A 55,713-nucleotide genomic window follows, 5' to 3' on the forward strand; every position below is an offset into this window, starting at 1 on the left:
GGCGCGATAGTCCGTTTCAAATCCCAGCGCGCAATAGAATTTTTCAGTGACGTCAAAATCGCGCGCGGGAAGATTGGGGGTGGCGAAGTCGCCACCAGACGTCACAGCGTCGCCTCTATTGCCCGCGCGGCAAGGTCGGGGTCGGCGGCCTGGCTGATCGGGCGGCCAACGACCAGTATCGACGCGCCATCGTTCATCGCCTGTTGCGGGGTGACGATGCGTTTCTGATCGGCGCTCTTACCGTCGGCGGGGCGCACCCCGGGGACGACGAAAAAGCCCCCGGACCAAGCCTTGCGCGCGGCGCGCACTTCCTGACCCGAACAGACGATGCCGTCGAGACCGGCACCTTGCGCCAAAGCGGCGAGGCGCACCACCTGGTCATGCGGTGTGCCACTAACGCCAATGTCGGCCAAATCCTGGTCATCGAGGCTAGTCAGGACGGTGACGGCGACCACCTTGGTATGGTTACCGGCAGCTGCCTTTGCCTCTTCCAGCATCGCGCGCCCTCCGGCGGCGTGGACGGTGATTATCGCGGGCTCAAGCGGGCGCAGCGCCTGCACGGCCTTGGCCACCGTATTGGGAATGTCGTGCAATTTCAGGTCGAGGAAGATGGGCAGACCCAGTTTCGCAATTTCGTGCACGCCGTGGTGGCCATTGGCGCAGAAAAATTCGAGGCCGAGTTTGAAGCCGCCGACGTGACGGCGCACTTTGTTGGCAAGCGTTTGCGCTGCATCAAGGTGCGGCGTGTCGATGGCGAGGAAGAGCGGTGACGTCATAGCAATGTTCCGGGTGCAGGCGGCGGGGCTTCAGGCGAAGGCGCGGCGGCAGGTTCAGCAGGCTTACTCGCCAAGGCGCGCATATCCGCCAGCTGGCGCTCGCTATTCTCCAGCCGCCGTTTGAGCGACCAACGCGACGCGCGGCCCATCAGCCAGGGAGGCAAGAAACCGATCAGGAAAAAAGCCATGGCAACAAAACCCACCGGCCATTCGAAATATTTGAAGCCGTCGGCTTCGGGCCACACGTTGACCCGGACATGGTTCCAGTTGATCGCGATGAACGATACCAGCACGATGGTGCACAGCACCCAGCCAATTGTCCGTAACGCTTGCATCGGCACCCCTTTGTGCGGTGGATCTGATGTCAGGCTAGGCCATTGCTCGCGGCATTTCCAGTCCTGCCAAGGTTGGGACCCTAGTCTGCAAACACCCGTGCGAAAATCGTATCGACGTGCTTGAGGTGATAATCGAGGTCGAAGTGCGCGGCGAGCTGGTCTGGCGGCAATAGCGCCGTGACGTCAGCATCGTTCGACAACAGTTCGAGCAGCGACAATGCGCCGTCGGATTCCCACACTTTCATGGCGTTGCGCTGGACCAACGCATAGCTTTGCTCGCGGCTGGCCCCGGCCTGGGTCAGCGCCAGCAAGACACGCTGCGAATGGACGAGCCCACCCATGCGGTCGAGATTCTTTTGCATCCTTGCCGGATAGACGACCAATTTGTCGATGACGCCAGTCAGTCGCGCCAGAGCGAAGTCGAGCGTTATGGTGGCATCCGGGCCAATGAAGCGTTCGACCGACGAGTGGCTGATGTCGCGCTCGTGCCACAGCGCGACATTTTCGAGCGCGGGGGTGACATAGCCGCGCACCATGCGGGCAAGGCCGGTGAGATTCTCGGTCAGCACCGGGTTACGCTTGTGCGGCATGGCCGACGAGCCCTTTTGCCCGGGGCTGAAATATTCTTCGGCCTCTAGCACTTCGGTGCGCTGCAGATGGCGGATTTCGGTGGCGAGGCGTTCTATTGACGACGCGATGACACCAAGTGTGGCGAAAAACATAGCGTGGCGATCGCGCGGGATAACCTGGGTCGACACGGGTTCGATGGCCAGGCCCAATTTGGCGGCGACATGCGCTTCAACGGCGGGGTCGATATTGGCAAAGGTTCCGACCGCGCCCGAAATGGCGCAGGTCGCAACGTCAGCACGCGCCGCGACCAATCGCGCGCGGCAGCGGCTGAATTCTGCATAGGCCTCGGCCATTTTGAAGCCGAAGGTTACGGGTTCGGCGTGGATGCCGTGGCTGCGCCCGATGCAAGGGGTTCGTTTATGCTCAAAGGCGCGGCGCTTGAGCGCGGCGAGCAGCGCATCGAGATCGTCGAGCAAAATGTCGCTGGCGCGGGCGAGCTGGACCGCGAGGCAAGTGTCAAGCACGTCCGATGACGTCATGCCCTGGTGCATGAAGCGGGCCTGTTCGCCAACATTGTCCGCCACCCAGGTCAGGAATGCGATGACGTCATGCTTCGTCACGGCTTCGATGGCATCAATAGCGGGAACGTCGATGGCTGGATTGGTCGCCCACCAGTCCCACAGCGCCTTTGCCGCGTCCTTGGGCACCACGCCCAGCGCGGCGAGGGCATCGGTCGCATGTGCCTCAATTTCAAACCAGATGCGGAAGCGCGCTTCGGGTTCCCAAATCGCGGTCATCGCGGGGCGGGCGTAACGGGGGACCATGGCGGGGCTTTCTCGTCAGGAATCGGCGATGAGGCCCGTTAGCAGCGGCGAAGCACGCGGTCGAATCTAGAGCAAACCCGCATTGCGGAAACTATAGGCACTGTCACCGCCGATGATGATGTGATCATGCAGGGCAATGCCGAGCTTATCCAAGGCGGCAGCGACTTCGCGCGTCATGTGGATGTCCTGGCGGCTGGGATCGGCGACCCCGCTGGGATGATTATGGACCAGGATGACGGCCGATGACGCCAGTTCCAGCGCGCGCTTTGCCACCTCGCGCACATAGATGGCGGACTGGTCAACCGTGCCTTCGCTCATCACCTCGTCGCGCAGCAACTGGTTGCGCGTGTCGAGGTGGAGGACGCGCACCCGTTCATGCGCGATTGGCCCCATATCGGCGCGCAGCCAGTCGAGCAGAGCTGACCAGCTGGCCAGCACCGGGCGCTCGGTCACCCGGCCTTTAAGCAGGCGCAGGCTGGCCGCCTGAACAATTTTCAGCGCAGCAACGCTGGTTTCTCCCATACCGCTGACGCGGAGCAACGATGCCGGATCGGCGCTGACCAATTCGGCTAGGCTGCCAAATTCCTTGAGCAGAGCCTTTGCCAGTGGCTTGGTGTCGCGCCGCGGGATAGCAAGTGTCAGCAGATATTCGACCAGCTCATAATCGCTGAGTGCCTCTCCACCCGCATCGAGCAGCCGGGCACGCAGGCGGGCGCGGTGGCCGCGGTGATCGGGCGGGGCAGGGGCGTCGTTCATCGCAGGAATGGCGATAACGCGCTTGTGACGGCCCGACAACGCCCATAGACGGGAGATATGGCCAGCGACGCCCCTGACTTGCCTGCTGATTTGCCGGCGCAGCCAAGCTGGCGGAAACGGCGCGCAGCGCTGTTCGTCGGCGGCGGACTGGTGCTGGCCGTTTCCGCCATCTGGGTGCTGCGCGCGCCGATTGCCGATAATTTTGTTACCAGCCAGCTGCAACAACGTGGCGTAAAGGCCCAGTATCGTATAGTTTCTATTGGACCGCGCACCCAGACTTTGGCGGATGTCGTCATTGGCGATCCAGCCAAACCCGACCTGATCGCCCGCCGCGTCAGGGTGGATATCGGTTGGACCTGGTCGGGCCCGGTGGTCAGCGGCGTAACGGCCGAAGGCGTGCGGCTATTTGGTCGCTGGGAGGATGGTCGCATCCGCCTGGGCGAAGTCGATAAGATGCTGCCGCCACCCAGCGATGAACCGTTTCGTCTGCCCGAGCTGGATGTGGCGCTTAGCGATGCGCGCGCGCGGATCGACACGCCCTGGGGAGCGGTTGGCGCACGCATCGATGGGGCCGGGCCACTGCGCTATAACTGGCGCGGCCAGATCGCCTTGGTCAGCGAAGGATTGACCTATGGCGACTGCGCAACCGGGCGTCTGTCGGTTTTTGGTGCGGTCCGAATTTCCTTTTCCCGGCCCAATTTCGCTGGCCCCGTGCGGGCCACCGATTTGCGCTGTCCAAAGCAGGGCTTCAGTCTGGCTCGCTTTGATACCCAGCTTGAAACCTCACTCGCCGCTGATTTTCTGAGCTGGACGGGCGAATTTGACGCCACCTCGTCGCGTTGGCAGGCCATGGGCGGCACGCTGGGCACGCTTGCCGCGACCGGCAGTTTTCGCGGAGATACCAAATCCACCAAGGTCGATTATGACCTGCGCGGCAGCGGCGCGCGCTATGGCGGCTTCAATGTGGCGGGCCTCAGCCTCGTCGGAACCGCGACGGCAGGCAGCAATCTGAGCGCCAGCGCCCGGCTGGGGCTAGCGCGGGCGGTGCTGCCGCCGCAATATCGGGCACAGGCGGCAGGGTCGGCTGCCACGCTGCGCGCAACGCCAATCGGGCCTATCGCCGAACAACTGGCCCGCGCGGCGGCCTATGCGCTGGCCAGCGTGTCCGGAGAAGCCGATGTGCTGCTGGTTGGCGATGCCAGGACGCGGCGGGTTGAAATCATCGCCCCGCGCCTGCGCAGTACCAGCGGCGCGCAGCTGCGCGGCGATGCCAGCAGCCGGCTGTCGGTGTTGCTGGCGGGCAAACAGCCGATGTTCCTGATCGATGGGCGCTGGCAATTGGAGGGCGGCGGGCAGCCCGATGCCGATGTGCGCTTGCAACGCGCCGCCAACGGCCGGCTGACCGGCCTGGTGAGCCTCAAACCATTGTCTGCAGGTGATTCGCGGCTGGCGTTGACGCCGGTGAGCGTCGTTGGCGACCCCAATGGACGGCTGCGTCTTGTAACGACAGCCGCGCTTTCCGGGCCGCTGGCAGGCGGTCGGGTCGATGGGCTGACCATGCCGATCGATGCCACCGTGCAGCCCAATGGCGATGTCACGCTGGCGGGGAATTGCCGGCGCGTGTCACTGGCAAGCGCGGCGCTGGCGGGCGTCACGCTGGGCAACAATGTGGTGCAGCTGTGCGGACCGCCCGGTCAAGCCTTGCTGGCCTATCGTGGTGGCAGGTTGAGCGGCGAGTTGGCGCTGGTCGCGCCCCAACTGCGCGGACGGACCGGCGAAAGCCTGCTCACGCTGCAGGCTGAGCGACTGCAATATGGGCTCGCGAGCGGGCAGATGGTGATCGAGGCGCTGGCGGTGGCGATTGGCGAAGGGGAACCGGCAACCAATTTTACCGCCGAACGGATCAGCGGCACGTTGGCAGGCGGCGCCATGACCGGACGACTGGAAGGCGCAGCGGGCGAGATCGGCGAAATTCCGCTGAACATGACAGAGATAGCGGGCGATTGGGCTTGGCGCGATGCGGCCCTGACGCTGAACGGTGGACTGGTGGTTAGCGACGGCGCCGAAGAAGCCCCCCGCTTTGCCCCGCTGATCAGCCGCGACGCCACGCTGACCTTTGCCGATAGCCGGATCGTTGCCGATGCCAGCTTCAGCGAGCGCGAGACCGATACGCCAATTGGCAACACCGATATCGTCCATGATTTCACGAGCGCCGCGGGCTCGGCTGACCTGCTGATCATGTCGATGCGCTTCAACGAGGCGTTCCAGCCCGACCAGCTGACCCCGCTGGCGCTGGGCATTATCGCCAACACGCGTGGCACATTGGCCGGGCGCGGGCGGATTGATTGGAACGCTGACGGCGTGACGTCATCGGGGACCTTCACGACGGCGGGCAGCGACTTTGCCGCTGCGTTCGGTTCGGTGCACGGGGCCAGCACGACAATCGTGTTCGAAGATTTGCTCGGGCTGAGATCGGCTCCGGGCCAACGTGCCAGCATCGACGAGATTAATCCCGGCATCCCGGTGATCGGCGGGCTGATCGACTATCAACTGCTCGATGCCAACAAGATCCAGATTGAAGGCGGGCGCTGGCCTTTTGCCGGGGGCGAACTGGTGCTGAAGCCGACCACCATCGATTTTGACGTCAACGCCGTACGACGGCTGGAATTTGAATTGCGTGGTGTTGAGGCCGGCGTGTTCCTGAAAGAATTTGGTTTTGAGAATCTGAACGCCAAGGGCGTTTTCGATGGTGTGCTGCCGGTCGAGTTTTCAGGGCTGGGCGGGCGGATTGTGGATGGCCGGCTGGTCGCGCGCAGCGGCGGCGGCGAGGTGTCCTATGTTGGAGAGCTGACCAACTATAATCTCGGCGTATTCGCCAATTATGCATTCAATATGCTGAAATCGCTGGCTTATGAGGAAATGACGATCACGCTTAATGGTGATCTGGATGGCGAAATGCTGACCGACGTCAAAATCGTCGGGCTGAAACAGGGCAGTACCGCCGAGCGTAACATCATCACCCGGCAGCTGGAAAAGCTGCCCATCGTTTTCAACGTCAAAATCAACGCGCCATTTCGACAATTGATTGGATCGGCGCGAAGCCTCTATGATCCCTCGGTGCTGATCGACCAAAATCGCGATGCGCTGATCGAGGCGCAACGGGCAGCGGAAGGGACATCCGTTCAGCCTCCTGAAAGTGAGCCCGTGCCATGAAGCGTCTCGAAAATGTTGGACAGCGACTGCGGCGGCACCATTTGGTTGCCTTGGGAGTGGTGGCGATGAGCCTGAACGGGTGCGTGCAAATCGACACGCCCGACAAGCCCATCGAAATCAACCTCAACATCAATATTCGGCAGGAAGTCGTATTCCGGCTGGATGGGAAGGCCAAGGAACTGGTTGAACAGAATAGCGAGATTTTCTGATGGAGACCAAAGCGATGACCCCGAATTTGACGCGCCGCAAGCCGTTCGCCGCGCTGATGCTCGCCGTGGCGGGTGCCGCTCTGCTGAGCACCGTGCCTGCGCAGGCGCAGCGTGATCCGGCCTATCAGGCCGCGCGCCAGGCCGGGCAAGTGGGCGAGCAGCCCGATGGCTATCTGGGCTTTGTCACGCCGCCAACGCCCGAAGTGCGCGCGCTGGTGATGGACATCAACATCAAGCGCAAGGACGCCTATACCAAAAGCGCGGCGGCCAACGGCAGCACCGTGGAACAGTTCGCTTTCACCACCGGGTGCAACCTGATTGCGCGCACGCTGCCCGGCGAGAAGTATAAATCGCCCGACGGTCGCTGGCTGACGCGTGACAGCGCGCCGCCGCAGCGCGACGCGCGCTGCCTGTAAGGGCGCGTCGCCCCTGCGCGGGCAGAAGTGCTAAAAATCAAAGCCGCCGCGGTGCAATCCGCGGCGGTTTTTTTGCGCACTGCAGCAAAAGTGCGGTCCGCGACGGTTGACTTCATGCGGACGCATTTCTAAACGGGCCGCGCCTTAGGGGTCCTGCGCCTTTTTCGGGCATCTTCGGCAGTGGCGATGCGGCAATTTCGCGCGCTTTTGCAGGAGATTGTCAGAAATGTCCGGGACCGACAGCGATCCGAACCCCTCTTCGGAAGATTCGCGCCTGACGTCGCTTGAACAGCGGCTGGATCGGGCCGAAGCCGTAGAAGCGGAACGGACGTCTGGATCTGCTGGTCCGGAATCCGATGCCAATTACCGGCTCGGGAACCGGGTGCTGGCGGAACTGCTGGGCGGGATGATCGGCGGGGCTTTGCTAGGCTGGCTGTTCGACCGCGTGGCAGATACCTCGCCCTGGGGCCTGTTGATCATGCTGATGCTGGGCATCATCGTGGCCTTCAGAAACATCATTCGACTGTCGTCGACGCCCAAGAAATAAGGCTTCGAAACAGGGATTAGCCAGCCGTACCTAAGGCTGGTTCGCAATTTGTGGTGGAGTGACTGGCTGTGGCCGCATCTGAATCCGGCAAGATCGACCCGATGCACCAGTTTGAAGTGACGCCGATGGGCAGCTTCAATCTGGCGGGCAACGAGATCGTCTTCACCAATAGCGCGCTGTGGATGATAATCGCTGCCGTGGTGCTAGGGCTGTTCATGTGGGGCGGGATGCGCCGCGAACTGGTGCCCGGGCGCTGGCAGGCCGCCGTCGAAGGCTTCACCGGCTTCATCTCCAGCATGATGACTGCGAACATTGGGCAGGAAGGGCGCAAATTCACGCCCTATGTCTTCTCATTGTTCATGTTCATCCTGTTTTGCAATCTGCTGGGCATGCTGCCGCTGGGCGTACTGGGACTGCACCCTTTTACCGTCACCAGCCATATCGCTATTACGGGCGTGCTTGCGGTAATGAGCTTCCTGATTGTGCTGGTGGTTGGCTTCTGGCGCCACGGCCTGCACTTTTTCTCGCTGTTCGTGCCGCACGGCACCCCGCTGCCGATGATCCCGTTTATCGCGATAATCGAGTTTATTTCGTTCATGATCCGGCCTTTTTCGCTGGGATTGCGCCTTTTCGTGGCGATGACCGCCGGCCACGTGCTGCTAAAGGTCCTGTCGGGCTTCGTGATCAACGGCTTTAACGCCGAGAATATGGTCATCGGCTCGGTTGTCTCGCTGCTAAGCTTCACGTTGATGATCGGTATTAGCGCGCTCGAGCTGCTGGTTGCCGGCATTCAGGCCTATGTTTTCGCCCTGTTGACCTCGCTGTATCTGAACGACGCGGTCAATCTTCACTAAGTCATTCGACACCCATCTTTTTACCCCAAGGAGTTTTATCATGGACGCAGAAGCAGCAAAGCTGATCGGGGCCGGTCTGGCCGCCATCGGTGCCGGCATGGCCGCCATCGGCGTGGGCAATGTTTTCGGCAGCTTCCTGGAAAGCGCGCTGCGCAATCCTGCCGCCGCCGACGGCCAGCAGGGCCGCCTGTTCATCGGCTTCGCCGCTGCCGAACTGCTCGGCCTGCTGGCGTTCGTCGTGGCAATGATCCTGCTGTTCGTTGTCTGATTGGCCGGGGTTGGAGCGGTCCTGCCGTTTTGACCCCAGTCGACATTTTTCCAGCGTATTGAGGCCTCACAAAGCATGCCCCAGATCGCCCAATTGACCGAAGACGGCTGGTATCTGCTTTCGCAGATGTTTTGGCTGCTGCTTGTCTTCGGCGGCATTTATTTCGTCATCGGCCGCGGGATGCTTCCCAAGATCGAAGCGACGGTCGATCAACGCGACCGCAAAATTGCCGACGATCTGGCGGCGGCAAAGGCCGCGCATGCCAGTGCCGATACGCTCGACGAGCAATATCGGGTCACGCTGGAAGCCAGCCGCGCTGAGGCGCAGAAGGCGGTGCAAGCCGCCAAGGACAAGGCGGCACGCGACGCCGAGAAAAAGCTGGCCAAAGCCGACGCTGATGTGGCGGCCAAGCTGGCGGCGGCCGAGGCCGACCTGTCCCTCGCGAAGACCTCAGCCATGGCCGAAATCGAGGCTGTGGCCGCTGAGGCTGCGCGCGATCTGGTGGCGCGCCTGTCGGGTGCCAAGGTGAGTGATGCCGAAGCTGGTGCAGCGGTAAAGGCGGTGATCCGTGGTTGATATGCTGACCCTGATGGCCGCGGAGGGCGCGACGCCCAAGGCCTTTGGCCTTGACGCCACGGTGTGGGTGTCAATCGCGATGCTGGTGTTCATCGGCATTTTGGTTTGGAAAAAGGTCCCGGCGATGATTGCTGCCGGACTTGACGGCAAAATTGCCGCCATCCGGGCGCAGCTGGCTGAGGCCGAAACGCTGCGCAAGGAAGCCGAAACGCTGAAGGCCGAATATGAGGCCAAGATTGCCGGTGCCGAGGCCGAAGCCGCCGAAATGCGCGCCCGCGCCGAAGCCGAAGCCGCGACGCTGGTGGAAAAGGCGAAGGCCGATGCCACCGCGCTAGTCGCACGCCGCAAGAAAATGGCCGAAGACCGGATCGGTGCCGCCGAAGCCGCCGCGCTCGCCGAAGTGCGCGGGGCCGCAGCACGCGCCGCAACCGAAGCCGCCGCCAGCCTGATCGCTGCCAAGCATGACGCCGCTGCCGACAAAGCGCAGGTAGACAAAGCCATCAAGGCGCTGGCCAAGGGTTGAGGGCCAAACCCCTAATCATCGTCATCCCGGACTAGATCCGGGATACTAAGCTACCGTCCGCATGTTATCCCGGATCAAGTCCGGGATGACGAAGAGGCGATGGTTGGGTCTGTTACGTCAAAACCGGATCATTACCCGCCGCGCCAGCGCCGGGGAGATGCTGTGAATCAGCTGCAGCAGCTTGACCATCCCGACATTGACCTCGGCTTTGTTGGCCTGAATCCCGCGCAAGATTTCGGCCGCACATGCCGATGCGGACATTTTGCGGCCCGTGCGCCCGCTGGTCATCTTGGTTTCGACTACCGGCGGCAGTGCTTCCATCACATGGACATTGCTGTCCTTGAGCAGATAGCGCAGCGCCTGTGTCCAGCTGCGTAGCCCCGCCTTGGTTGCGCAGTAAACCGACCCGCCCGCCCGCGGCGCTATTGCCAGGCCCGACGTCACATTGACGACCGCTGCAACCGGTTGCGCGCGCAGCTGCGGCAGCAAGCGCGTCGTCAGCTGGATCGGTGCATCAAGGTTCAGGCGGATGCACGCCGACGCGTCCTCAAGCGAATTGATGCGGTCGGGGTCGTAGATACTGCCCGAACCGGCATTGTTGACCAGCAGCGCCAGCGGGCGAGCTACCATGGCGTTCACCAGCGTGTCGATGCCCGCTGGCGTCGAAAGGTCGCATTCGACGGCTTCGAAGCCCGCCTCGCGCATCGCGGCTAGCCGGTCGTGCGAGCGCCCGGTGACCACTACCTGGGCCCCCGCTGCCCGCAGTTGCTGTGCCAGTTCACGGCCAATGCCGTCGGAACCGCCGGTGACGAGCACCAGCTTTTCAGCCAAATCCATCGCGATCCCCATCGTTGTTTCGTCCACCTATGGCATGACGCGCACGCCTGTCCTAATGATTCCACCATGCAGCGACCCAATGCCCCCGACCGGTTCAATGAGGACAAAGCAACCTTTGTCGTGCGCGGCGCCGAAGGGGGCGACCAGCCCGATCTGGAGCGCGGAGCGGAGGTGATCCGCGGTGTTGTGCGCAGCCTTCCTGCGCGGCCCGGTGTTTACCGCATGCTCGATGCGCGCGGCGATGTCCTCTATGTAGGGAAGGCGCGCGCGCTCAAGAACCGGGTGACCAATTACACGCAGGTTGCCCGCCTGCCCACGCGGCTCCAGCGCATGGTGGCGCAAACGCGCAGCATGGAAATTGTCACCACCAACAGCGAGGCCGAGGCGCTGTTGCTCGAGGCGCAGCTGATCAAGCGCTATCGCCCGCCGTACAATGTATTGCTGCGCGACGACAAAAGCTTCCCCTTCATCCTGCTGCGCGCCGACCACGAATTTCCGCGCATTCAGAAGCATCGCGGCGCGCGCAAGACCAAGGGGCGTTATTATGGCCCCTTTGCCAGCGCGGGATCGGTCAACCGCACGTTGAATGCATTGCAGAAAACCTTTCTGTTGCGCAGTTGCACCGACAGTTTCTTTGCGAACCGGTCGCGACCTTGCCTGCTGTATCAGATCCGGCGATGCAGCGCGCCGTGCGTGGGCCGGATAACCCCGGCGGACTATGCCGATCTTGTCGGGGATGCGCAGGATTTCCTGGAAGGCAAATCGACCGCCGTGCAGAAAAGGCTTGGCGCGGCAATGGACCGGGCAGCGGCGGCGATGGATTATGAACTGGCCGCAGTCTATCGTGACCGGCTGAAATCGCTGACCTTTATCCAGGGGTCGCAGGCGGTGAACGCCGACGGGCTGGGCGATGTCGATGTCTTCGCGATGGCGGCGAAGGGCGGGCAAATCTGCATCGCGGCGTTCTTCATTCGCGGCGGGCAAAACTGGGGGCATCGCAGCTTTTTCCCGGCGCATGTCAGCGGCGTGCCCGATGAAGAGGTGTTGGCGAGCTTTCTGATGCAATTTTATGAAGGGATGCCGCCGCCCAAGCTGGTGCTGGTGGACCGCGAGCCCGACGATTGCCCCGTGCTGGAGGAGGCACTGGGCACGCTGGCCGAGCGCAAGGTCGAGATTAGCGTGCCACAGCGCGGGCAGCGCCGCCGACTGCTGGAGCAAGCCGCGCGCAACGCGGGCGAAGAGCTCGACCGGCGGCTGGCCGAGACCAGCACGCAGGCGAAATTGGGCCGCGAGCTGGCCGACCTGTTCGGGCTGGAAGCGCCGCCCGAGCGCATTGAAGTGTATGACAACAGCCATATCCAGGGGACCAACGCGCTGGGTGCGATGGTGGTCGCGGGGCCACAGGGGTGGATCAAGGGCGCGTACCGCAAATTCAACATCAAGCGTGACACCACGACGCCCGGCGACGATTTCGCGATGATGCGCGAGGTGTTCGAACGCCGCTTCGCCCGCGCACTGGAGGAAGACCCCGAGCGCGACAAGGGCGAATGGCCCGATCTGGTGCTGATCGACGGCGGCAAGGGGCAGGTGTCGGCGGCTGGTGCGGTGCTGGCTGAGCTAGGAATCGACGATCTGCCCTTTGTTGGCGTCGCCAAGGGGCCCGATCGCAATGCAGGGCGCGAGACTTTCTATTTGCCCGACGGGCGCGAGTTTACGTTGCCGCCCAACAATGCGCTGCTGTTTTACATCCAGCGGCTGCGCGACGAGGCGCACCGCTTCGCCATCGGCGCGCACCGGCAAAAACGCGCGAAAGCCATGGGCACGTCACCGCTCGACGAAGTTCCGGGGATTGGCCCAGCGCGCAAGAAGGCGCTGCTAATGCATTTCGGTACCGCCAAAGCGGTGCGCAATGCGAGCCTGGAAGACCTTGGGCGCGCGCCCGGGGTGAGCGCGGCGATGGCGCAGCAGGTGTATGATTTCTACCATCCTGAAGCCCGCTGATGGCGGTGCTGCGTTCCGAAGCCCTGGTTTGCAGCGTGCGCACCCACGGTGAGCATGGCGCAATCATCCGTGTGCTCACGCGCGAGGCCGGGCTGGTTGCGGGCTATGTCCGCGGCGGGCGTTCGCGGCGGCTGCGGCCCATATTGATGCCGGGCAATATCGTGGCGGTGGAATTGCGCGCGCGGACCAGTGGGCAACTGGCTGGCGCGACAGCGGAACTGGTCACCAGCCGTGCGGGATTGCTGGAGGAGCCGTTGGCGGCGGCGGCGATCGAGTGGGCGACTGTGCTCACCAGTGCGACCTTGCCCGAAGAATTGCCCTTTCCCCGGTTGTTTGACGCGCTGGAGGGCTTGCTGGCAGCGATCGCGGCGGCGCCGGCAGCGCGCGGTTGGGCAGGCGCGCTGGCACGTTACGAATTGCTGCTCCTTAGCGAACTGGGATTTGGGCTGGCGCTGGAAGAGTGCGTTGCGACCGGAAAGCGTGACGGTCTGGCCTTTGTCAGCCCCAAATCGGGAGGTGCGGTGTCGCGCGCGGCAGCGGTGGGACTGGAACGGCGATTGCTCGAACTGCCCGCATTTCTGATTGAAGGCGGTGAAGGCAATATGGGCGAAGTATTGGCCGCGCTGGGTTTGACAGGCCATTTTGTCGAGCAATCCCTGCTGGCCGGGCGGCGTGACAGCATTGGTGATGCGCGCGAACGGCTGATCACCCGGCTGGAAAGGGCGGTTGCGTGAGGGGGAATGGCTAGATAGGGCCTTTTCGTCATTGCGAGCGAAGCGAAGCAATCCAGAACGGCGCTAAACTGCCCTGGATTGCTTCGCTTCGCTCGCAATGACCGATATTGGGATACAGCATATGAAAATCCTTGCCCTGGCAGGCGACGGCATCGGGCCGGAAATCATGGCGCAGGCAGAACGTGTGCTGACCGCGCTGGATCTGCCTGTGGCCGTCGAGCATGCGCTAGTGGGCGGTGCTGCCTATGCCGCAACGGGCCACCCTTTGCCGCCTGACACGCTGGCCAAGGCCAAGGCCGCCGATGCGATCTTGTTCGGCGCGGTGGGCGATCCGCGCTTCGACGGGGTGGAGCGCCAATTGCGCCCCGAGCAGGCAATCTTGGGCCTGCGGGCCGAACTCGGCCTGTTTGCCAATCTGCGCCCTGCGAAAATGTTTCCCGGGCTGGAGGACGCATCGGCTTTGCGGCCAGAGGTAGCGCGCGCCATCGATCTGCTGATCGTCCGCGAGCTGAACGGCGACGTTTATTTCGGTGAAAAGGGCATGCGCACCACCGCCGCTGGCGAGCGTCAGGGCTATGACGTCATGGCTTATAGCGAGAGCGAAGTGCGGCGCATCGCCCATATTGCGTTTCGCGCGGCGCAGGGGCGGAAAGGGCGGCTGTGCTCGGTGGACAAGGCCAATGTGCTCGAAACCTCTCAGCTTTGGCGCGATGTGGTGATCGAAGTCGCAGCGGATTACCCTGACGTCGCGCTGAGCCACATGTATGTGGACAATGCCGCGATGCAGCTGGTCCGCAACCCCGGGCAATTCGATGTCGTGGTTACTGGCAATTTGTTTGGCGACATCCTGTCCGATCAGGCGAGCATGTGCGTTGGCTCGATCGGCTTGCTCGCCAGCGCAGCGCTGGGCAGCGGCACGCAAGGCCTGTACGAGCCCATCCACGGCAGCGCTCCCGACATTGCAGGGCAGGGGATTGCCAATCCGATGGCCATGATCCTGTCGCTGGCGTTGCTTTTGCGCCACAGCGGCGGCGATGACGCCAGTGCTGGAAGGATCGAAGCCGCCGTCGCACGCGCCTTGGCAAGCGGTGCCCGCGGCGCAGACCTTGGCGGCAGTATGGGCACGGTGGAATTGGGCGACGCCGTGTTGCGCGCACTGGAACAGGAAATGGCGGCATGAAGAAGCAAACGGGTCAGGACCGGTCAATCACCTCCAAATGGCGCCCCGCTACCCAGGCGGTGCGCGGCGGCACTTGGCGCAGCGAGCATGGCGAGACATCAGAGGCGATCTTCCTGTCGTCGGGTTACACCTATGACGATGCCGAGACGGTCGCGGCGCGCTTTGCCGGCGAAGACCCAGGCATGACCTATTCACGCCTGCAAAACCCCACGGTAGCAATGCTGGAAGAGCGCATCGCGCTGATGGAAGGGGCCGAGGCGTGCCGCGTGCAAGCGACGGGCATGGCAGCGATGACGACCGCGCTGCTGTGCCAATTGTCGGCGGGAGATCATGTCGTCGCGGCGAAAGCGGCGTTCGGGTCGTGCCGCTGGCTGATCGACTCGCTTTGTCCGCGCTTCGGCATCGAAACGACGGTGATCGACGGGCGCGACAATGATGCCTGGGAAGCAGCGATTCGTTCCAATACCAAGGTGTTCTTCTTCGAAACCCCCGCCAATCCGACGATGGATATTGTTGATCTGGCCTTCGTTTGTGGCCTCGCACGTGCGCACGGCATCACCACAGTCGTCGACAACGCTTTTGCTACCAGCGCGCTGCAACGCCCGCTGGACTTTGGTGCCGACGTCATCGCCTATTCGGCAACAAAGCTGATGGAGGGGCAGGGGCGCGTGCTCGCTGGGGCGGTGTGCGGGTCGGCAGCGTTTATCAACGATGTCCTGTTGCCTTTTCAGCGCAATACCGGACCCAATCTGTCGCCCTTTAATGCCTGGGTGGTGCACAAGGGGCTGGAAACATTGGATTTGCGCGCGATCCGTCAATCGGAAAATGCGCTGGCGGTTGGCAAATTTCTGGAAGGGCGGGTGGCCAAGATGCTCCACCCCGGCCTGCCCAGCCATCCGCAGCACAACCTTGCCGCCACGCAGATGCGCGCGTGCGGGCCGATCTTCTCGTTCATCGTCGATGGCGGGCGGGCACGCGCGATGGCGTTGCTCAACGCGCTCGAACTCATCGATATTTCGAACAATATCGGCGATGCACGCAGCCTGATGTGCCATCCGGCTTCCACCACCCACCATAGCGTGGGCGAGGAGGCGCGCGCCGACATGGGCGTGGTCGAAGGGATGCTGCGGATCAATGTTGGGCTGGAGGATCCTCAGGACCTGATCGAAGACCTTGACCGGGCATTGACCCGCGCGGGGCTTTGAGCGAACAAAGGGCAATGATTGGAGCGCTCTTCCCCTTTGCCCAGACGACCGATGGAGTGACGGTTCGCGTGTCGGTGTCGTTCCTGCCCGAACAGTCGCAGCCGGGGCTGAAACGCTGGTTCTGGGCCTATCATATCCGCATCGAAAATGAAGGCGAGCTGCCGGTACAGTTGCTCACCCGTCATTGGCGTATCGTTGACGGCACGGGCGAGGTGCATGAGGTAATGGGCGAGGGCGTCGTCGGCGTGCAACCGATGATCGCGCCGGGCAGCAGCTATGACTATGTGTCAGGCTGTCCGCTGACCACACCCGAAGGGTCGATGGTTGGTAGTTACGAGATGGTCGACGGCGATGACCGCCATTTTCTGGTCGCCATTCCGCATTTCCCGTTGGTCGCGCCCTCGCTCGCGTCATGAAGCGCACCCATTTGCCGCTGAACGGGCTGCGCGTGTTTGATGCGGCCGCGCGCCATTTGTCCTTCACCAAGGCCGCCGACGAATTGGCGGTGACCCCGGCGGCTGTGGGCCAGCAAATTCGCGCGCTCGAAGACATGCTGGGGCTCGTCCTGTTCCGCCGTACACCCAAGGGACTGGAATTGACCGGTGAGGCCGAAGCCGGGCTGGAGGCGCTGCGTGGCGGCTTCCTGATGTTCGAAGAAGCCGTGCGGGCGATGCAATCGGGGCAAAGCTCGCAGTCGCTAACCATCGCGGCGCCCCGCGATTTTACCGCCAAATGGCTGGCGCCGCGGCTAGCGCGCTATAGCCAGCAGGCACCCGATTTACGCTTCACGTTGGTGGCCGCAGACCAACCAATCGACTTTACCGAAGCCAATCTTGATCTCGCCATCTGGCTGGCCAAGGGACCGGGTGACCATGAGGGCGTTGCGCTGTCTCCCGGCGCGATGGTGCAGGTCGCGGGGCCGGGAAGCGAAGCGGATACCCGCATCGCCTGGCCGGGCTGTCCCGTAGCGAAGGGGGAAAGCGCATTGCGGCTGGGCGATGCGGGGCTCGCCATCGATGCCGCCGCCAACGGGCTGGGGCAGGCATGGGTCCCCGCACTGCTCGCCGAAGCCGATCTGGCAGCGGGCAGGGTGCGGGCGATCGGCAATGCACAGCCAAATGATGTCGGTTATTGGTTGGTTGCGCCGACGCCGCAGTGGCGGCAGAAAAAGGTGAAGGCGCTGGTTGAGGCGCTGACTGTCGGTTAGGGTTTGGCCAAGTCCTGCTGCGCGACCAAGTCGACCAGCCGCTGCATTAACCCCACAAATTTCGCATTATCAACCGGGGCCGAGGCGTTATTCCAGCTGCCCGTCACGCCATACCAACGGCCTGCCCGTGATTGTAGCAGGAAGCTCATCGAAATTACGCCGGGTTCACTGCCGCCCTTATAGCCCAGATATTGCCAGCGTGCCGCGGCATCGCTGCCGATGCCTGGATTGATTGCCATGATGGCGCGCGCCTCGGGACTGGGAATGGTGCGCAAATGGTCCAGCAGACGGATCAGATCGCGGCCACTGGCAAACCATTCCACAGTGTCAATGTGGAGCGGCTTGCCGGTGAAACTGTCCGGGGTGACGGCATCGAGTGTAAGCCGGTCTGCCGCGCTGGCGAGCAGGCGGTGCTGCTCTGCCTCATCAGCGGCGAGGAATGCCGTGCGCAATTCGGCGTTGTCCTCGGCTTTGAGCGCGAAAGCCTCAACAGTGTTCAGAAATGGCAGGTTGCGCGGTGCCACGCTGTTGCCGATACTCGCGAGTTTGCGGCCAACGGCATCGCGTCCCAGAGCCGCAAGCAGCGTATCGGTGGCGCCATTGTCACTGACCGAAATCATCCAACCCGCCAGACTGTGGATCGTCACGGGGGCACCCAAGGGCCAATTGCCCGTGGCCGACGACGAGAAAGACCGGCGGCTGAGCGGAACAACGCTGTCCCAAGCGCGCTTGCGGCTGTGTATCTGGTCGGCCAGTTCGGCGAGGATGTAGAGTTTGAAGGTCGAACCAATGGCAAAGGGCTGATCGGGGTTTACCGCCAGCAACTCGGTTGGCGATTTGGTATCGAGTTGGGCCACGACCAGGCTGGTCGTCCCTGGGAGCGCCGCAACCTCTGCCGCTACTTTGGGGAAGCTATCGCTGATTGCCGAAAAACCCGTGATCCGCAGCCCGGAGACGCGGCCACCTTGCGTCGGATCGATCAGCATTTCGAACTGGCCAACCGACCGCTCAAACCGAATGTAAACAACGCCTCGCCACGCTTCGGCGGCCTCGACACGGTCAACGGCTTGTGGCGCGCCGTGCTGTGACGCAAGTGACGCGCTGATCGCGTTTAGTTGCGCCGGCGGAACTGCGGCAAGAAATTCGGGGGTGAAATAGGTGGCTGGATCGAGCTCGCCTTTGAGCAACGCGGGAAGCTGCGCGGCGCGATCACCGAGCGTGGCTGATGCCGATGCCGGTGCGGCGGTTTGTGCATATGCCGGCAGGGCGGGCGCCGCGGCCGCCACCAGCGCAGCCAAAAAAAGGCCGACACGCTGCATCACTCAGCACCCTTCATCACGCGTCGATCGCCTCCGCATCGATGCTCGCGGCATTGGCTTGGATAAACTGGAAGCGGTGTTCGGGGTGTTTGCCCATCAAGCGGTCGACCAGATCCTTGACCTGGTGGCGTCCTTCATATTCCTGCGGCAGCGTGACTTGCAGCATCGACCGTGTCGCCGGGTCCATCGTCGTTTCGCGCAGCTGGCCAGGGTTCATTTCGCCGAGGCCCTTGAAGCGGCCAACCTCTACCTTCTTGCCTTTGAACAGCGTGGCTTCCAGCTCGGCCCGGTGCGCATCGTCGCGGGCATAGGCCGACAAGCTGCCCGCGGTCAGGCGATAGAGCGGCGGTTGCGCCAGATAGAGATGCCCCGCGCGGACGATTTCGGGCATTTCCTGAAAGAAATACGTCATCAGCAGCGTGGCGATATGCGCGCCGTCGACGTCGGCGTCGGTCATGATCACGATTTTTTCGTAGCGCAGCCGGTCGGCGTCGCAATCCTTGCGCGTGCCGCAGCCGAGCGCGAGCGCGAGGTCGGCGATTTCCTGGTTAGCCCGGATTTTGTCGGCGCTGGCGCTGGCGACATTCAGGATCTTGCCCCGAATAGGCAGAATGGCCTGCGTCTTGCGGTCGCGTGCCTGTTTGGCACTCCCACCTGCGCTGTCGCCTTCAACAATAAACAATTCCGTGCCTTCGGGACCATCATTAGCACAGTCTGTAAGCTTGCCGGGCAAGCGCAGCTTGCGTCCGCTGGTGGCAGTCTTGCGCTTGACCTCACGTTCGGCCTTGCGCTTCAAACGCTCGTCCATGCGCTCGAGGACAAGGCCCAGCAACGCGCGGCCCCGGTCCATATTGTCCGACAGAAAATGGTCGAAATGGTCGCGCAACGCATTTTCGACAAGCCGCGCTGCCTCGGGCGAGGTCAGCCGGTCCTTCGTCTGACTTTGGAATTGCGGGTCGCGGATGAATACCGACAGCATCAGTTCGCAGCCATTGAACACATCGTCAGCGGTGATCTGCGCGGCCTTTTTCTGGCCAACCAGTTCGCCAAAGCCGCGGAGGCCCTTGGTCAGCGCCGCGCGCAATCCAGCCTCGTGCGTGCCGCCTGCCGGGGTCGGGATGGTGTTACAATACCAGCTGTAGCTGCCGTCCGACCACAAAGGCCAGGCAATCGCCCATTCAGCGCGGCCCGCGCCGTCGGGGAAATCGTGCCGCCCGATGAAGGGGTCGGCGGTGGCGCATTCACGGCTGCCCAATTGTTCGCGCAAATGGTCGGCGAGCCCGCCCGGAAACTGGAACACGGCATCGGCAGGCGTATCGTCGCCAATGAGTTCGGGCGCGCATTTCCAGCGGATTTCGACGCCCGCAAACAAATAGGCCTTGGAACGCGCGAGCCGGTGCAAGCGCGACGGTTTAAAGCGGCCATGTTCGCCGAAAATTTCGGGGTCGGGGACGAAACTGACCGAGGTGCCGCGCCGGTTGGGGGTCGGCCCAAGTTCCTCCACCGGGCCCAATGCCGCTCCGCGGGCAAAATGCTGGCGATAAAGTTGCTTGGCGCGCGCCACTTCGACCACCGTTTCGACCGACAGCGCGTTGACAACGCTGATACCGACGCCGTGCAGGCCGCCCGATGTGGCATAGGCCTTGCCCTCAAACTTTCCGCCCGAATGCAGCGTGGTCATGATGACTTCGAGCGCCGATTTGCCGGGGAATTTGGGGTGCGGATCGACCGGAATTCCCCGTCCATTGTCCGTTATGGTCAACCGATTGCCGGCATCCAGCGTGATTTCGATGCGCGTCGCATGTCCCGCAACGGCTTCATCCATGCTGTTGTCGAGCACTTCGGCAGCAAGGTGGTGGAGCGCGCGTTCGTCGGTACCACCAATATACATCCCAGGGCGGCGGCGCACCGGTTCCAGCCCCTCCAACACCTCGATTTGCGAAGCATTGTAGCTTTCCGGGACGGAGCGGGCGCTGTCGAACAAATCGTGACTCATGACGCCGCTATAGGACGCGGGGAGTCGCCCTGTCCAGCGGCGTTAGGCGGCCTTGGTTGGCGCCGGAAATATCGCGAAATTGCCGTTGGCGCTGCCCACAAGCACATCATTCTGGTAAAGCTTGGCCTCGATATTGCCGACACGCTTGCCGACGTGCAGCACCCGCGCTTCGCAAATCAACCGCCCCAGCCTGACACCGACATGATAGTTCATTTTGATTTCGATCGTCGCGCACCAATGGCCATCGGGAATGCGCGTGGTGAGCGCGCCGCCCATCGCCGTGTCGGCTAGCGAATAGGCCACGCCGCCGTGGGCCACGCCTTGCGGGTTAAAATGGCGATCTGCGTCAATGTCGATAAACATCCGGCAATATCCGTCGCCGCGGGTTTCCATGTTGAAACCCAGCGCGCGCGCGAACCCGAACTCCTGTCCGAACGGCCTCAACGGACGCGCGGCCCTCCAAACGGCGGCGGCGGCGGGGGCCGACGAGTCCCGCGCGGCATTTGCGCCTGATAGGCGCGCCCGCAGTGTTCGACGCAATAGGGGAACCCCGGGTTCACCTGCTGGCCGCAGAAGTGGAAATCGGGTTCGCCTGGATGCCCCATTGGCCAGCGGCAAATGCGGTCGTTCAAATCAAGCAGGCTGGTCTTGTCGGCAATTTCCGGGCTGGGCTTGGCCGGGACAAGGCGGCGAGGCGGCGCGGGCGGGATCGGGGCCTGCTGTTCGCCTGGGCCCTGGCGGATGAAGCCGCCGGGGCCGATCGACACCACGCGCGGCGAATCGGGGCGCGGCGCGGCGGGGGTGCCGGCTGTATTAGCCGGTGCAGCAGCGGGCGCTGGCGCGCGTTGCACAGGCGGCGCAGCAGGACGCACCGGCGCGGCAGCGCGCACCGGCGCCGCGGGTGTTGGCGCAGCTGTTGTGGGCCGGGGTGCAGGGGCGGCCTTGGGCACCTTTGGCGTTTCGACCGCTTTCACAGGCGACGGGCGCGCTTTCAGTCCCAGCCGGTGCGCCTTGCCAATCACCGCGTTGCGGCTGACACCGCCGAGTTCATCGGCGATCTGGCTAGCGGTAAGGCCCTTTTCCCACATGGTGCGCAATTGCTCGATGCGCTCGTCGGTCCATGACATGCTGTTCTTATTCCTGTTCTGTCGCGGTCGCTCGCCTCATCGCCGCAGCGGGCAGGCATGGCTTGCGGCCAAAGCTGCGACGCGATAGGCGAGCTTGGCATGAACGACCAGCCCAATTCTTCTTCCGCCGCCGCCGATACAGGCGCGGCGTTTCCGGAACCAGGGGTTCCGCAAATCCGCACGATCAACAGCGCCGGGATGTACGCCCTCTATGTCAAGGAGGTGCGGCGCTTTTTCAAGGTGCAGATGCAAACCATCTGGGCACCTGCGATTACCACCTTGTTGTTCTTGGTGATTTTCTCGGTCGCCCTGGGCGGGGCGAAGGGGCTGGTGCTGGGTGTGCCCTACGCCGATTTCCTCGCGCCCGGCCTGATCGTCATGGCAATGCTGCAAAACAGCTTCGCCAACGCCAGTTTTTCGCTGCTCGTCGGCAAGATTCAGGGCACAATTGTTGATTATCTGATGCCGCCGCTGGGGCTGGGCGAGTTGATGCTGGCGATGGTCGGCGCGGCGGTGACGCGTGCCGTGCTGGTTGGCTGCGCGCTGTGGCTGGTCATGCTGGCCTATCCCGGCGTCCATGTGTGGCCGCAGCATCTATGGGCAGTGGTATTGTTCGGACTATTGGGTGCAGCCATGCTGGGCTTTTTCGGACTCATCGCGTCAATCTGGGCAGAGAAGTTCGACCATGCGGCCGCCATTACCAATTTCGTTGTGGCCCCGCTCGCCCTGCTATCCGGCACATTTTATTCGGTCGACCGGCTGTCGCCGCTGGTTCAGGCCATCAGCCACGCCAACCCGTTCTATTATGTCATAATGGGCTTTCGCTATGGCTTCATCGGTGCGACCGATTCGAGTCTCGCCAATCCGATTGCCACCGCAATAGCCGTGTTGGTGGCGGTAAATGCGGTGCTGGCCTTTACCGGGTACCGTTTGCTGGCGAGCGGGTGGAAGTTAAAGCCCTAAATCAGCTGCCGATGTGTGAATGTGATTCATGACTACGCGGGGACTTTGCCGGTTGCGCTGAAACATGGTCGGCGCGGCAAGAAGCTTCAGTGCTTGAGCCGCTGGCGCAGCGAATAACGACCGTCCTTCATTCCGTCGAACATCTCGCCGATCTGCGGATGGTCAACCGGCCCAGCCGAACCGTCCGCCACCAGATTTTGCTGGCTGACATAGGCAATATAGCTGCTGTCCTCATTTTCGGCCAGCAGGTGATAGAAGGGCTGATCCTTGGGTGGACGGATCGTTTCGGGGATCGCCTGATACCATTCTTCGCTGTTCGCGAAGACGGGGTCGATGTCAAAAATCACCCCGCGAAAGCCGAACAGACGGTGGCGCACGATTTCGCCCGGCGCAAAGCGCGCGCTTTCAACCAGTGGCATTTCAGGATCACCGTCGCGGCGGCCCATAGCGGGACCAGAGGCTTGCGTCATAGCGTCAATTTATGGCCTGCCGGCGTTTTTGCAAGGGGGCACCGACATTCGGCGCAAAGGCTTGGCAAGCGAAACATGTTTCGCTAAGGGCCTGCGCTCGACTGGCCCCGGCTCCAAAAGCATGGGCAGCAAGTTCCAACCGGAACCCTCACGGAGAGGTGGCTGAGAGGTCGAAAGCACCGCACTCGAAATGCGGCGTGGGCGCAAGCTCACCGTGGGTTCGAATCCCACCCTCTCCGCCAATTTTCACGCCAACAGTGTGGGAATTCTAGGCTTTCCTAAGTTGGATTTTGATTTCCGTTCCACGCCCCATCCCACATTATTGCAGCGCCGCGCGCCTCTTCGGGCGGTGATGGCGAAGACAAGGCCCTGCCGCTCAACGAGGCCTTCCCTTGCCCAAGCAGACTTCTCAACGCGGGCAGATTAAGCGTGATTCTCCCTCGAAGCAACGGCGGCCGCAATCCGGCCAATGTGGCTGTTGACCGGCCGCGCTTGCATACAGGCCGAAACGATACTAAATAATCAGTGCGGGGTGGCGCCGGAGAATTCTGGAATGCGCCCCGCTCCTAGTTTGCGCGGATGATGCCCAGCCGCCGCGGGTCACCCGAGAAAGCCTGCTTAACTAGCACCTGCCGCCCAGCCAGTCCGTGGCGTGAAGTTCAATGGTGGTGTAAACCCCATGCTCAGCCTTAATCCGGCGCCGAAACGCGATTAGGTGATCCAGGGCGTCGGCCCAACGCGCGGCAGGGATTATGATCGCTGAGAAGCAGCAGGACACATCATCCTTTGAATCGTCGATATAAACTAGGTGCATGGAGAGGTGGAAGCAGCGCAGGCTCGGCAAGTCAATGAAACCGCTTATCGTGCATGGGGACAGCTCTGTGGATTAACCCAGCAAGGGATATGTTGCCCGAAATATCGGCCACGAAAGCGAAGAAGTGCCCAGAAAATCGCGGGTCCTACCTGTGAAATGGCAGGTGCAATCAGGCCCAAGACCGCTTTTTTGACCGCGGCCCATTGGGTTCATATGAAGCCACCGGTCCCGCGCCGTAGCTTTACGGCGCCGCGCGCGTCTGCCAGACCACCACTGACCAACCGGTAACCTGACGCGTCGTCTGATCGAAGCCAGGGGGTGTTCGGCAAAAAAGGGAAGCACAAGATGTCGAGGGCCGTCGTTGCATTGCTGGTTGCCGCCGCCATCGCCTTATTCTTCTGGTTCGACCTCGGCAGCTATCTCACCATTGCTGCTCTGAAGGAACAGCAGGACAGTTTTGCTGCGGCCTATGCCGACAATCCGGCGATGATTATCGCGGCTTTCATGGCGATTTATATCGCAGTCACGGCTGCATCGCTGCCCGGTGCGGCGATTTTGACATTGGCGGCGGGGACGCTGTTTGGGCTCGTCACGGGAACCATTATCGTGTCCTTCGCCTCGTCGATTGGCGCGACGCTGGCTTTCCTTGTCTCACGGCATCTCTTCCGCGACTGGGTACAGGCCAAATTTGGCCAGCGCCTCAAAGCCATCGACGACGGGATCGCGCGGGACGGCGCCTTCTATCTCTTCTCGCTGCGGCTGGTGCCCGTGTTCCCCTTTTTCATCGTCAATCTGTTGATGGGGCTGACGGCAATCCGGACCTTGACCTTTTATTGGGCCAGCCAGGTCGGCATGCTGCTGGGGACCATTGTTTATGTGAATGCCGGGACACAGCTGGCGCGTATCGATAGCCCTGGCGACATCGCCTCGCCTGCGCTGCTATTGTCCTTTACGGCGCTGGGCCTGCTGCCGTGGCTGGGCAAGGCGGTGATGGGGGCAATCAAGCGGCGGCGCGTTTATGCGCCGTATCGCAAGCCCAAAAAGTTCGACCGCAATCTGGTTGTCATCGGCGCCGGCGCAGCGGGGCTGGTATCAAGCTATATTGCCGCGACGGTGCGCGCGAAGGTGACACTGGTCGAAGATGGCAAGATGGGCGGCGACTGCCTTAATTTCGGCTGCGTCCCGTCCAAGGCACTGATCAAGAGCGCGCGGGTGGCGAAAACGGTGCGCGATGCCGCCGCCTATGGCGTGCAGGCGCAAGCGCCTACTGTCGATTTTCCGGCGGTCATGCGCCGCGTCGAAGAGGTTATCAAGGCCATCGAACCGCACGACAGCGTTGAACGCTTCACCGGAGTCGGCGTGGATTGCGTTGCGGGTTATGCCACCATCGTCGATCCCTGGACGGTCAGAATCCGCCGTCATGACGCCACCGAACAGGTGCTGACCACACGCTCAATCGTCATTGCAGCGGGAGCTGCGCCCTTTGTGCCCGATCTGCCGGGGCTTGCCGAGAGCGGTTATGTGACCAGCGACACGCTGTGGGAACGCTTTGGCGAACTCGCCCGGCTGCCAGAACGCATCATCATCATGGGTGGCGGGCCGATTGGTTGCGAGTTGGCGCAGGCCTTTGCCCAGCTCGGCGCGGCGGTGACTTTGGTCGAAATGGCGGGGCGGCTGCTGCTGCGCGAGGATGATGAGGTCAGCGCAGCGGTGTTGGCGGGGCTACGAAGCGCCGGGGTGGATGTGCGCTTGGCCCATAAGGCGCTGCGCTGCGAGGGTAGCGACGGCGACCGGCGGCTCATTGTGGCTTGTGAAGAGGACGAAACCGCCCTGCCGTTCGATGCGCTGCTGGTCGCAGTTGGCCGGCAGGCGCGGCTGACAGGCTATGGTTTGGAGGAGCTGGGAATCGACACCGCCCGAACCGTGGTGACCGATGATTATCTGGCGACCTTGTTCCCGAACATATTTGCGGCGGGCGACGTCGCTGGTCCTTATCAACTGACGCATGTCGCCTCGCACCAGGCATGGTTTGCCACGGTCAACGCGCTGTTCGGGCAGTTCAAGCGCTTCAAGGCCGATTATCGCGTGATCCCGGCGGTAACCTTTACCGAACCTGAAGTCGCGCGTGTCGGGCTGACCGAGCGTGACGCCAAGGAGCAAGGCATCGCCTATGACTTTACCACCTATCACCTCGATGACCTCGACCGCGCCATTGCCGACGGCGCTACGCAGGGTTTCGTCAAGGTGCTGACCGCCAAAGGCAAAGACCGGATATTGGGAGCGACCATCGTGGGCGAACACGCCGGAGAGCTGCTCGCCGAGTTCGTAACCGCCATGAAATTTAACATAGGTTTGAACAAGATATTGGCCACCATTCACAGCTATCCAACCTGGGCGGAAGCAAACAAATATGTCGCTGGCCAATGGAAGCAGGCGCGCAAGCCCGAACGGCTGCTGGACTGGGTCGAACGTTATCATGGCTGGCGGCGGGGCTGAGCTGTGGCGGTATTGACGCAGTTTCAGGGGCTGATCGGCGTTGCGCTGATTTTGCTGCTGTGCTGGGCCATCAGCGAAAACAGGGGTGAGCGGCCAGGTTGGCGCTGGATCGCTGTGGCGCTTTCGGCCCAATTGCTGCTTGCGCTTTTGATCGTGCGGGTCCCGGTCGTTTGGGATGCAATGACCCTGGCCAACCATGTGGTCAGCGCGATCGAGCGGGCAACGCTGGTCGGGTCGAGCTACATGTTCGGCTATCTGGGCGGTGCGCCCCTGCCTTTTGCTCTGCCCGAAGGTACACAGCCGCCATTGGTGATTGCGTTCCAGATCCTGCCGCTGATCATTGTGTTTTCAGCGATCTCGGCGCTGCTGTGGCATTGGGGCGTGCTTCGTCGGGCGATTGCGGGGATCGACTGGGCGTTACGGCGCGCGCTGGGGGTCAGCGGCGAAGTCGGGCTGGCGGGCGGAGCGACCATGTTTCTGGGGGTGGTCGAAACGCCGCTGGTATTGCGCGGCGCGCTGTCGCGCATGTCGCGCGCTGACCTGTTTGCTGCCATGTCGCTGATCATGGCGACCATTTCGGGCGCGCTGCTGATCCTTTACGCCACGACGCTGGGCAAGGTTTTGCCCGATGCGATTGGCCATATGATTGCGGCATCGCTGATTTCGCTGCCCGCAGCGATATTGGTGGCGCGGCTGATGGTTCCCGGCGAATCCAGCCCACCGGCATCCAGCGCATCGGACGAAGGCGAATTGCGCTATGAAAGCAGCATCGATGCCATCGTGCGCGGCACGGCCGACGGAATGCAATTGTTCCTTGCGGTGATTGGCGTGATCATCGTGGTATTCGCGCTGGTCAATCTGGTGGACCAGCTGCTGGCGGTGCTGCCGTTGGTCGAGGGCCAACCCGTCACGCTGCGCCGTGCCTTTGGCTGGCTGCTGGCACCGCTGATGTGGACGCTGGGGGTGTCATGGGATCAGGCACCAGCGGCGGGCGCGTTGATGGGAACCAAGGCAATCCTCAACGAGTATGTGGCGTATCTGGACCTGTCCAATGTTCCAGCAGAGGCCCTCGATGGGCGCGGGCTGTTGATTACCACCTACGCGCTGTGCGGCGTCGCCAATCTGGCCAGCGTTGGCCTGCTGGTTTCGACCATCGCCACCTTGGCACCACAGCGCCGCGCTGAAGTGGCCGCGCTGGGCGTCAAAAGCTGGATCGCGGGCAACGCCGCATCGGCACTCACCGGCGCGATGGTCGGGCTGGTCACACCGGTCTAGCGATGTTCGACGCGCGCCTCCGGCCATTGATTGATCCGCCGCTCAATGCCGCAGGGAAGTGGCTTGGCGAGCGCGGCGTCAGCGCTAATATGTTAACCATCGGGGGAATGTTTGTTGGCCTTGCTGCCGCTGTTGCAATATCACAAAGCGCTTTTGTTCCTGCGCTCGCGCTCATTCTGCTTAACCGCCTGATTGATGGCCTCGACGGAGCAGTTGCGCGTTCCATTGGGCCAAGCGATTTTGGCGGCTATCTCGACAGCCTGTGCGATTTCGCCTTTTACGTCGCGGTGCCGCTTGGATTTGCGGCAGCCGAACCTGTCAATGCCTTCCCGGCCGCGCTGCTGGTCGCCAGCTTTACCGTCACTGGCATTAGTTTCCTTGCGTTTGCCGCCATTGCCGCCAAACGCGGGCTGGAAACAACCGCGCATGGGCAAAAGAGTTTTTTCTATTCGACCGGCATTGCCGAAGGTGCAGAAACGATAGCGGTATTTGTGGTGATGACCCTGCTTCCGGCATATTTTGTCGTGATTGCATATGTTTATGCAGCACTCTGCCTCCTGACTGTCATGCAGCGCAGCTGGCTGAGTTGGCAGATTTTCGGCCGCCACTCAGGCTGAAGCGCAACCTTTCACAATACAACTGACCAAGATGTGCGCACGACACGACAGCAACTTTTTGCAGGGAACCGCGCCATGCTGACCGTCTTTGCCTATTCGACGCCCAACAGTATCAAGGTGCCGCTGGCGCTGGAAGAGGTAGGGCTGGCTTATGATTTGCGCCGTATCAATGTGCGGGCAGGCGAGCAAAAGGCGCCAGAGTTTCAGGCGCTAAACCCCAACGGCAAGGTGCCGGTCCTGGTCGACAGCAATGGGCCAGACGGCGAACTTGTGCTGACGGAATCAGCGGCAATTCTGGTTTATATTGCCGAAAAGAGTGGCAAACTTCTGCCTGCCAGCGGAGCGGCGCGCGCGCGCGTGTTCGAGCAGCTGTTTTTCCATGCGTCGGCGCTGTCGCCGAACTTCGGCAATGCCGGCTATTTCCAGAAGGCCGCGCCCGAGCCAATTCCGCACGCGATCGATCGCTTTCTGGGCGAAGCCAACCGGCTCGTCGACATGCTTGATAAGCTGCTCGCGAGCCATAGATATACCGCCGGTGACAGCCTTAGCATTGCCGACATTGCGCATTGGGGCTGGCTATGGCGTGCTTCCTTTGTCGGCATCGATCTCGCTACGCGACCGAATTTGTCGCGCTGGTATGCCGAACTGGCTGTGCGCCCGGCCTTTGCCGCAGCCGAAGCCAAGGTCACCGCACTGGCGACGTAGCTTCATCCTCGCGCCGAGCACGGAAATAATCAGCCAGCAGCTGATGGAGCTGGGGCTTGTTGCTCGCCCAGCGCCACGCCCCGTCGCGGCCAAGTGCAATATCGCTGTCTGGATCAAAATCATGATCCATCAAATGACGGTGCCGCACGCCAGCCTGACGGTCGGCCAAGGCGCCATGCCATAAATGCTGGATTTCCAAATCGGCGACGCCGACCTCGCCTTGCACAGCAGCATGAAATGGCTGAGCCCATTCCAGATAACGGCGCTGCTGGCAGGCGTTCATCCGGTGCAAGGCGATAACCGCATCGAAACAACCATAGGCGGCACTGGCCAAGGCCGTATCGCCACCGCCGATGATGCAGCCATCATAAAGGCCGTAGCGAGCAACTAGGTCGCGACGCGCTGCCCAGGCCATGCCCGGGGTTGCAGCGCCACCGGTGCGGTTGGTAACGCCCCCCAACACCGTCGTGGGCGCTGACCCTTGTTCGATCTGAGCGACTGCGCTGGAAGCACTGCGGTCGACGGCGCCATCCGGCCCCAGATACTGCACATGGCGATAAGCCTGCACCAGTGGCGCTGCCGCTAGCGCAGCGAGGAGCGGCTGCGCCCACCCGCGTTCCGCCACCAGGTCGCAGTCAATCCAAGCGACATGCGTGCATTCGGCTGGCAGGTGCGCGACAATCAGGTTGAGCAGCCGTTCCTTCTGCCACATCAGATCGCCGTCGCCGATGCGCAGATATAGCTCCGCATCACTGCGATTCAGATCCCATTGGCCGTCAAAGCCCAGCTCGGCCACGGCGAGCGGCAGATCAAGCGCCGCCCGAAAACGATGAAAATTCGCTTTGCGCCGGCGATAGCCCAGCGGGTTGAAATAGCTGGTTATGGCCCAAAGGCCCCCGGAGAAATCAACCATCTGTCGCACCGATATGCCGGACAATGCTGAGCCCGTCGCCACTCGCAAAGTCCAGCACTTGCCACGCCGGATCACGGCGCAGCACGTCAACATAGCGCGCAACGGTGTGCGTATAGGGCCGGTCATCGCCGTAAATGCGCGACACGCGCTCGCGAATGCTGTCGTGAAACAACACCAACGCATCAGGCGTCAGCTTGGGCCGCAGCGCGGCATGGTCGATCGCCGCCTGTTCAGCGCTGTGATAGCCGTCGATCATCGCCAGCCCGACTTCGCCCAGCGCTTGCCACTGTGGCGCATCCCCAAGTTGCTGCGTGGTCAGCGGCAGATGGTCGATGTTAAAGAGGTCAAAGCCAGCAAAATGCGCCGTAACCCGCGCTGGGTCGGTCCAGAAATCATCGACTAACGACGGGTCGATCAACAAAACGCGCCCGCCTTCACCATTGTCGGCCAGCCCGCGTGCAAACAGCATAGGCACAAACCCGCGGTATGAGCCAATCACCACAATGCGCTGCGGTCGCAACAATCGGGCAAGACCGTAATAGAGCCAGCCCAGCCCAATATTCTGGTCTTCGCCCCGCTGCGCATGCCCCATTTTGAGCATGTCCGGATCGCGTAGCAGCTGCGCGATCCACGGTGTCAGTCCATCAGACACAGAAAATCTTCCATCTTACCGCCGGGGCCGCGCTCGATCGCTGTCACGCGGGTCAAGCGGATGGCAAAGGGATGGCCAAGCCGGACGCGCACTGCATCCGCCAATGCGGCCTCCTCTGCGGCGGTCAGCGCGCGCGACAGGACCATCTGTACCTCGATAGTGTCGAAATCATGCTGAACCATCCGCACCGCTTCGATGGCGTCAAGGCGTGTCAGCATGTTCATGGGAAAGCCGGGCCACACCGATTCGCCGCCCGGCAAGCGCAGCATATTGCGCTTGCGGCCCAAAATGCGTTCAAGCACGGGCAAAGTTCGGCCACAGAGGCAATCCGATCCCAAGGTGGCATAGTCCCCAAGGTCGTAGCGCAGCAGCGGCGTCGCAAAGTTATGCAGCGAGGTCGCCACCACCCGGCCGCTTTCGCCGGGGGCACAAATCTGGCCGGCCGCATCGATGATTTCGATGAGCACATCCTCGGCCTGCACATGATAGCACCCGCGCTCGCATTGCAACGCGATGTAACCAACTTCGTTGGCCGAATAGATGTCGACGAGCGGCACTTCCCATGCCGCGTTCACCATTTCCGCCAGATCATCGGGCATGCGTTCGGAAAAGCTGCGCACTTCGATCAGCCCCGTGAGCCGTTCGCCACGCGCAAGGCACCGCACGGCAAGCGCGTGCAAATTTGAGGCATGCGAGAGCAGATATTGGGGGCGTTGCTCCAGCAGCCAGTCAATCTGTGCATCCACCGTCTGTCTTGCATCGAAGGTGACTGCGGGACCGGTCGCATATCCTGCATAGGCCGGGCCCCAGACTGGCGACTGTCCAGCCGCAGCACCAACCCGTATCGCCGCAAGTTTCCCGGACAGATCGCGGGAATGCCACAGCGAATCGCGCAGGCCTATGGCTTGCCAGAACAAGTCGGACAGCCCCGTCTTCGCTATCTCCAGCGGTGTGCCGGTCGAACCCGATGTCTTTAACGTAAAAATCTCGCCATGCCCCGCCGGGACCGGCATTGCCGCCAGTGCAGACCCAGCAGCCTTGGCGTGGGGCCGATCCAGGATTGGCAGCGCCGCAAACCAGCGTTCGGTTGGCGCGCCGGGAGCATAGCCCGCCGCATCAAGCCTGGCGCGCCAGAAGGCTGAGTGATCATGGGCATGCGCCGCCAACTCGGCAATCTGCGCCATTTGACGGACGCGGACGGCGGCGGGGTCAGCGCGCTCGCTGGTACGAAACTGGTGCTGCAGCACCTCAAGCGCGGCGGCGTGTCCCGTCAGCACCAACGGCCAAGCCATGCCCGGCAGCGGCCGATAAATCGGCCCGCTGCGCCGCCCATCATCGGTCCTCGCCCCCATCCGTGGTGGTCTGACGCGTTTTGTTGACGCTGACAATGGAATGTGTGGCGGACAGGGTGGGATTCGAACCCACGGTGAGCTTGCACCCACGGCGGTTTTCAAGACCGCTGCCTTAAACCACTCGGCCACCTGTCCTTGTTTTCGCGCATAACGGCGCACGCGGTGGCGACAAGCGAAAATGTGTGCTGGTCAAGCTTTGCCGCTTCGTGGCAAGGGTAGGGGATGAGGTTCCATTCTGAATTGCCCTTGCGTCGTTGGCCTATGTGGGTAGCCAGCGCGCTGGTGTTGCTCGGCTTGTCAGGCACGGCCGGGACGAGCGCCGCGCAGAATCGTGACAGCGATTTTACGGCCTATGTCCAATCGCTGTGGCCCAAGGCGCAGGCCAAGGGCGTGTCGCGCGCGACCTTCGACAGTATGACGGCCGGGCTTACCTATAACGCCCGGGTCATTGCGCTTGACCGTGACAATCTGTCGAGCGGGGCCACGGCGACCAGTCCAATTCCGTCATTTGCCCCCTATCGCGCCCGCCATGTGGACGCGCCGCGGATCAACGGCGGGCGCGCTGCCAAGGCGCGACTGTTGCCGCTGCTGGCCCGGATCGAGCGCGACACGGGCGTGCCGGCGCAGATCATGATTGCCATATACGGCCACGAAACGGCTTATGGCAAAGTGACGGGCAGTTTTGATCTGCCGCAAGCGCTGGCGACGCTGGCGTTTGATGGGCGCCGCCGCAACCTGTTCGAACCCGAATTGATCGCAACGATGCAAATGGTCGAGCGCGGCGTACCGCGCAGCGAGCTGCGAGGCAGCTGGGCCGGGGCGTTCGGCTATCCGCAATTCCTGCCCTCGGTTTATCTGCGCGTGGCCCGCGACGGCGATGGCGACGGACAGGCGCGTATTTGGGCAAGCGAAGCCGATGCCATCGCCTCGATAGGCAATTATCTGCACCAAGCCGGGTGGCGGCGCAGCGAACCATGGGGCGTGGCAGTGCGCGTTCCCGACAGCCTGAACCGCGCCGCGCTGGCGAGCCGATTGCAGCCCGGGCGCTGCCCGCGGGTGTTCGCGCGCCACAGCCGCTGGCAAAGCATGGCCGAATGGCGGCGTACGGGCATCACGCCCGAAAACGGCAACTGGCCGCGCGACAATGTGCAAGCTGTCCTGTTGGAGCCCGACGGTCCGGGACGCACCGCCTATTTGCTGACCGGTAACTATCGCGCGATATTGGATTATAACTGCTCGAACTTTTACGCGCTGTCGGTGGGATTGCTGGCCGATGAAATCACTCGCTAATTGCGCTGTGTCCTTCGCGCTGCTGCTGTTGGCGGCGTGCGGCAGCGTCGATGGTGCCACCGATGGCCCGACCAAACGCCCGGCCACCGGCAGCACGGTCCCCGCTGCCGCGCCGGTCAGCGACAGCCCCGTTAAAATCGGGGATCCTTATGTCATTGACGGTGTTACCTACACGCCGCGCGATGTGATCGACTATGACGATGTCGGCTATGCCAGCTGGTACGGCAACGAATTTGCCGGGCGCGCGACCGCCAATGGCGAGGCCTTTAATCCGGCTGCCTTCAGCGCGGCGCACAAAACATTGCCGCTGCCCAGCTATGTCGAGGTGACCGCGCTTGATAGCGGACGGACCATATTGGTGCGCGTCAATGACCGTGGACCAATGGATAACCGCCGGCTGATCGACTTGTCCGAGGCCGCAGCAAAGCAACTGGGCATCGCCGACACGCCTGCTGCCGTGCGCGTCCGCCGGGTCAGCCCGCCGCAATCGGAACGGGCCGCCCTGCGCGCGGGTCAGGCGGTGTCTGAGCGGCTGGAAACGCCCGATTCACTGCTGAAAATTCTGCGGGCCAAGGCTGCAGCGTTACCGCCAGCGTCGGAGGTTCCGGCGGTCGCCGTGGCGGCACCGACGCCGCTGCCTGCCACGAGAGCGCCCGATCCGGCGGCGGCGCCGGAGCCTGCAAAGCCCGTGGCTTCAGGAAGCTATGTTGTGCAAGTCGCTGCATTCAGCACCCGCGCGCGGGCTGATGCGGCGGCAGCGAGTGTTGGCGGCAACGTCAGCGTGGCCGGCAATTTATGGCGCGTGCGCATGGGGCCATTCACCGATGCCGCCGCTGCCCAAAATGCGCTGACGGCTGCCAAGGCCAAGGGCTATGACGACGCTCGCATCCTGCGGGACAAATAGATTGCGGGGGAAATTCATCACATTGGAAGGCGGGGAGGGGGTTGGTAAGTCCACCCAGCTTGCCGCGCTCGCCGCGGACCTAACCGCGCGCGGCATAAAGGTCGTAACGACCCGCGAGCCCGGCGGGACCGAAGGGGCCGAGGCCATCCGCCGCTTGCTGCTCGAGGGCGGGGCCGACCGTTGGAACAGCGCCAGCGAAGCATTGCTGTTTGCAGCGGCACGCGGGGATCATGTTGCCAAACTGATCGAACCTGCGCTTGCGCGGGGCGAGTGGGTGCTGTGCGATCGTTTCGTTGATTCAACGCGCGCCTACCAAGGCGGAGGCGGCGGCATGGCTGACGCCGACATCCTGACCTTGCACCGCATCGGATCGGGCGCGCTATTGCCCGACCGAACCTTTCTGCTGCAGCTGGCAAGCGACGTTGCCGCGACGCGCCTGCACGCACGCGATGGCGACCGGCCCGACCGCATGGGGGCCAAGCCCGCTGCATATCATGCACGGCTGGCGGCGCGTTTTGCCGAACTGGCCGCAGCCGAGCCCGCGCGTTGGCGCATCGTTGATGCAAGCGGCGACGCGAATATGGTAACCAATCATTTGCTGGCCGCGCTTGCCGATTTATTGCCATGCTGATCGGACTTGACCCCGCCGAGCGCATTTTTTTGGAAAGCTGGCAAAGCGGGCGGCTGCACCATGCATGGCTGCTAGCCGGGCCGCAGGGGCTGGGGAAGGCGGCCTTTTCCCACCGAATTGCGCGCTTTCTGCTGACGCGCACGAACGGTGCGCCGGCCGACACCCCAGACGGATTGCGCAGTGAGGGTGATTTTGCCGCTGCAAAGCTGCTCGACGCGGGCAATCATCCCGAACTCCACCTGCTTGAACGGCTGACCAAAGAAGCGGGCAAGGATGCCGCGCGCAACATTACCGTCGATCAGGTGCGCGCGCTGATTTCGCGGTTGCAATATACCATTGCTATTGGTCATTGGCGCGTCATCATCGTCGATGCGATCGATGATCTGGAAGCGGGCGCGGCCAATGCACTGCTCAAAACGCTTGAAGAGCCGCCAGCCAAAACACTGTTTTTGCTTGTCAGCCATTCGCCTGGAAGGCTGCTGCCGACCATCCGGTCGCGCTGCCGTTTGCTACGGTTCCAGCCGCTCGAACCTGCGGTGCTGCGCAGCTGGCTGATCGAGCAGCGGCCCATTGCCGATATGCGTCAGATCGACGCGGCGATAACGGCGGCTGGCGGCATTCCGGGCCGCGCGCTGGAACTGGTCGACGGCGAAACCGCCCAGATGGAACAGCGCCTGCTGGCCATCGCGGCGCACGGCGATCCGGGTAACCGGTTACGCGACGCATTGGCGCGCGATGTGGCCGGGGTGGCAGGCAAGGCCCGCTTTCGCTTGCTTCTGGACCTGGCACCACGCCTGCTGTTGCGGTTGGCGCGCGAGCGGGGGACGACAGGCGCGACAGAGACGCTCGCAAGCTGGGACCAGGTACAGACCATTAGCCGCAATGCCATTTCGGGCAGTTATGATCCTGCAATGATCGCCTTCGACATTGGCAATAGTTTTGCCGCACTGGCAGGGACCAGCGCTTCCCCTGCGCGGGCATAGGCGTTAGAGGCACGCGAATGAGCGAGCCTTTCTATATCACCACCGCGATCAGCTACCCCAACGGGCGCCCGCATATCGGCCACGCCTATGAGGCGATTGCCACCGATGCCGTCGCGCGCTTTCACCGCATGATGGGCCGCGATGTACGGCTTGTGACCGGCACCGACGAACATGGGCTAAAAATGGTGCAGACGGCGCGCGCTGCCGGGCGCGAGACACTGGAATTCGCTGACGAAATGTCGGGATATTTCCGTGATATGTGCGCCGGTTTGAATATTGCCCATGACAATTTCATGCGCACCAGTGACCCGCGCCACCATGCCGCGAGCGTTGCGCTGTGGGAAGCGATGGCGGCGAGGGGTGACCTGTATCTCGACCGCTATGAGGGCTGGTATTCGGTGCGCGACGAAGCTTTTTACGATGAAAGCGAATTGGTGGATGGGGAAGGGGGCACGCGTCTTTCGCCGCAAGGCACACCCGTCGAATGGACCGCCGAGGAAACCTGGTTTTTTCGCCTGTCGGCGTACCAGGACCGACTGCTCGCGCTTTACGCTGACCAACCTGATTTCATTCGTCCGGAAAGTCGCCGCAACGAGGTCATCCGGTTTGTCGAGGGCGGCCTTAAGGACCTTAGCGTGTCGCGGACCAGCTTTGACTGGGGTGTCCCAGTCCCGGGGTCGCCGGGGCATGTCATGTATGTCTGGGTCGATGCGCTGACGACCTATTTGTCGGGCATCGGATATCCGACACGCGGCGGCGAATTTGACCGCTTCTGGCCCGCCGATGTGCACATCATCGGCAAAGATATTGTGCGTTTTCATGCAGTTTACTGGCCAGCTTTTCTGATGTCGGCAAATCTGCCCTTGCCCAAACAGGTGTTCGGCCACGGCTTCCTGCTCTCACGCGGGGAGAAAATGTCGAAGTCGCTGGGCAATGTGGTCGATCCGATGGAACTCGCGGCGTTGTTCGGGGTCGACCAACTGCGTTATTTCTTTCTGCGCGAAGTGAGCTTCGGGCAGGATGGCAGCTATAGTGCAGAGGCCATAGTTACACGGGTGAATGCCGAGCTGGCCAATGGCTTCGGCAATCTGGCGCAGCGCACTTTGTCACAGATTTTCAAGAATCTGGACGGCTATCTTCCTGCCATTCATGGGCACACGACGGACGACGAAGCCCTGTTCGCTACCGTCGATACCATTATCCGCGAAACCATGCCTTCGGCCTATAGCGATCTGGCGATGGCACAGGCGCTGGAGGCTTGGATGCAGGCGGTGTTCGCGTGTAACGCCTATATCGACGCCCAAGCGCCGTGGTCCCTGCGCAAAACGGATCCCGCGCGGATGGAAACGGTGTTGTCGACCCTTTACATCTGCATCGCGCAGCTTGCGGTGGCGGTGCAGCCGGTCATCCCGGCCAGTGCCACACGCTTGCTCGACGCTATGGGCATCGCGCCCGCACTGCGCAACCCCGAAGCCATAGCGAGCCACTGGTATTCGCCCCTTGCCGAGGGCGGTTTCCGGCTAGAGGCGCCCCAGGGGCTCTTTCCCCGCCTTGAGCTGCCCGCCGAAGAGACGGCAGCATGATCGTCGATTCGCATTGCCACCTGAATTACAAAGGCTTGGTTGAACGCCAGGGCGAGGTGCTGGCCCGCGCACGCGGGGCCGGGGTGGGGGCGATGCTCAACATTTCGACGCGTGAGAGCGAGTGGGACGATGTACTCGCCGTTGCCGAGGCGCATCCCGACGTCTGGGCCTCGGTAGGCATCCACCCGCACGAGGCGGACGGACACGTCGGTGTCGATGCAGCGCGGCTGATTGACCGCGCCGCGCATCCGCGCGTGATTGGCATCGGCGAGAGCGGGCTCGACTATTATTATGACCACAGCGACCGGGCGCAGCAACGCGCCAGCTTCCGCGAACATATTGCGGCATCGCGCACCACCGGTTTGCCGCTGATCGTGCACACCCGCGATGCCGAGGAAGATACGGCAGCTATCCTGCGCGAGGAGATGGAGCAGGGGGCTTTCCCGGGGGTGATCCACTGTTTCACCGCCAGTGCCGATTTTGCCCGGGTTGCGCTGGATCTGGGCTTTTATATTTCGCTGTCAGGCATTGTTACCTTCAAAAATGCGCATGATTTGCAGGCCGTGGCCCGGTGGTTGCCCGGAGACCGGCTGCTGGTGGAGACCGATGCACCCTTTCTGGCACCCGTTCCGCATCGTGGAAAACCGGGTGAGCCGTCATTCGTGGCCGATACGCTGCGTTTCATTGCGAATTTGCGCGACGAAAGTGCTGATGACATTGCCGCAGTAACCACCGCCAATTTCTATCGCCTGTTCGCCAAAGCCGTTCCGCCTTCATCGCCACCATGCTGAAAATCCGCATATTGGGCTGCGGCACGTCATCGGGCGTGCCGCGCATCGGCAATGATTGGGGCCAGTGCGATCCGGCCAATCCGCGCAACGCCCGCACCCGAGCGTCGGTAATGGTATCGCTCGATGATTACAAGCTATTGGTCGATACCAGCCCGGACATAAGGCAGCAGCTGCTGGATGCTCAAATTTCGAGCGTTGATGCCGTGATCTGGACCCATGACCATGCAGACCATTGTCATGGCCTTGATGATCTGCGCCAGATTTCGCATATCAAACGTATGCCGGTTTTGGCTTATGCTCGGCAAAGCGTGCTCGACCGGCTGCACCGCCGCTTCACTTATGCCTTCGATGGCAATTTCGGTTATCCGCCGCTGATCGAGGCGCAGCCGCTGCTCGATCGCCAGCGCATGGGAAAGCTGGAGGTTTCGGCCATAGAAATGCCCCATGGCCCGGTTCAGGCAAGCGGATTGCGTTTCAGTGATGGGAATAAGAGTATCGGTTATGCCACCGATTTTTCTGAATTTACCGACGCGATGGTCGAATTCTTTCGCGGCGTTGATCTGTTTGTTATCGATGCACTGCGGCGGCATCCGCATCCGACCCATCCGCATTTGGCCATGACGCTCGCCGGGCTCGAGCGATGCGGTGTCAAGCGCGCTGCGCTGGTGCATATGGACAATACCATGGACTATGACGACCTTATGGGCGAACTTCCTGACGGCGTAGAACCCGGGTTTGACGGGCTGGAGCTGTGGGCATGAACGGAGGCCAATGGGTTCAGATCATCTGGTTTGTTGGTGCACTGACACTGGTAATCAGCGCCGTCGTTGCGCACCGGATTCCAGCCGGCACGATGCTGAAAATGATCCTGGTGTGGGTCGTGATTTTCGGTGCGGTGACGTTATTGGCTTGGGGGTGGCAGCTGATCCGCTGACCGATAACATCGTTTATTTAACATAATACTTATTATCGGATAACTTGATGTCAACTGAACCGGCCGATGCTAACGCTGCCCCTCACCCGATCGATCGTCTGCTGGGCGTCATGCGCCAACTGCGAAACCCTGTTGGCGGCTGCGAATGGGATTTGGCCCAGAATTTCGCATCAATCGCACCCTATACAATCGAGGAAGCCTATGAACTTGCCGATGCCATTGCGGCGGGCGATGCGGGACATATTCTCGAAGAATTGGGCGATCTGCTGTTACAGGTGGTCTTCCACGCACAAATTGCCGCCGATGAAGGCTTGTTCGATTTCGATGCGGTCGCCGACACCATTTCCGACAAAATGATCCGCCGCCACCCGCATATTTTTGGCGACGGCCATAATTTGCCCCAGCGCGCGGCGTGGGAGGCAATCAAGGCAGAAGAGCGCCAGAACAAGCAGCCGGGCAACGCAAGCGCGTTGGCGGGCGTCGCGCTGGCATTGCCGGCGTTGAAGCGCGCCGACAAACTCCAGGCACGTGCAGCCCGGGTAGGTTTCGACTGGCCAGATGTGGCCGGACCGGTCGCCAAGGTGCAAGAAGAGCTCGCCGAACTTGCTGCCGCGCCCGACGATGCTGCGCGGTTCGAAGAAATGGGCGACCTCCTCTTCGCCGCCGCCAATATTGCTCGCAAACTGGGCATCGATCCCGAAACCGCGCTGGCTGCTGCTAATCGCAAGTTCGAGGCCCGCTTCGCAGCGATGGAAGCGCTGGCGGACGGCAGCATCGAAGGCCTTGACCTCGAAGCCCAAGAAGCGCTGTGGCAGCAGGTTAAAGTGGCTGGAGGCTGACTTCCGGCCAGTGCTGGGCAAAACGTGCCCAATCGCTGGGCGACAGGCGCGCCTCAACCTCTGCCGTCCCAGCAGCGTCGCTTGTTTGCTTCACGACCCTGCCATGCGCGTGCAGCCAAGCCAGCGCATCACCCTGCTCCGCCGCTAACGACAATCGACGCCCCTGATGATCGCGGGTCAACCGGCTACTGACTGCGCGCAGCGCACGCTGCACACCTTCCCCGGTCAGCGCTGATACAATCACCACATCGTCGCGCGCTGCGGCCCGCTGTTCCAAAAGCGCGCGCAGATCGGGATCGCACCGGTCAATCTTGTTCCAAAGCTCGATCTGCGGAATGGGGTCGGCCCCTTCCCCATCGTCATGGTTCACCTGCCCGGTCACGCCCAAATCGGCCAGGATCGTGCGCACATCTTCATATTGCGCTTCGCTGTCAGGGTGCGACATGTCGCGAACATGGGCGATCAAATCGGCGGTCGTGACCTCTTCCAATGTGGCGCGAAAGGCGGCGATTAACTGGGTCGGCAGGTCGGAGACAAAGCCCACCGTATCGGACAGAATCGCCTTGTCGATTTCCGGCAAGCGGATTTCGCGCATGGTGGGGTCCAGCGTTGCAAACAGCATGTCCGCAGCCATGACGTCACTGTGCGTCAACCGATTAAAAAGTGTCGATTTTCCAGCGTTGGTATAGCCGACCAAAGCGATTACCGGCCACGGCGCCTTTTGTCGCCGCCCGCGCTGCAGCCCGCGCGTCCGGCGCGCCTCGTCAAGCTGTTTGCGGATCCGCGCCATGCGGTCGCGGATCATGCGGCGATCGGCTTCGATCTGCGTTTCGCCGGGGCCGCCGAGAAAGCCGAAGCCACCGCGTTGACGTTCAAGGTGGGTCCAACTGCGGACTAGCCGCCCCGATTGATAGTCGAGGTGCGCCAGTTCGACCTGCAAGCGCCCTTCGGCGGTTGCGGCGCGCTCGCCAAAAATTTCAAGGATCAAGCCCGTGCGGTCGATCACCTTGGTGCCCAGCGCCGTTTCCAGATTGCGTTGTTGAATGGCCGTGAGGGCGGCATCGATCACCACCAGCTCTACGGCATTTTGCGCGATTATCGGGACCAGCGCTTCGATTTGCCCCACGCCGATCAGCGTTGCCGCGCGGGTCTGGCGCAAACGCAGCAACTGGACATGACGGATATCGAGCGCAATCGCGCGCGCCAGCCCGGCGGCCTCTTCCGCACGCGCGTCGAGATCGCGCCTGACCCCCTGCCCGCGCCATTCGGGCACGACCAGCAGCGTTGCTGTGCCGGGGGATTGGCGTTGGGTCAGGCCTCGCCTTCCCCGCCCTCTTCATCGTCACTCAGATTGATGGGGCCGTTGGGCTGAACCGTGGAAATGGCGTGTTTGTAAACCAGCTGTACCTGCCGGTCGCGCTCCAACAGCACGCAAAACAGGTCGAAGGCTGCGATGTCGCCCTGCAGCATCACTCCATTCACCAGGAACATCGTTGCCGATTCCCCCGATTTGTGGACGGCGCCCAAGAAAATCTCTTGCAGAGTCTTTGACTTGCCGGTCGGTGCTGGCAACAGCGCACGCAATTGATCGACTTCATAGCCATGGCCCGGCATCACCGTGGAAATAGCGTGCTTGTACACCAGCTGCGATTGGCCATCGCGGCGAAGCAACAGCGAAAAATTGTCAAACCAAGTGATAATGCCCTGTAATTTAACGCCCTTTACCAGGAACATGGTGACGGGCGTTTTGCTGCGTCGCAGGCTATTCAGGAAGAGATCCTGGAGATTTTGCTGCTTGTCGGACATTGGCTTGTTCCTATTTTTGGCAGGGTTTCCCTGCATTGCTTTGGGCCGCCAGCGTGAACGGTGGCGCTGTGGTAGCAAAGCTGCCGCGATCGTCCAGCATGCTTTTTCCAATGCCGCCAACTAGGTCAGATCTCATCCTCGCGCACGTCGGTCAGGCCAAGCAGCTTCAACTTGCGGTGCAGCGCCGATCTTTCCATCCCGACAAAAGTCGCGGTGCGCGAAACATTGCCCGAAAACCGCCTGATCTGAATGCGCAGATATTCGCGCTCAAAATTCTCACGGGCTTCCTTGAGCGGCGTCGACATAATCGCTTCGCCTGATGGCAGGCTGTCGCTACCGGACCGCAGAATCTCGCCGGGCAACAAGTCAAGTTCGATGCGTTGCAACCGTTCGCTGGGTGCCAGGATCATGACCCGCTCTATGACATTGCGAAGCTCGCGCACATTGCCCGGCCACTCATGCGCCTGCAGCGCGGCCATCGTTTCCAGCGCGATGACCGGTGGGGGCACGCGGCGCTCGGCGGCATAGCGCATAGCAAAATGCTCACACAGCGGCGCAATGTCGTCGCGCCGCTCGCGCAGTGGCGGGATATGCACCGGGACCACATTCAGCCGGTAGTAAAGATCTTCGCGAAATGATCGATCAGCAATTGCGGCCAACAGGTTTCGGGCGCTGCCCGACACAATCCGCACATCGACCCGGATCTGCGTCGAACCGCCGACCCGCATGAAACTCTGATCGGTCAGCACCCGCAGAATTTTTCCTTGCGTTGTCAGCGGCATATCGGCCACTTCGTCCAGAAACAGCGTGCCGCCATGCGCCTGTTCGAGCAGGCCGGGGCGAATGCTGCCGTCGGGCAGTTCGATGCCGAACAATTCCTGCTCGACCGTTTCGGGGTCCATGCGCGCCGAGGAGATCACCCGGAACGGGCCGTTCGAGCGGTTGCTCCATTGGTGCAGCACGCGCGCAGCCACCTCTTTTCCGGTGCCCGGTGCGCCGGTGATCAGCACCCTGCTTCCGGTATTGGCGACCCGTTTCAACGTTGCGCGGACCTGATTAATGGCGGCGCTGGTGCCGGTTAATTCATCGGCCTGCCCTGCCCGTTCGCGCAGCGCCTCTACCTCTGACCGCAATCGTTCGGTCTCGGTCGCGCGCGCAACAAGGTGCAGCAAGCGACTGGCTTCAAACGGTTTTTCGATAAAGTCGAACGCCCCGCGCCGAATGGCTGCAACCGCGGTATCAATCCCGCCATGCCCGGAAATGACGATGATCGGGATGGTGGCATCCATCGCTTTCACCGCTTCGACCAACCCCAGTCCATCCAGCCGTGACCCCTGCAACCAGACATCGATCAGCACCAGCGAGGGACGACGCTGGCGGATGGCGTCGAGCGCTGCGTCGCTGTTTGCGGCCGTGCGCGCTTCATAGCCTTCGTCTTCCATGACGCCGGCCACAAGCTCGCAAATATCACGTTCATCGTCGACAATCAGAATATCTAGCGCCATTTCAATCTCTTGCTTGAATTACCCGGGTGCGGCCAGGAACGGTCTCGGCCGCTGCCTCAATGACTTCCCCAGACCGGCCAACAAGGTTTTGCAACTTGTCGGCAAAAAGGGTCATGGTCACGCGCGCCCCACCCCCCGGCGCATCGGCAAAATCAATCTCGCCGAGATGGTCGTCGATAATCTTCTTGACGATGGCGAGGCCAAGGCCGGTGCCCGTCTGCCGCGTCGTGATATACGGCTCGGCGATACGGTCGCGCTCGGGCGGCAGCCCGACGCCGGTGTCAGCCACGCTGATCTGCAGGACGTTGTCTTGCTTAAGGACGCTCACCGCTATGCGGTCCGACCCATGCTCCGCGCCCGAGACATCGCGATCACGAAGCCGCTTTTCATCAATCGCCTCAACAGCGTTTTTGACCACATTCGTCACGGCCTGCGACAGCAGATGGCGATCGCACACCAATGGCGTTACATCGTCGGGCGCATCCAGCGCGAATGCGATGTCGGGCCGCGCGACTTCGAACAGGAACACCGACTGGCGCACAATATCGCGTACGTCTTCGAGCCCAAAGGTCGGTGCGGGCATGCGGGCAAAGCTGGAAAACTCGTCGACCATGCGGCGCACGTCAGCGACCTGGCGCACGATAGTTTCGGTGAGCTTGGTGAAGACGCCGGCATCCTCATCCAGCTTTTTGCCAAAACGCCGCTGCAAACGCTCGGCGGCAAGCTGGATCGGGGTAAGCGGATTCTTGATTTCGTGCGCGATGCGCCGCGCCACATCGGACCAAGCAGCGCGCCGCTGATCGTGCAATTGCTGGGTTATGTCCTCAAAGCTGAGCACATGACCGTCATTCAAGGCGACTGCCTTGGCCGCGATCGTGACCTGTTCACGTCCGGGCAGCGTCAACGTCAAAACGGCGTCAGGCTGGCCACCGTCAACCAGCCGGGCCAGCTCTGGCGACACGGCGACCAGCGGGCGCCCGGTCAATTCCGCAGCGCTGTGCCCCAACATGGCTTCCGCGGTTGCGTTGGCCAGGCGGATCCGTCCAAGCGAATCGAGCGATATCACTGCCGACGATACGCGCGACAAAACGGTTTCGATAAAGGCCCGGCGCGTTTCAAGCTGTTCATTGGCGCGCAGCAACGCGCCGGTCTGCCCCTGCAACTGCTCGGTCATGCTGTTGAAGGCGCGGGCGAGGACGGCGATTTCGTCATCGCGCCAAGATGGTTCGACGCGCACCGATAGATCCCCACCCGCGGCAGTCCGCGCGGCGCCCACCAGCACACCGAGCGGTCGCACAATCCGGTCGGCCACGACAATGGCAGCGACCACCGCCAGCGCGAGCAACAGGATGGCGCCCAGATAAAGCGCGCCGTTGAACTGTAACTGCAACTGGCGCGAGCGCTGGAACAAGGCGTTATAGTCAGCCAGCACCGAATTGGCGCGTACCGACTGCTGAAATCCCGGCACATTGAAGTCGCGCGACGCATAAAGATAGGCGCGGCGCGACCCCGGCAGACGCGTTGCTGCTTCGATCCGGTCCGATTCGCGAACGATGACCACCGCCTCGCCCGCATCCAGCCGTTTGACCATGTCGGGCTGCAACCGGTTGTCGGCGGCCCGATTGTCAGGGTCGATTGCCGCGGCCGTACGGGCTACGCCATCGGTGCCAATTTCGATGATGGCGGATTCGTTGAGATTGCGGACGACCACCTGCTGGAAATAATAGTCGGAAAATGCCGGATCATCGATAGGCGCTCGGCCAAGGAAATTGCCCAAATCCTTGGCCATTGCGATGGTATTGGCGCCCACTTCGCGTTGGTTTTCTTGATAATAGCCCTCGGCGAGGCTGGCGGCATTCTCAAACATGCCGCGCGATCGGTCCGAGAACCAGAAATCGACGCCGAACTGGAACAACAGCGAAGCGAAAATGGCGACCAGCAGGGTCGGCGCAGCGGCTATCAATGAGAACAATGCAACCAGCCGGACGTGTAAGCGCCCATTGCCCCCGATCATCGTCCGCATGGCGCGCGCGCGGGCCACGCGGCTGCCGATCAGCACGATCAGCGCCAACGCCGGCACCAGATTGGCTACCATGATTGCGGCGACGACAGCCGGGCTGAGCAACTGTTCGCTTTGCCGGTCACCCGTCACATAAAGATAGGTGGCAAGGCCCACACTCGCCATGGCCGCAAGTGCATAATATTCAGGGGCGCCAAAGCGCCAAAACCGCCCCTGCTGTCCATCGGCAGCCGGTGCGTCAGCGAATGACATGGAAATTGTTGCAGCGAAGCGACATGGCTGTTGCCTAGAAAGCACATTGCATCGTGGCGTGCCAGCAAATTCCCCGCTTGCTGCCGTGGCCCTAGTTACCCTTACGCGAATGTAGCATTCCCAATTCGGTCAGCCGCTTGCGCAACGTATTGCGGTTAATGCCCAACAGCCGCGCCGCGGCAAGCTGATTACCACCGCAATGCGCCATGACCTTTCCAAACAGAGCGCGGTCGGCAACATCGTAGAATTTGCCAGCCAGTTCCAAGTCTTCGGTCGTGGCCAGCGCATTTTCACACCAAAGTTCAATGGCGTCGGCGACCCGGTTGTCCCAGCCAGCAGCTTGATCGACGACTGATTCCGGACCAGCGCCAAAAATGTTGCGAACCTCTTCGGCCGAAACGCTGGTGTCGCGGGCGAGCAGCGTCAGTCGTTGGACGACATTGGCAAGCTCGCGGATGTTCCCTGGCCAATCATGTCGCTCCAGCAATCCGATGGCTTCGGATGTGAAGTGGCGCACTGGCAAGCCCGCGGCCTGCCCTTGCGCGGCGAAATGGCCAACCAAGGCGGCAATGTCGCTCCGCCGCTCGCGCAGAGGAGGCATTTCCACGGGAATGACATTTAGGCGATAGTAAAGGTCCTCGCGGAACAGCCCTTCGCGGACCAAGGCGGCAATGTCGCGGTGCGTGGCGGCAATTACACGGACATCGGCACGCAGCAAGTCATGGCCGCCCACCCGGCTATATTCATTGCTTTGCAGCACGCGCAGCAACCGTGTCTGCGCCTCGACCGGCATGTCGCCAATCTCGTCGAGGAACAAGGTTCCGCCCGCAGCCTGCTCAAAGCGTCCGGCCTTGCGGGCAACAGCACCGGTAAAAGCACCCTTTTCGTGGCCGAACAGCTCGGCTTCAATCAAATCACGCGGAATGGCTGCCATGTTTATCGCCACAAATGGCCCGTTGCGGCGCAGCCCGGTTGCGTGGATCGCCCGCGCAGCAAGCTCTTTACCCGTGCCCGATTCGCCGAGCACGAGCACAGCAAGATCGTTGGACGCCAGCCGCGCGATGGTGCGATAGACGGCTTGCATAGCCGGAGCGCGGCCGATCAGCCCATGGCTCGACGGGCTATCGTCAACGCCTGCGACGGCCGCCGCATCGCCGCGCCGCGCCAAAGCCGCGCGGACACTGGCAATCAATTCGGTCAGGTCAAAGGGTTTGGGCAGATAGTCGTAACTGCCAAGGTCAGCGGCCCGGACCGCAGTATCGAGCGTATTTTGTGCCGACAGGACGATAACCGGTATCTGGGCTTGCTGCACCGACGGGGGCAAGGAAGCCAATCCGTCGCCGTCGGGCAGGACCACGTCGGTGATCAGCAAGTCGGGCATAAGAACCGCCAATGCAGCATCGCGCGCCGCCAAAGTGGCGGCGACCGCAATATCGGCCGCTTCGCCGCGCAGCGCCTCTGCCACGATCAACGCGATGGCAGGATCGTCTTCGACGATCAGAACGCGCTTTGCCCTAGCCATATTTCATTCCTGTCCTGCGATCGGGACCGGGAAGGTGCAACCGGAACTGGGTCCATTCGTCTTTGCGCCGATATTGCACCGCCCCGCCCATGTCGCGCGCCAACCGGGCGACCAGCGCCAACCCAAGCCCCTGTCCGTCGCGTTTGCTGGTGACAAAGGGTTCGAAAATGGCGTCGCCCAGTTCGGGATCAATACCGGGGCCATTGTCGGATACGCAAATCTCGATGGGCACGGCAACGCGGCCTCCGCCATGCTCGATGAGCAGCCCATGGCGATAGCTGGTACTGAACCGAATGATCGCCATGGGCCGATCGGCCAGTGCATCGACCGCATTATTGGCCAGGTTCATCAGTATCTGGACGATGGCGTCATGATTGCCAGTTGCATGCGGGATCGACGGATCAAACTGTTCGATGATGCGGATACGATCGCCATGGGCGGCACGCAAACTGTCGGTCACTTGCTGCAAGGCTGGATAGATATTGATGGTATCGCAGGCCATTGGCTGGCCGTGCGAGAAGGGCTGCATCCGGTCGATCAATGCGGCAATGCGGTCAACTTCGGCGCAAATCAGGTCGGTGAAGCGGCCCACATTCCCCTCTGGCTGACGGGCTATGAGTTGCGCCGCACCGCGAATGCCCGCCAACGGGTTTTTGATTTCATGCGCGAGTATCGCCGCTGCAGCTCCAGCCGAACGCCCACTGCCGCTGTTGCCGATGGCCAGCAGCTCACCCGCCCCGATGATAGGGTTAAGCGTCAGCAAGCGGTGCCCCGCGTCGCCAAGCGCAACGATTTGGACATCGGCCACCATAGCCGCAGTCTGCCCCACTTTGAGCCGAACCCCGTGCGCGAGATAGCCAAGCGTTTCCAGCGAGCGCAAACGTTGCTCCTGCGCCGCATCAAACTGCACAACGTCATATAGCGCCCGACCCAGCATCGCCGAGCGCCCCATGTTGGCAAGCTGTTCTGCGGCCTGGTTGACGAAGGCGATCGCGTCGGTGGCAGTAAGCAGAAAGGTAGCGACCGGATGGGCCTGCAGCAAATCATCGGCAAGCAAGGGAAAACCGGGCTGGTCCGACGATGGCATCGCGACAGGCTCTAGGCCGCCGCGCGGTCGAGGAACGGATCATAGAATTCCGCCAGCGCCGCGAGCACACTGGCGCTGTCCGGGATCTGGTTGACGCGGTTGCGGAATTCGGCCGATCCGTGAAGCCCTTTGGTGTACCAACCCAAATGTTTGCGCGCCATGTTGACCCCGGTCATTTCACCATAATGGTCGAGCATCGCGCGATAATGGTCGGTAATCAGGTAATATTGTTCGGCAATCGAAGGATCGGGGCGGATGCTGCGTCCCGCAAGCGCATCCATCACCTGCCCTAACAGCCAGGGGCGGCCATAGGCCCCGCGCCCGATCATCACCCCATCAGCGCCGCTTTGCGCCAGCGCGGTACGTGCATCTTCGACCGAGCAGATATCGCCGTTGACGATTACCGGCACTGACACCGCATCCTTCACCCGGCGGACGAAGGCCCAGTCGGCGTTGCCGCGATACATCTGGTTGCGCGTGCGGCCATGCACGGTGATCAGCTTTGCGCCCAGGTCCTCGGCGATATGCGCCAGTTCGGGGGCATTCAGGCTATCATGGCACCAGCCCATGCGCATCTTGACGGTGACGGGCACCGAAACGGCATCAACCGTCGCTTTGATGAGCGCCGCAGCGAGCGGCAGGTCGCGCATCAGCGCCGATCCGGCATCGCCATTGACGACCTTTTTCACCGGGCAGCCCATGTTGATGTCGATAATGGCCGCGCCGCGATCTTCATTGAGTTTCGCGGCTTCGGCCATTTCGAAAGGGCTGCAGCCGGCAAGCTGCATCGACACCGGTTCCTCAACGCGGTGCCACGCGGCCTTTTGCAGCGACTGGCGGGTTTCGCGGATCATCGCTGCTGACGCAATCATTTCGGTCACATTCAGGCCCGAACCATAGCGCCGCACCAGCGTGCGGAAGGGCATGTCAGTTACGCCCGTCATCGGTGCTAGGATGACAGGCTCTGCAATGGTAATCGGACCAATGGAAATGGGCTGCAACGCGGCCACGAAGATATCCTATGCCTAAAAATTAAGCAGCGCCGCTACACAAATCCACGCTTTCCTGCAAGAGCGCGCTGCGCTACGCCGCGCGGCCATGGTTCAACATCCGCCGTCCCTGCCTTCGATTGCTGTCATTTTGCTTGCTGGCGGGTCAGGTGAAAGGGCGGCACTGGGGCAACCCAAACAACGCGCGCTGCTTGGCGGCAAGCCGGTGTTGCTGTGGAGCTTTGAAGCGTTTTCCGCACATGCGGGCGTCGGGGCCTTGGTTCTGGTCGGCGATGCGCAAACGCAAGCATTGGTGCCCGATGCGCCGGTGTTGCGCCGCGCGGAGGCGGGTACGACCCGGCGCGCGTCGGTCGCCGCCGGGATGGCAGCTCTGACCGATCTGGCCGACGACGCCATTGTCTTGGTGCATGACAGTGCTAGGCCGGGCGTGGATTCTGAAGTGGTCGTCCACCTGCTCGAGGCGCTGGCGCGGGGCGCTGTTGCCACGACCCCTGCCCTGCCCGTTGCCGACACGCTGATGATGGTTGATGCCGGCGAGGCAGGGGACATCATTGACCGCTCAACAATGGCGCGAGTGCAAACACCGCAAGCATTCCGGCTGGGCGCACTGCGCCGTGCGCACCAGCAGTGGAACGGCCCCGAGCCGACCGATGATGCCCAAATGGTTCGGGCCAGCGGCGGCACGGTAGCCGTAGTGCCCGGCTCGGCGCGGTTGCATAAATTGACCTGGACAGATGATCTCGCGATGCTGGAAGCCTTGTTGACGCCAAAGGATGGGATGATGGGTGATTACCGGATGGCGGTGGGCAATGGCTATGATGTGCACCGTCTGGTAGCAGACAAACCGCTGTGGCTTGGCGGAGTCCAGATTGCCCATAGCCACGGCTTATCTGGACACAGCGATGCCGATGTCGCGCTTCATGCCCTGACCGATGCTATTTTGGGCGCGCTGGGCGATGGCGATATCGGCGCGCATTTCCCGCCGTCCGATCCGCAATGGCGCGGTGCGGAATCACATCGTTTCGTGCGCTTTGCCGCCGAGCGCGTCAGAACGCGCGGGGCGCGTATCGACCATGTCGATGTCACCATCATTGCCGAAGCACCAAAGGTTGGCCCGCACCGCGAGGCAATGCGCACGGCCATCGCCGACATGCTGGGGATTCCCAGTGACTGTGTGAGTGTGAAGGCGACCACCACCGAAGGCTTGGGTTTTGCCGGGCGGCGCGAAGGCATTGCGGCGCAGGCGACCGCGACACTGCGGCTGCCGAAATGATCCTGCCGGACGACAGCTTTGAGGAAGCGGCCGAAGTGCTGGCGGCCAACCGTGCCGCCGGACGGACGGTGGTACTGGCCGAAAGCTGCACCGGCGGGCTGGTGGCCGCGGCGCTGACGTCGGTGTCGGGATCTTCCGATGTGTTTGGCGCGGGCTTTGTCACCTATAGCAATGCGGCCAAGAGCCGGATGCTGGGCGTTGACCCGGCGATTTTCGACGCCCATGGGGCGGTTTCGCGCGAATGTGCGATGGCAATGGCAATTGGTGCGCTGGCCAACAGCGACGCCGATGTGGCCGTCTCCATCACTGGCATTGCCGGACCGGGCGGCGGTAGCCCCGACAAACCGGTGGGGCTCGTGGTCTTTGCCCGAGCGCGCCGGGGCGCAGGAGCGGCGCATTTCGTCCAGCGCATTTTTTTCCAATCGCGCGACCGAACGGCGATCCGCCGCGCCGCAACCGCCTTCGCGCTTGACCTGCTTCAGCCCGGTGCCGATGCGTTGACGGCGGCACCCGATATCGAACTGCCCGCGCCGTAAAGTGCATCGGCGCGCGCTTCGAAGGCGGCGATCATCTTGCGCAGCGCGCGATCGAACATTTGTCCCGCCATGCGTTCGAACAGGCTGGATTTGAAGGCGAAGTCGACCATGAAGTCGACGCGGCAGCCGCCCTCCGGGCGCGGGGTGAAGCGCCATTCATTGTGGAGATGGCGCATTGGCCCGTCGAGATAGTCGACCGTGATTTTGCGCGTCGGCTCTTTGATGACGCGCGAGGAAAAACTCTCGCGAAAGCCTTTGATGCCGACAATCATATCGGCGATGGTTTCAGCCGCTGTGTCGCTGCGCACCCGCATCGCGACAACCCATGGGAGAAATTCGGCGTAGCGCCCGACGTCGGCGACCAAGGCATACATTTGCTCGGCGCTGTGCGGGAGCATCCGTATTTCACTGTGGCGTGGCATGCGTTTGGCTATGCCGCTCCAGCGCGCGCGAGCTTGGCTTCGCGGGCTGCACGCATGGCTTCGAAATCCTCACCCGCATGATAGCTGGAGCGGGTCAGCGGCGTTGCGGCCACCTGAAGGAAGCCTTTGGCGCGCGCAATCTGGCCATAGGCATCGAACGCCTGTGGCGTCACGAAGTCGACCACCTTGGCATGGCGCGGTGTGGGCTGCAGATATTGGCCCATGGTCAGGAAATCGATGTCGGCGCTGCGCATATCGTCCATCACCTGATGCACCTCCATCCGTTCCTCCCCGAGGCCCAGCATGATGCCCGATTTGGTGAAGATCGACGGGTCGCGCCGTTTCACGCTCTCGAGCAGGCGCAGCGAGGCGTAATAGCGCGCGCCGGGGCGGATAGTGGGATAAAGCCGGGGGACGGTTTCGAGATTGTGGTTGTATACATCGGGGCGCGCATCGACGATGCTCGCCACCGCACTGTCGGGCTTGTTGCGGAAATCGGGGGTGAGGATTTCGATCGTGGTCGCAGGCGTTTCGCGGCGCAGTGCTTCGATCACTTTCACAAATTGGCTCGCCCCGCCCTCGGGCAGGTCGTCGCGGTCGACCGACGTGATGACGATATGGCTCAGGCCCATTTGTGCCGCGGCAATGGCGACGTTGGTCGGCTCCATCGCATCGACGGCGCGGGGCATGCCGGTCTTAACGTTGCAAAAGGCGCAGGCGCGGGTGCAGGTGTCGCCCAATATCATCACGGTCGCGTGCTTCTTGGTCCAGCATTCACCGATGTTGGGGCAAGCCGCTTCTTCGCACACGGTCGCCAGACCCAGTTCGCGCATCAGCTTGCGCGTTTCATTGTAACCGGGGCTGGTCGGTGCCTTGACGCGGATCCAGTCGGGTTTGCGCGGACGAGGCAATGGCGTGGCAGGAGCGTTCATCGCCGCCAGATAGCGTTTGGCAGGTCACTTGCCAACCGGCACCATGCTGCTTATCCGCCGGGTATGATCGTCGAAACGCTCACCTCGCCCGTCATCCTGTTTTTTGTGCTGGGTTTTGCGGCGGCGCTCGCCAAGTCGGACCTTAATATTCCAGAAGCCTTTGCGAAGGCGATGTCCATCTATCTGATGGCGGCCATTGGCCTCAAAGGCGGGGTATCGGTCGCCGACAGCGGCTTTACCCCTGATCTGCTGTGGGCGGCGCTGGCGGGCGTGGCGCTGAGTTTCCTTCTCCCCTTGCCGGCCTTTTTCCTGCTGACGCGCTTCGGCGGGTTGTCGCGTATTGATGCCGGTGCGGTGGCGGCGCATTATGGCTCGGTCAGCGTCGTCACCTATGTGACCGCACAAGAGCTGTTGACCAATCAGGGCCTTGGTCCGGCGGGCTATATGGTCGCGGTGCTGGCGCTGATGGAAACGCCAGCAATTATCAGCGGGCTGTTGCTGGCAAAGCGCGGCGCGGCGGCGCAGACCGGTGCGGGCGGCGGCAACACGATGCTGCATGAGGTGTTCACCAACGCATCCGTCGTCCTGTTGGTTGGCAGCTTCATCATCGGCCTGGTTGCGGGCAGCGACGGGTTTGCGGCGGTCAAACCCCTGTTTGATACCGGTTTTCGCGGGGTTCTGTGCCTGTTCCTGCTCGACATGGGGCTGATTGCGGCACGGCGGCTTACCCAGTCGCGCAAGCTCAACCCGCAACTGGTGTTCATTGCCATATTGCTGCCGCTGATGAACGGGGCGCTGGGCACGGTCGCAGGCACGGCAATCGGCCTTGATGCCGGGTCAGCGGCGGCGCTGGGGGTGCTCGCGGCCAGCGCTTCCTATATCGCCGTGCCTGCCGCGATGCGGCTGGCGCTGCCCGAGGCTGACCCCGGGATTTATCTGGCAATGTCGCTGGGGATTACCTTTCCGTTCAACATCATTTTCGGCATCAGCATATTTGCCGCGCTTGCCACCGGGATAGCCTGACCATGATTGAGACCGTCCAGCGCAAGCGCATCGAGATTTTGGCAGACACCCCCCTGCTACCGCGCGTGATTGCGATCATGCGCGAGGTGGGAATTAGCGGTTGGAGCCTGATCCGCGTCGATGCGGGCGAAGGGCGTGGCGGCGCATGGCAGCATGACGAGCTCACCGGCGCGGCTGCCAAAACCATCGTGATTGCGATAGCCTCGGACGAAAGGGCAGCAGCGATGACCGAACGGATTGCGCCGCTGCTCGACAGCCATCGCTTGCTGCTCACAATTGGGGACGTTGCCGTGGTGCGCGGGGAGCGTTTCTGATGCCCGAATTTGGCGAGCTGATCCGCGGTTACCAGCGGTTCCGTGCCGCCGGCTATCGCCAACAGAAGGCGCGGTATGACATGCTGGCGAGCGATGGACAGGCGCCGCCCGTGATGGTGATCAGCTGCTGCGACAGCCGCGTCGATCCAGCGACGATTTTCGATACCGGCCCGGGTCAGCTATTCGCGCTGCGCAATGTCGCCAATCTGGTGCCGCCTTTCGAAGTAGGCGGCGGGTTGCACGGGGCATCGGCGGCGATTGAATTTGGCGTTTGCGGGCTCAATGTGAAGCATATCGTGGTATTGGGCCACGGCCAGTGCGGCGGCATTGGCGCGGCGCTGACCGGAGCTGACCTAGGCCTGTCCGGCACCAGTTTCGTCGATGATTGGATGACCATCATTGCCGACGCGCGCGATGCGGTGGTGGCACGCAAATGCGCGCATCCGCAGCGCGAACTGGAACGGGAGGCGATCAAGGTCAGCCTAGCCAATCTGCGTAGTTTCCCCTTCATTGCCGAGCGCGAGACGGCGGGAATGCTGAAGCTGCACGGGGCGTGGTTTGCTATTGGCGAAGGCGAGTTACATGTGCTGGACGAAGCGACCGGGGATTTTGTAGTGGCGGGGTGAAGAAGGCCGAGCCACCCCTGCAGAAATCGCTTTCCTACACGGCCTAAATCTGGTTCGTCTTGTTGGATGGTCTGTCGTCGCCAAACGCGGGCAAGAACGATCGGGCAGATCGCCAGACACCATGGGGGGTAGGCGTATACTTTGTGAAGAATCCGCCATTTTTTAAGCACCACGTCCCATGAACTCTTACACCCTGACCGCCGTCGCGGCTTATTTTGTGCTGATGATCGGCATAGGGATATATGCGTGGCGTAAGGCGACACAGAGCAGTGCCGAATATCAGCTGGGTGGGCGGCAGCTCGGTCCAGCGGTGACGGCGCTGGCCGCCGGGGCGTCGGACATGTCGGGCTGGCTGATGCTGGGCCTTCCTGGCGCGCTGTTCGTGTCGGGGCTGTCGCAAAGCTGGATTGCCATCGGACTGTTTCTGGGCGCGTGGGCCAATTGGGTGATTGTCGCGCCGCGGCTGCGCGAGCAAACCGAGCGCTTTGGCAATGCGCTGACCATTCCCGAATTTTTGGGCAACCGGTTCAATGACAAGCGTCATGTGTTGCGGCTGACGGCAAGTGTGGTGATCGTGGTCTTCTTCGCGCTGTACAGCGCGTCGGGGCTGGTTGCCGGCGGCAAGTTGTTTGAGAGTGCGTTCGGGGCAAGTTACCAGACCGGGCTGTGGGTCACCGCCGGCGTGGTGGTCGCCTATGTCGTGCTGGGCGGGTTCTTGGCGGTTAGCCTGACGGACTTTGTGCAGGGCATGATCATGATGCTGGCACTCGTGATTGTGCCCGTGGTCGCATGGGGCGCGCTCGATGCCGATGTTGGGCCATGGACAATTTTGCAACGGATTGATCCCAATTTGACCAGTTTCCTCGCGGGCACGACGGCGCTGGGCATCGTTTCAACCATGGCATGGGGTTTGGGCTATTTTGGCCAGCCGCACATTATCGTGCGGTTCATGGCGATTCGGCGGGTGGAGGATATTCCAACGGCGCGGCGCATCGGTCTCAGCTGGATGGCGATTTCGCTGATTGGGGCGTGCGCGGTCGGGCTGATCGGCAAAGCTTATATCGCCTATAACGGCAAGGGGTTGGCTGACCCCGAAACGGTGTTGATTGCGCTTGGCGCATTGCTGTTGCACCCGCTGGTTTTTGGTCTGTTGCTGGCGGCGATATTGGCGGCGGTCATGAGCACGCTGTCAGCACAATTGCTGGTCACCGGCGCATCGCTGACGGAGGACTTCTATCGGCTTTTCGTGCGCCGTTCGGCCAGCGAGCGCGAGGTGGTGACGGTCGGGCGCCTTTCCGTTGTCGCGGTAGCCGCGGTGGCGATGCTGCTGGCGCAAAACCCAGAAGGATCGGTGCTGAGCTTGGTGTCGAACGCCTGGGCCGGTTTCGGCGCGGCGTTTGGCCCGGTCATCCTGCTCGCACTGACATGGCAGCGCATGACGCTGCCGGGGGCGTTGGCGGGAATGGTGACGGGTGCTGTGGTCGTGGTGGCGTGGATCGCCGCCGGATGGAGCGGTTGGCTTTACGAAATTGTGCCTGGTTTTGGCGCGGCAGTGGTGGCGATTGTGGCAGTTAGCCTGTTAACGGCCAAGCCTGCGGGAACCAGCTAGGGCTTTGGTGAAACCGCCCCGGCGGCGGGCCAGCTGGTGTCACCGAAGCGCTTTACCTGCAGGTCGATGAAGGTAAAGCCGGGCGCGCCGG

The 55,713-nt window shown here is 62.2% G+C and carries 58 protein-coding genes and 2 tRNA genes (2 of these 60 running past the window's edge); 35 read left to right on the forward strand and 25 right to left on the reverse strand.

All coding sequences use genetic code 11. From position 1 onward, the window contains the following. The 5 genes from AC2TC0_RS09555 to radC all read right to left on the reverse strand — a co-directional run. Window positions 1-105 carry the beginning of a bleomycin resistance protein gene (locus AC2TC0_RS09555; protein ID WP_484717272.1) on the reverse strand. Its footprint begins 279 nt before the window's first position, so 105 of the gene's 384 nt are visible here — the first part of the coding sequence; it begins with the start codon at window positions 103-105; the stop codon falls past the left edge of the window. Continuing rightward, complete coding sequence (pyrF, locus tag AC2TC0_RS09560) at window positions 102-776, reverse strand: orotidine-5'-phosphate decarboxylase (RefSeq protein WP_484717273.1); 675 nt, start codon at window positions 774-776, stop codon at window positions 102-104. Before pyrF ends, AC2TC0_RS09555 begins: the two co-directional genes overlap by 4 nt. Next, window positions 773-1,111, reverse strand: coding sequence for a LapA family protein (locus AC2TC0_RS09565; protein ID WP_484717274.1), 339 nt, complete (start codon window positions 1,109-1,111; stop codon window positions 773-775). The genes pyrF and AC2TC0_RS09565 overlap by 4 nt, the downstream gene beginning before the upstream one ends. A gap of 80 nt (window positions 1,112-1,191) precedes the next feature. Continuing rightward, a complete protein-coding gene (gene purB, locus AC2TC0_RS09570; protein WP_484717275.1) occupies window positions 1,192-2,505 on the reverse strand; it encodes an adenylosuccinate lyase in 1,314 nt (437 codons plus the stop codon). A gap of 66 nt (window positions 2,506-2,571) precedes the next feature. Continuing rightward, window positions 2,572-3,261 (reverse strand): RadC family protein, encoded by a 690-nt coding sequence (radC, locus tag AC2TC0_RS09575; RefSeq protein ID WP_484717276.1) that lies wholly within the window; start codon window positions 3,259-3,261, stop codon window positions 2,572-2,574. A 57-nt stretch (window positions 3,262-3,318) separates the two neighbouring features. Between radC and AC2TC0_RS09580 the strand changes: the two genes are divergently transcribed. From AC2TC0_RS09580 to AC2TC0_RS09615, 8 genes are all read left to right on the forward strand, one after another. Continuing rightward, the gene (locus tag AC2TC0_RS09580) at window positions 3,319-6,474 is read left to right on the forward strand and encodes an intermembrane phospholipid transport protein YdbH family protein (RefSeq protein ID WP_484717277.1); all 3,156 of its coding nucleotides are present in this window, start codon (window positions 3,319-3,321) and stop codon (window positions 6,472-6,474) included. Next, entirely contained in the window at window positions 6,471-6,683 is a 213-nt protein-coding gene (locus AC2TC0_RS09585; protein ID WP_484717278.1) for a YnbE family lipoprotein, read from the forward strand. The genes AC2TC0_RS09580 and AC2TC0_RS09585 overlap by 4 nt, the downstream gene beginning before the upstream one ends. 14 nt (window positions 6,684-6,697) lie before the next feature. Then, a complete protein-coding gene (locus tag AC2TC0_RS09590; RefSeq protein WP_484717279.1) occupies window positions 6,698-7,099 on the forward strand; it encodes a YdbL family probable chaperone protein in 402 nt (133 codons plus the stop codon). 226 nt (window positions 7,100-7,325) lie between these two features. Next, window positions 7,326-7,646 carry an AtpZ/AtpI family protein gene (locus AC2TC0_RS09595; protein WP_484717280.1) on the forward strand — a complete coding sequence of 107 codons (321 nt, stop codon included), beginning with the start codon at window positions 7,326-7,328 and terminating at the stop codon, window positions 7,644-7,646. A gap of 101 nt (window positions 7,647-7,747) precedes the next feature. Continuing rightward, a complete protein-coding gene (locus tag AC2TC0_RS09600; RefSeq protein WP_484717490.1) occupies window positions 7,748-8,500 on the forward strand; it encodes a F0F1 ATP synthase subunit A in 753 nt (250 codons plus the stop codon). Window positions 8,501-8,540: 40 nt separating this feature from the next. Then, complete coding sequence (locus AC2TC0_RS09605; protein WP_003044110.1) at window positions 8,541-8,768, forward strand: F0F1 ATP synthase subunit C; 228 nt, start codon at window positions 8,541-8,543, stop codon at window positions 8,766-8,768. A gap of 75 nt (window positions 8,769-8,843) precedes the next feature. Further along, entirely contained in the window at window positions 8,844-9,344 is a 501-nt protein-coding gene (locus tag AC2TC0_RS09610) for a F0F1 ATP synthase subunit B family protein (RefSeq protein WP_484717281.1), read from the forward strand. A gap of 1 nt (window position 9,345) precedes the next feature. Then, entirely contained in the window at window positions 9,346-9,867 is a 522-nt protein-coding gene (locus AC2TC0_RS09615) for a F0F1 ATP synthase subunit B family protein (RefSeq protein WP_484717491.1), read from the forward strand. Window positions 9,868-9,984: 117 nt separating this feature from the next. Here the strand turns inward: AC2TC0_RS09615 and AC2TC0_RS09620 are convergent, their stop codons facing one another. Then, window positions 9,985-10,704, reverse strand: coding sequence for an SDR family oxidoreductase (locus tag AC2TC0_RS09620; RefSeq protein ID WP_484717282.1), 720 nt, complete (start codon window positions 10,702-10,704; stop codon window positions 9,985-9,987). A gap of 66 nt (window positions 10,705-10,770) precedes the next feature. Here AC2TC0_RS09620 and uvrC point away from each other — a divergent pair, with 66 nt between their 5' ends. The 6 genes from uvrC to AC2TC0_RS09650 all read left to right on the forward strand — a co-directional run bounded on the left by uvrC (window position 10,771) and on the right by AC2TC0_RS09650 (window position 17,031). Continuing rightward, window positions 10,771-12,705 (forward strand): excinuclease ABC subunit UvrC, encoded by a 1,935-nt coding sequence (gene uvrC / locus AC2TC0_RS09625; protein ID WP_484717283.1) that lies wholly within the window; start codon window positions 10,771-10,773, stop codon window positions 12,703-12,705. Further along, on the forward strand, window positions 12,705-13,439 hold the full coding sequence (gene recO / locus AC2TC0_RS09630; protein ID WP_484717284.1) for a DNA repair protein RecO: 735 nt from the start codon (window positions 12,705-12,707) through the stop codon (window positions 13,437-13,439). Before uvrC ends, recO begins: the two co-directional genes overlap by 1 nt. A gap of 121 nt (window positions 13,440-13,560) precedes the next feature. Next, window positions 13,561-14,619, forward strand: coding sequence for a 3-isopropylmalate dehydrogenase (gene leuB / locus AC2TC0_RS09635; protein WP_484717285.1), 1,059 nt, complete (start codon window positions 13,561-13,563; stop codon window positions 14,617-14,619). Further along, window positions 14,616-15,824: a trans-sulfuration enzyme family protein gene (locus AC2TC0_RS09640; RefSeq protein WP_484717286.1), complete on the forward strand. Its 1,209-nt coding sequence runs from the start codon at window positions 14,616-14,618 to the stop codon at window positions 15,822-15,824. The genes leuB and AC2TC0_RS09640 overlap by 4 nt, the downstream gene beginning before the upstream one ends. 17 nt (window positions 15,825-15,841) lie before the next feature. Next, a complete protein-coding gene (gene apaG / locus AC2TC0_RS09645) occupies window positions 15,842-16,240 on the forward strand; it encodes a Co2+/Mg2+ efflux protein ApaG (RefSeq protein ID WP_484717492.1) in 399 nt (132 codons plus the stop codon). Continuing rightward, window positions 16,237-17,031, forward strand: coding sequence for a LysR family transcriptional regulator (locus AC2TC0_RS09650; protein WP_484717287.1), 795 nt, complete (start codon window positions 16,237-16,239; stop codon window positions 17,029-17,031). The genes apaG and AC2TC0_RS09650 overlap by 4 nt, the downstream gene beginning before the upstream one ends. Here AC2TC0_RS09650 and AC2TC0_RS09655 read toward each other — a convergent pair. The 4 genes from AC2TC0_RS09655 to AC2TC0_RS09670 are packed head-to-tail and all read right to left on the reverse strand — an operon-like array spanning window position 17,028 to window position 21,473. Beyond that, complete coding sequence (locus AC2TC0_RS09655) at window positions 17,028-18,350, reverse strand: serine hydrolase (protein WP_484717493.1); 1,323 nt, start codon at window positions 18,348-18,350, stop codon at window positions 17,028-17,030. The genes AC2TC0_RS09650 and AC2TC0_RS09655 overlap by 4 nt on opposite strands. A 16-nt stretch (window positions 18,351-18,366) precedes the next feature. Further along, complete coding sequence (gene parE / locus AC2TC0_RS09660; RefSeq protein ID WP_484717288.1) at window positions 18,367-20,346, reverse strand: DNA topoisomerase IV subunit B; 1,980 nt, start codon at window positions 20,344-20,346, stop codon at window positions 18,367-18,369. 42 nt (window positions 20,347-20,388) lie between these two features. Next, window positions 20,389-20,886 (reverse strand): PaaI family thioesterase, encoded by a 498-nt coding sequence (locus AC2TC0_RS09665; protein ID WP_484717289.1) that lies wholly within the window; start codon window positions 20,884-20,886, stop codon window positions 20,389-20,391. Further along, window positions 20,787-21,473 carry a GcrA family cell cycle regulator gene (locus AC2TC0_RS09670; RefSeq protein ID WP_484717290.1) on the reverse strand — a complete coding sequence of 229 codons (687 nt, stop codon included), beginning with the start codon at window positions 21,471-21,473 and terminating at the stop codon, window positions 20,787-20,789. Before AC2TC0_RS09670 ends, AC2TC0_RS09665 begins: the two co-directional genes overlap by 100 nt. A 99-nt stretch (window positions 21,474-21,572) precedes the next feature. On the opposite strand from AC2TC0_RS09670, the gene AC2TC0_RS09675 reads away from it, so the two are divergent. Continuing rightward, the gene (locus tag AC2TC0_RS09675; protein ID WP_484717291.1) at window positions 21,573-22,436 is read left to right on the forward strand and encodes an ABC transporter permease; all 864 of its coding nucleotides are present in this window, start codon (window positions 21,573-21,575) and stop codon (window positions 22,434-22,436) included. A gap of 86 nt (window positions 22,437-22,522) precedes the next feature. Here the strand turns inward: AC2TC0_RS09675 and hspQ are convergent, their stop codons facing one another. After that, a complete protein-coding gene (gene hspQ / locus AC2TC0_RS09680; protein WP_484717292.1) occupies window positions 22,523-22,906 on the reverse strand; it encodes a heat shock protein HspQ in 384 nt (127 codons plus the stop codon). Window positions 22,907-23,058: 152 nt separating this feature from the next. On the opposite strand from hspQ, the gene AC2TC0_RS09685 reads away from it, so the two are divergent. The 5 genes from AC2TC0_RS09685 to AC2TC0_RS09705 all read left to right on the forward strand — a co-directional run bounded on the left by AC2TC0_RS09685 (window position 23,059) and on the right by AC2TC0_RS09705 (window position 28,813). Beyond that, window positions 23,059-23,148: transfer RNA gene (locus tag AC2TC0_RS09685), tRNA-Ser, on the forward strand. Between the two features lie 917 nt (window positions 23,149-24,065). After that, window positions 24,066-26,216, forward strand: coding sequence for an FAD-dependent oxidoreductase (locus AC2TC0_RS09690; RefSeq protein WP_484717293.1), 2,151 nt, complete (start codon window positions 24,066-24,068; stop codon window positions 26,214-26,216). Between the two features lie 3 nt (window positions 26,217-26,219). Beyond that, window positions 26,220-27,491: a NupC/NupG family nucleoside CNT transporter gene (locus AC2TC0_RS09695; protein ID WP_484717294.1), complete on the forward strand. Its 1,272-nt coding sequence runs from the start codon at window positions 26,220-26,222 to the stop codon at window positions 27,489-27,491. A 2-nt stretch (window positions 27,492-27,493) separates the two neighbouring features. Beyond that, entirely contained in the window at window positions 27,494-28,108 is a 615-nt protein-coding gene (locus AC2TC0_RS09700; protein WP_484717295.1) for a CDP-alcohol phosphatidyltransferase family protein, read from the forward strand. A 75-nt stretch (window positions 28,109-28,183) separates the two neighbouring features. After that, window positions 28,184-28,813: a glutathione S-transferase family protein gene (locus AC2TC0_RS09705; RefSeq protein ID WP_484717296.1), complete on the forward strand. Its 630-nt coding sequence runs from the start codon at window positions 28,184-28,186 to the stop codon at window positions 28,811-28,813. On the opposite strand, the gene AC2TC0_RS09710 is transcribed toward AC2TC0_RS09705, so the two are convergent. The 4 genes from AC2TC0_RS09710 to AC2TC0_RS09725 form a co-directional block, all read right to left on the reverse strand. Further along, complete coding sequence (locus tag AC2TC0_RS09710) at window positions 28,794-29,726, reverse strand: hypothetical protein (protein ID WP_484717297.1); 933 nt, start codon at window positions 29,724-29,726, stop codon at window positions 28,794-28,796. The genes AC2TC0_RS09705 and AC2TC0_RS09710 overlap by 20 nt on opposite strands. Further along, complete coding sequence (locus tag AC2TC0_RS09715) at window positions 29,719-30,378, reverse strand: class I SAM-dependent methyltransferase (protein ID WP_484717298.1); 660 nt, start codon at window positions 30,376-30,378, stop codon at window positions 29,719-29,721. Before AC2TC0_RS09715 ends, AC2TC0_RS09710 begins: the two co-directional genes overlap by 8 nt. Beyond that, a complete protein-coding gene (locus AC2TC0_RS09720) occupies window positions 30,363-31,730 on the reverse strand; it encodes a phenylacetate--CoA ligase family protein (protein WP_484717299.1) in 1,368 nt (455 codons plus the stop codon). Before AC2TC0_RS09720 ends, AC2TC0_RS09715 begins: the two co-directional genes overlap by 16 nt. Before the next feature lie 45 nt (window positions 31,731-31,775). Further along, a tRNA-Ser gene (locus AC2TC0_RS09725) sits at window positions 31,776-31,865 on the reverse strand. A gap of 126 nt (window positions 31,866-31,991) precedes the next feature. Here AC2TC0_RS09725 and AC2TC0_RS09730 point away from each other — a divergent pair. The 9 genes from AC2TC0_RS09730 to mazG are packed head-to-tail and all read left to right on the forward strand — an operon-like array spanning window position 31,992 to window position 39,685. Continuing rightward, window positions 31,992-33,020, forward strand: coding sequence for a lytic murein transglycosylase (locus tag AC2TC0_RS09730; protein ID WP_484717300.1), 1,029 nt, complete (start codon window positions 31,992-31,994; stop codon window positions 33,018-33,020). Continuing rightward, window positions 33,004-33,924 (forward strand): septal ring lytic transglycosylase RlpA family protein, encoded by a 921-nt coding sequence (locus AC2TC0_RS09735; protein WP_484717301.1) that lies wholly within the window; start codon window positions 33,004-33,006, stop codon window positions 33,922-33,924. The genes AC2TC0_RS09730 and AC2TC0_RS09735 overlap by 17 nt, the downstream gene beginning before the upstream one ends. After that, a complete protein-coding gene (tmk, locus tag AC2TC0_RS09740) occupies window positions 33,893-34,555 on the forward strand; it encodes a dTMP kinase (protein WP_484717302.1) in 663 nt (220 codons plus the stop codon). The genes AC2TC0_RS09735 and tmk overlap by 32 nt, the downstream gene beginning before the upstream one ends. Beyond that, window positions 34,549-35,538 carry a DNA polymerase III subunit delta' gene (locus tag AC2TC0_RS09745; protein WP_484717303.1) on the forward strand — a complete coding sequence of 330 codons (990 nt, stop codon included), beginning with the start codon at window positions 34,549-34,551 and terminating at the stop codon, window positions 35,536-35,538. Before tmk ends, AC2TC0_RS09745 begins: the two co-directional genes overlap by 7 nt. A gap of 17 nt (window positions 35,539-35,555) precedes the next feature. Continuing rightward, the gene (gene metG, locus AC2TC0_RS09750; RefSeq protein WP_484717304.1) at window positions 35,556-37,121 is read left to right on the forward strand and encodes a methionine--tRNA ligase; all 1,566 of its coding nucleotides are present in this window, start codon (window positions 35,556-35,558) and stop codon (window positions 37,119-37,121) included. Next, entirely contained in the window at window positions 37,118-37,912 is a 795-nt protein-coding gene (locus AC2TC0_RS09755) for a TatD family hydrolase (RefSeq protein ID WP_484717305.1), read from the forward strand. Before metG ends, AC2TC0_RS09755 begins: the two co-directional genes overlap by 4 nt. Then, on the forward strand, window positions 37,909-38,673 hold the full coding sequence (locus AC2TC0_RS09760; protein WP_484717494.1) for an MBL fold metallo-hydrolase: 765 nt from the start codon (window positions 37,909-37,911) through the stop codon (window positions 38,671-38,673). The genes AC2TC0_RS09755 and AC2TC0_RS09760 overlap by 4 nt, the downstream gene beginning before the upstream one ends. Beyond that, on the forward strand, window positions 38,670-38,846 hold the full coding sequence (locus tag AC2TC0_RS09765; protein WP_484717306.1) for a hypothetical protein: 177 nt from the start codon (window positions 38,670-38,672) through the stop codon (window positions 38,844-38,846). The genes AC2TC0_RS09760 and AC2TC0_RS09765 overlap by 4 nt, the downstream gene beginning before the upstream one ends. 47 nt (window positions 38,847-38,893) lie before the next feature. After that, window positions 38,894-39,685: a nucleoside triphosphate pyrophosphohydrolase gene (mazG, locus tag AC2TC0_RS09770; protein WP_484717307.1), complete on the forward strand. Its 792-nt coding sequence runs from the start codon at window positions 38,894-38,896 to the stop codon at window positions 39,683-39,685. On the opposite strand, the gene hflX is transcribed toward mazG, so the two are convergent. The 7 genes from hflX to dusB form a co-directional block, all read right to left on the reverse strand. Continuing rightward, window positions 39,666-40,958 carry a GTPase HflX gene (gene hflX, locus AC2TC0_RS09775; RefSeq protein ID WP_484717308.1) on the reverse strand — a complete coding sequence of 431 codons (1,293 nt, stop codon included), beginning with the start codon at window positions 40,956-40,958 and terminating at the stop codon, window positions 39,666-39,668. The two genes, mazG and hflX, sit on opposite strands and share 20 nt — an antisense overlap. Before the next feature lie 38 nt (window positions 40,959-40,996). Then, window positions 40,997-41,491, reverse strand: a complete 495-nt coding sequence (gene hfq / locus AC2TC0_RS09780; protein WP_484717309.1) for an RNA chaperone Hfq — start codon at window positions 41,489-41,491, stop codon at window positions 40,997-40,999. A gap of 125 nt (window positions 41,492-41,616) precedes the next feature. Then, a complete protein-coding gene (gene ntrX / locus AC2TC0_RS09785) occupies window positions 41,617-42,996 on the reverse strand; it encodes a nitrogen assimilation response regulator NtrX (RefSeq protein WP_484717310.1) in 1,380 nt (459 codons plus the stop codon). Window position 42,997: 1 nt separating this feature from the next. Continuing rightward, window positions 42,998-45,268 (reverse strand): sensor histidine kinase, encoded by a 2,271-nt coding sequence (locus tag AC2TC0_RS09790; RefSeq protein WP_484717311.1) that lies wholly within the window; start codon window positions 45,266-45,268, stop codon window positions 42,998-43,000. 91 nt (window positions 45,269-45,359) lie between these two features. Further along, window positions 45,360-46,790, reverse strand: coding sequence for a sigma 54-interacting transcriptional regulator (locus tag AC2TC0_RS09795; protein WP_484717312.1), 1,431 nt, complete (start codon window positions 46,788-46,790; stop codon window positions 45,360-45,362). Next, window positions 46,783-47,877, reverse strand: coding sequence for a two-component system sensor histidine kinase NtrB (locus tag AC2TC0_RS09800; protein WP_484717313.1), 1,095 nt, complete (start codon window positions 47,875-47,877; stop codon window positions 46,783-46,785). The genes AC2TC0_RS09795 and AC2TC0_RS09800 overlap by 8 nt, the downstream gene beginning before the upstream one ends. A gap of 11 nt (window positions 47,878-47,888) precedes the next feature. Then, the gene (gene dusB / locus AC2TC0_RS09805; RefSeq protein WP_484717314.1) at window positions 47,889-48,887 is read right to left on the reverse strand and encodes a tRNA dihydrouridine synthase DusB; all 999 of its coding nucleotides are present in this window, start codon (window positions 48,885-48,887) and stop codon (window positions 47,889-47,891) included. 88 nt (window positions 48,888-48,975) lie between these two features. On the opposite strand from dusB, the gene AC2TC0_RS09810 reads away from it, so the two are divergent. Beyond that, entirely contained in the window at window positions 48,976-50,160 is a 1,185-nt protein-coding gene (locus AC2TC0_RS09810) for a bifunctional 2-C-methyl-D-erythritol 4-phosphate cytidylyltransferase/2-C-methyl-D-erythritol 2,4-cyclodiphosphate synthase (RefSeq protein WP_484717315.1), read from the forward strand. Next, the gene (locus AC2TC0_RS09815) at window positions 50,157-50,696 is read left to right on the forward strand and encodes a CinA family protein (protein WP_484717316.1); all 540 of its coding nucleotides are present in this window, start codon (window positions 50,157-50,159) and stop codon (window positions 50,694-50,696) included. The genes AC2TC0_RS09810 and AC2TC0_RS09815 overlap by 4 nt, the downstream gene beginning before the upstream one ends. Here the strand turns inward: AC2TC0_RS09815 and AC2TC0_RS09820 are convergent. Beyond that, window positions 50,639-51,118: a type II toxin-antitoxin system RatA family toxin gene (locus tag AC2TC0_RS09820; protein WP_484717317.1), complete on the reverse strand. Its 480-nt coding sequence runs from the start codon at window positions 51,116-51,118 to the stop codon at window positions 50,639-50,641. The two genes, AC2TC0_RS09815 and AC2TC0_RS09820, sit on opposite strands and share 58 nt — an antisense overlap. An 8-nt stretch (window positions 51,119-51,126) precedes the next feature. Then, window positions 51,127-52,050, reverse strand: coding sequence for a lipoyl synthase (gene lipA / locus AC2TC0_RS09825; RefSeq protein WP_484717318.1), 924 nt, complete (start codon window positions 52,048-52,050; stop codon window positions 51,127-51,129). Between the two features lie 63 nt (window positions 52,051-52,113). Between lipA and AC2TC0_RS09830 the strand changes: the two genes are divergently transcribed. From AC2TC0_RS09830 to putP, 4 genes are all read left to right on the forward strand, one after another. After that, on the forward strand, window positions 52,114-53,073 hold the full coding sequence (locus AC2TC0_RS09830; RefSeq protein WP_484717319.1) for a sodium-dependent bicarbonate transport family permease: 960 nt from the start codon (window positions 52,114-52,116) through the stop codon (window positions 53,071-53,073). Between the two features lie 2 nt (window positions 53,074-53,075). After that, window positions 53,076-53,387 carry a P-II family nitrogen regulator gene (locus AC2TC0_RS09835; protein ID WP_484717320.1) on the forward strand — a complete coding sequence of 104 codons (312 nt, stop codon included), beginning with the start codon at window positions 53,076-53,078 and terminating at the stop codon, window positions 53,385-53,387. Continuing rightward, entirely contained in the window at window positions 53,387-54,013 is a 627-nt protein-coding gene (locus AC2TC0_RS09840) for a carbonic anhydrase (RefSeq protein ID WP_484717321.1), read from the forward strand. Before AC2TC0_RS09835 ends, AC2TC0_RS09840 begins: the two co-directional genes overlap by 1 nt. Window positions 54,014-54,191: 178 nt before the next feature. Then, on the forward strand, window positions 54,192-55,622 hold the full coding sequence (putP, locus tag AC2TC0_RS09845) for a sodium/proline symporter PutP (RefSeq protein ID WP_484717322.1): 1,431 nt from the start codon (window positions 54,192-54,194) through the stop codon (window positions 55,620-55,622). Here putP and AC2TC0_RS09850 read toward each other — a convergent pair. Next, window positions 55,619-55,713: the 3' end of a DUF1579 domain-containing protein gene (locus AC2TC0_RS09850; RefSeq protein WP_484717323.1), read on the reverse strand. Its footprint extends 475 nt past the window's final position; the window shows 95 of its 570 coding nt (coding positions 476-570); its start codon lies off the right edge, out of view; its stop codon occupies window positions 55,619-55,621. The genes putP and AC2TC0_RS09850 overlap by 4 nt on opposite strands.

It is taken from the genome of Sphingopyxis sp. sgz302558 (assembly GCF_057220455.1).

Coding starts and splice junctions, on each gene's coding strand:
- AC2TC0_RS09595 (WP_484717280.1), top strand. CDS start 7,326: ATGTCCGGGACCGACAGCGATCCGAACCCCTCTTCGGAAGATTCGCGC.
- AC2TC0_RS09670 (WP_484717290.1), bottom strand. CDS start 21,473: ATGTCATGGACCGACGAGCGCATCGAGCAATTGCGCACCATGTGGGAA.
- AC2TC0_RS09755 (WP_484717305.1), top strand. CDS start 37,118: ATGATCGTCGATTCGCATTGCCACCTGAATTACAAAGGCTTGGTTGAA.
- ntrX (WP_484717310.1), bottom strand. CDS start 42,996: ATGGCGCTAGATATTCTGATTGTCGACGATGAACGTGATATTTGCGAG.
- parE (WP_484717288.1), bottom strand. CDS start 20,346: ATGAGTCACGATTTGTTCGACAGCGCCCGCTCCGTCCCGGAAAGCTAC.
- recO (WP_484717284.1), top strand. CDS start 12,705: ATGGCGGTGCTGCGTTCCGAAGCCCTGGTTTGCAGCGTGCGCACCCAC.
- AC2TC0_RS09705 (WP_484717296.1), top strand. CDS start 28,184: ATGCTGACCGTCTTTGCCTATTCGACGCCCAACAGTATCAAGGTGCCG.
- AC2TC0_RS09610 (WP_484717281.1), top strand. CDS start 8,844: ATGCCCCAGATCGCCCAATTGACCGAAGACGGCTGGTATCTGCTTTCG.
- radC (WP_484717276.1), bottom strand. CDS start 3,261: ATGAACGACGCCCCTGCCCCGCCCGATCACCGCGGCCACCGCGCCCGC.
- AC2TC0_RS09620 (WP_484717282.1), bottom strand. CDS start 10,704: ATGGATTTGGCTGAAAAGCTGGTGCTCGTCACCGGCGGTTCCGACGGC.
- AC2TC0_RS09730 (WP_484717300.1), top strand. CDS start 31,992: ATGTGGGTAGCCAGCGCGCTGGTGTTGCTCGGCTTGTCAGGCACGGCC.
- leuB (WP_484717285.1), top strand. CDS start 13,561: ATGAAAATCCTTGCCCTGGCAGGCGACGGCATCGGGCCGGAAATCATG.
- putP (WP_484717322.1), top strand. CDS start 54,192: ATGAACTCTTACACCCTGACCGCCGTCGCGGCTTATTTTGTGCTGATG.
- AC2TC0_RS09765 (WP_484717306.1), top strand. CDS start 38,670: ATGAACGGAGGCCAATGGGTTCAGATCATCTGGTTTGTTGGTGCACTG.
- lipA (WP_484717318.1), bottom strand. CDS start 52,050: ATGAACGCTCCTGCCACGCCATTGCCTCGTCCGCGCAAACCCGACTGG.
- AC2TC0_RS09640 (WP_484717286.1), top strand. CDS start 14,616: ATGAAGAAGCAAACGGGTCAGGACCGGTCAATCACCTCCAAATGGCGC.
- purB (WP_484717275.1), bottom strand. CDS start 2,505: ATGGTCCCCCGTTACGCCCGCCCCGCGATGACCGCGATTTGGGAACCC.
- AC2TC0_RS09605 (WP_003044110.1), top strand. CDS start 8,541: ATGGACGCAGAAGCAGCAAAGCTGATCGGGGCCGGTCTGGCCGCCATC.
- AC2TC0_RS09590 (WP_484717279.1), top strand. CDS start 6,698: ATGACCCCGAATTTGACGCGCCGCAAGCCGTTCGCCGCGCTGATGCTC.
- AC2TC0_RS09800 (WP_484717313.1), bottom strand. CDS start 47,877: ATGCCATCGTCGGACCAGCCCGGTTTTCCCTTGCTTGCCGATGATTTG.
- AC2TC0_RS09710 (WP_484717297.1), bottom strand. CDS start 29,726: ATGGTTGATTTCTCCGGGGGCCTTTGGGCCATAACCAGCTATTTCAAC.
- AC2TC0_RS09735 (WP_484717301.1), top strand. CDS start 33,004: ATGAAATCACTCGCTAATTGCGCTGTGTCCTTCGCGCTGCTGCTGTTG.
- AC2TC0_RS09745 (WP_484717303.1), top strand. CDS start 34,549: ATGCTGATCGGACTTGACCCCGCCGAGCGCATTTTTTTGGAAAGCTGG.
- hfq (WP_484717309.1), bottom strand. CDS start 41,491: ATGTCCGACAAGCAGCAAAATCTCCAGGATCTCTTCCTGAATAGCCTG.
- AC2TC0_RS09820 (WP_484717317.1), bottom strand. CDS start 51,118: ATGCCACGCCACAGTGAAATACGGATGCTCCCGCACAGCGCCGAGCAA.
- mazG (WP_484717307.1), top strand. CDS start 38,894: ATGTCAACTGAACCGGCCGATGCTAACGCTGCCCCTCACCCGATCGAT.
- AC2TC0_RS09615 (WP_484717491.1), top strand. CDS start 9,346: ATGCTGACCCTGATGGCCGCGGAGGGCGCGACGCCCAAGGCCTTTGGC.
- AC2TC0_RS09830 (WP_484717319.1), top strand. CDS start 52,114: ATGATCGTCGAAACGCTCACCTCGCCCGTCATCCTGTTTTTTGTGCTG.
- metG (WP_484717304.1), top strand. CDS start 35,556: ATGAGCGAGCCTTTCTATATCACCACCGCGATCAGCTACCCCAACGGG.
- AC2TC0_RS09700 (WP_484717295.1), top strand. CDS start 27,494: ATGTTCGACGCGCGCCTCCGGCCATTGATTGATCCGCCGCTCAATGCC.
- AC2TC0_RS09585 (WP_484717278.1), top strand. CDS start 6,471: ATGAAGCGTCTCGAAAATGTTGGACAGCGACTGCGGCGGCACCATTTG.
- AC2TC0_RS09795 (WP_484717312.1), bottom strand. CDS start 46,790: ATGGCTAGGGCAAAGCGCGTTCTGATCGTCGAAGACGATCCTGCCATC.
- AC2TC0_RS09655 (WP_484717493.1), bottom strand. CDS start 18,350: ATGCAGCGTGTCGGCCTTTTTTTGGCTGCGCTGGTGGCGGCCGCGGCG.
- AC2TC0_RS09815 (WP_484717316.1), top strand. CDS start 50,157: ATGATCCTGCCGGACGACAGCTTTGAGGAAGCGGCCGAAGTGCTGGCG.
- AC2TC0_RS09720 (WP_484717299.1), bottom strand. CDS start 31,730: ATGGGGGCGAGGACCGATGATGGGCGGCGCAGCGGGCCGATTTATCGG.
- tmk (WP_484717302.1), top strand. CDS start 33,893: ATGACGACGCTCGCATCCTGCGGGACAAATAGATTGCGGGGGAAATTC.
- AC2TC0_RS09810 (WP_484717315.1), top strand. CDS start 48,976: ATGGTTCAACATCCGCCGTCCCTGCCTTCGATTGCTGTCATTTTGCTT.
- AC2TC0_RS09600 (WP_484717490.1), top strand. CDS start 7,748: ATGCACCAGTTTGAAGTGACGCCGATGGGCAGCTTCAATCTGGCGGGC.
- AC2TC0_RS09565 (WP_484717274.1), bottom strand. CDS start 1,111: ATGCAAGCGTTACGGACAATTGGCTGGGTGCTGTGCACCATCGTGCTG.
- uvrC (WP_484717283.1), top strand. CDS start 10,771: ATGCAGCGACCCAATGCCCCCGACCGGTTCAATGAGGACAAAGCAACC.
- hspQ (WP_484717292.1), bottom strand. CDS start 22,906: ATGACGCAAGCCTCTGGTCCCGCTATGGGCCGCCGCGACGGTGATCCT.
- AC2TC0_RS09790 (WP_484717311.1), bottom strand. CDS start 45,268: ATGTCATTCGCTGACGCACCGGCTGCCGATGGACAGCAGGGGCGGTTT.
- AC2TC0_RS09840 (WP_484717321.1), top strand. CDS start 53,387: ATGCCCGAATTTGGCGAGCTGATCCGCGGTTACCAGCGGTTCCGTGCC.
- AC2TC0_RS09835 (WP_484717320.1), top strand. CDS start 53,076: ATGATTGAGACCGTCCAGCGCAAGCGCATCGAGATTTTGGCAGACACC.
- AC2TC0_RS09650 (WP_484717287.1), top strand. CDS start 16,237: ATGAAGCGCACCCATTTGCCGCTGAACGGGCTGCGCGTGTTTGATGCG.
- pyrF (WP_484717273.1), bottom strand. CDS start 776: ATGACGTCACCGCTCTTCCTCGCCATCGACACGCCGCACCTTGATGCA.
- AC2TC0_RS09675 (WP_484717291.1), top strand. CDS start 21,573: ATGAACGACCAGCCCAATTCTTCTTCCGCCGCCGCCGATACAGGCGCG.
- AC2TC0_RS09690 (WP_484717293.1), top strand. CDS start 24,066: ATGTCGAGGGCCGTCGTTGCATTGCTGGTTGCCGCCGCCATCGCCTTA.
- AC2TC0_RS09580 (WP_484717277.1), top strand. CDS start 3,319: ATGGCCAGCGACGCCCCTGACTTGCCTGCTGATTTGCCGGCGCAGCCA.